This is a genomic window from Rhodococcus sp. 05-2255-3B1 (genome assembly GCF_002258545.1).
Classification (GTDB): Bacteria; Actinomycetota; Actinomycetes; order Mycobacteriales; family Mycobacteriaceae; genus Rhodococcoides.
In genome coordinates, this window is sequence record NZ_NOZC01000008.1 from 1 (window position 1) to 57,671 (window position 57,671).

Genomic DNA, 57,671 nt, shown 5'->3' on the forward strand with positions numbered 1-57,671 from the left:
GGGCTTGTCACACCAGTGGAGGCACCGGCATCATGAACCTGCCGGACACCGACACGTCAGGTCGTACACAGACCGACACGTGAGGTCGTCCACCGATACCAGGGCCTGATGCGCGAATGTAAGCACGACGAGCAGGGACGGCTCAGCGTGGGACGCGACTACCGAGTGACGACGTCGGATGCGGTGCGCGCCGGTATCTATGTGCACGGTGCCAGTACCGAACACAGCCATGGACTTTCTGCTGGTCTCCTGTCCAACACTGCAGTCAGATCCGGTGAAATCGCCCAATCCATTCTCAGGAGATGACCATGTACGTCCCCCGGATCTACAAGGCAAGTGATCGGACATGGCTGCGCCGCGTGGTTGCGCAGTACCCTTTTGCGGCTCTGATCTCAAACGGCCCCAAGGCCCCGTACGCCACCCATTTGCCAGTCATCTGTGCTCCCTGCGCCCCTTCAGAGAGCGAGGACTTAGAAGGATCGACACTGTTTGGGCACATGAACCGGGCCAATCCCCACTGGGACTCGCTCGTCGACGGTGCGGATGCCCAACTTATTTTCACCGGGCCTCATGGGTATGTCACCCCAAGTGTCTACCAACGCGATTCTGTAGCACCGACCTGGAACTACGTCTCGGTACATCTCCGAGGAAAGCTGCAACCTGTTGCCGATTTCGAGGAGACGCTCAAGGTCGTTCAATTGACAGTCAGTACGTACGAGCAGAAATTCGGCAGCGGGTGGGAGATGGACAGTTCGCTGGACCACTACCGAAGGATCGGTCCGGCTGTGGGTGCATTCAGTTTTGAGGTGGAATCGGCGGATGGCATGTTCAAGCTCAGCCAGGAGCAGAACCTCGAGACCAGGCGACGGGTGGCGGACCACTTCAGCGCGAACCACGCCGGGCGAGGCAAAGAACTAGCTTCGTTCATGCGGGAGTACAGCCATGGTGACTACAACAACTTCTGATGGGGACATGTCGGACGCACCGACGGAACCCACGGCCCGGGAGCCTTTTGCGCCAAAAGAGCATTCCGTGCCCGCCATTTGTAAACCTTCAATTTCGCACCGGCTCAGCCATTTCGGCCTGGTCTGTTCATCGGTTTACGGATGCAAGCGGAGTTTATAAATTGTGCTACTGCTCTCACGCACCTTGTCCGCCGCCATTCCGACTCGTCGAGCAGGTCAATCGTTCTACCTTCGGAATGAAGTTGGGATTCCGGGGGATTGCTTCCGGACCAAAATCCGGCAAAAGAGCCGACCGGCGAACGTGACCAAGTCGGTGTCATCGCCAGAGAAAGCCAGAAGGTTGGTAATGGATTACGACGTTGTTGTTGTTGGGGCGCGATGTGCCGGCGCTTCGGTGGCACTGCTGTTAGCCAGACAGGGGCGAAGTGTTCTGCTGGTCGATAGGGCCTCCTTTCCGGCGGACACCATGTCCACGTTGTATATCCAGCACCCTGGGGTCGTGAGACTCGCACAGTGGGGGATGCTCGATGATGTTGTGGCCTCCGGTTGTCCGCCTTTGGGCACTATTAGTCACGATGTGGATGGACTGAGTCTGATCGCTGCTACCCCGGCGAAGGACGGTGTTAATGCCGCTTACGCACCACGGCGGTACATACTCGACGATCTACTCATTCGAGCTGCCGTGTCAGCGGGCGCGGAGTTCTCGGATCGGACGTCGGTCCTAGAATTGATTTGGCACGACGAACGCGTCGCCGGAGTTCGCCTCCGGAGTGGAAATTCGACCACATCGGTGTCTGCTCGATTGGTTATTGGGGCCGACGGTATGCGATCAAAGGTCGCGGAACTTGTTCAGGCACCGATCCTCCGATCGGCACCCATAGCAAGCTGCGTGTACTACACCTTCTGGCAAGGCTTGCGAACAGGATTCGGATTCCATGAGCGAGTCGGCCGCTGGATAGCCCGTATTCCAACACATGACGACCTGACAATTGTGGCAGCTTACCTGCCGCAGAGCGAATTCTCGGTCGTTCGGCGGGACCCGCAGAGGGCGTACTTGTCCGCGATCGAATCGACAGCGCCGGATTTATACGAACAAATTATGGCACTCGACCGAGTGGATCGGTGGTGGGGTACGGGGGACCAACGCAACTATTTCCGTAAATCGCACGGTCCGGGCTGGGCATTGACGGGGGATGCGGCTCACCACCTTGACTCGATCAGCGCCCGCGGCATCACCAATGCGCTGATTCAAGCCGACCTGCTCACCGATTCTATTTCCGGGGTGGATGTCGGGAACTCGGTCGCAGTAGATGAGGCGATGGTGCACTTTGCACTGTCGACAGGAGCTGTTCTAGAGGAGCCGTACATGAGTACTCTCGCCCTGGCGAAGCTTCAACCGACGAAGTCCCGGTTGCGCATGCTGCATGCCATTGCCAATTCGCCCGAACTTACATCTCGGTACTTCGGTTTGGTTTCGGGGGCCATCGGGATGCGCGAATTTATGTCGGCCGAGCTCGTCGACTTGTTGTAGCTTGCTGATGAAATATTTCGGGTCTGAATCTAACGCTGAGGGTGGTCACCCGAGTGGTTCGCAAGGAAGTGTTTTGCTGGGCGCTGAAAGGGTTGAGCATTGATCCCGTTGTCTTTTGCGCAGCGTAGGCTGTGGTTTATCCACCAGTTGGAGGGATTGTCGTCAACTTACAATATTCCTCTGGTCTTACGCCTGACTGGTGAGCTCAGTGTTCATTCGCTGGGCAGGGCAATCGGCGATGTCGTGAGTCGACACGAAAGTTTGCGGACTGTTTTCCCCTCCCATGAGGGTGTGCCGGAGCAGCGTGTTCTTGGCTCGGCCGACGCAGACTTCGGCTGGGACGTAGTCGAAGCGTCAGGGTGGTCGACAGACGCGTTGAACGATGCAGTCGCACAGGCAGTGGGATACAAATTCGACCTCAGCTTTGAGATTCCGTTCCGAGCGCAGCTCTTCAGACTATCGGCCGATCAGCATGTATTGGTGCTCCTGATGCATCACATCGCGTCAGACGGCCAGTCCCTCACGCCCCTCGTACGCGACGTCGGGCTGGCGTACAGGGCCCATGTGGGCGTAGAGGTGCCTGCCTGGGTGCCGTTGCCATTGCGATATCGGGATTACACGCTCCGTCAGCGTGAGTCGCTCGGCGACGAGTCCGACCCCGACAGTGCGCTGAGCCGGCACCTCCTTTACTGGAAGAACACGCTAGCCGGATACGAGGGGCGGCTTGAGCTCCCAACCGACCGCCCTTATCCGGTCGTGGCCGACTATCGAGGCAATCGAATCCCCATCGAATGGCCCGTGTCGATGCAAGAGCAGGTGCGACAGTTGGCCCGGGAGCATCGTTCTACCGGCTTCATGGTGATTTCGACGGCGCTGGCGGTGCTGTTGTCCGAACTAAGCGGCACCTCCGATGTCGCTTTCGGTGTTCCAACTACGGGCCGACGTGACGCTGATCTTGCGGAGATGGTCGGTTTCTTCGCCAACACAGTAGTGCTCCGCGTTGATGTGTCTGCCAGTTCGACGTTCCGTCGCCTCTTGCAAAAAGTACGGGACGCGGTTTTGGACGCATTGGCCCACCAGGATGTCCCGTTCGACGCGCTGGTGGATCTCGTCAAACCTGCTCGGTCACAATCGCATCACCCACTGGTCCAGGTCATGCTCGGATGGCAGAACCAGATCTCCACGGAGTTGGACTTGCCGGGGGTGCTGGCAGAGGCGGTACCCACCATTTCTCGACAGGCCCGGATGGACTTGACCTTCAGTCTCCGGGAGCGGTACTCCGAGTTCGGCGAGCCGCAGGGAATCGACGGAGTGGTCGAGTACCGCTCTGATGTCTACGACGCTGCATCGGTCGAGACCATGATCGTCAGGCTTGGGCGAATCATCGCCGAGATGATCGCCGTGATCGACCAGCCAGTCATCTCGATCGACGTACTAGACAGAAACGAACACACTCATCTTGACCGCCTGGGCAATCGTTCTGCGCACTCTCAGACTGCCGCCAGTATATCCATAGCCGAACTGTTTGCAGCACAGGCGAATCGAGCGCCGGAAGCGCACGCCATGGTTTTCGAGGATCAGGTATGGACTTACAGGGAAGTTGACGAGGCCTCCACGCAACTGGCACATCTACTAGCCGTTCGTGGGGTACGCGGAGGAGAAGTTGTTGCTCTCATGCTCCCGCGTTCCAACAAGACAGTAATCGCGATCCTGGCAGTGTTGAAACTGGGCGCAACCTATGTACCCATTGACATCAAGCACCCCGATGAGCGGGTGGCGTTCATCTTGGGCGATGCCGCTCCAGCTGCCCTCGTGACCACTGCCGAACTGACTTGCCGGGTAGACTGTTTTGGTATCGAAGTTGTGGATGTCGACGACGACGCGATTGCCGTGCAGCCGGTTACGGCTCTGCCTGCGCCAGAGGCCGGCCAAGTCGCGTACATCATCTACACCTCCGGTACCACCGGTGTCCCCAAAGGGGTTGCCGTTACCCAGGCGAGCGTCACGCGATTGTTCAGCTCGACGGCTCCGGGGTTCGTGCCGTCCTCAAACCAGGTGTGGTCACTCTTCCACTCCTACGCGTTCGATGTGTCGGTATGGGAGATGTGGGGCGCGCTGCTACACGGTGGCCGACTGGTTGTCGTACCTGGAGAAATTGCCCAGTCCGCCAACGACTTTCATCAACTACTGCGAGACCAGAACGTATCCGTTCTGAGTCAGACACCGTCAGCATTTTATGCTCTGCAGGCAGTCGACATGCGCCGGCCGGGCGAGTCTCGGCTGAGCGGTCTAGAAGCGATTGTCTTCGCAGGCGAAGCTCTCGAACCGTCGAAGTTGCGACCTTGGCTAGATCAGCTGGATTCCTGGCCGCACCTGATCAACATGTACGGCACCACAGAGACCACCGTCCACGCATCGTTCCGGAGGATCGTTTCTTCTGACCTCGACAGCCATGTCAGTCCCGTGGGCGGTCCGCTTGCTGACCTTGCCTTCTTCGTATTGAATACCGGTCTCCGCCGCGTGCCGGTAGGAGTAGTCGGAGAGTTGTATGTGGCAGGTCATGGTGTCGGCCTGGGCTACTTGAAACGCATGGGGCTGACGGCGTCGCGGTTTGTTGCTTCTCCGCTCGGCCCGCCGGGCTCGCGGATGTACCGGACGGGTGACGTAGTGCGGTGGAACCGCGAGGGCGAGCTGGAGTATGTGGGCCGCTCGGACGACCAGGTGAAGATCCGTGGTTTTCGTGTTGAACCGGGTGAGGTCGAGGCTGCTCTTTCCCGTGTCGCGGGGGTGGAGCGCGCCGCGGTCGTGGTGAGGTCTTCGAGTTCGGGCAAGCAGCTGATCGGCTACGTCGTACCTGCGGAGACCGGTCCAAAAGTAAATGGTGCTGTGGTGCGTGGTGATGTGGCCGCGCACCTACCGGAGTACATGGTCCCCACAGTGGTGATGATCGTCGATGACCTACCGCTTACGGTCAACGGCAAGTTAGACAAGCAGGCATTGCCGAATCCAGAGTTCGCAGGCGGATCCTACCGAAATCCGTCGACCTTGGTTGAGGGAATTTTGGCTGAAATCTTTGCGCGTGTGCTGGACCTACCGCGGGTAGGGGTGGACGACTCGTTCTTCGACCTCGGCGGAAATTCGCTATCGGCGATGCGAGTGATCGCGGCCGTGCAGGAGTCGTTTGATTCATCGATCGGCGTGAAGGCGCTCTGGGAAGCCTCAACGGTATCGGGGTTCGCACGGTTGGTGGGTGGATCGCCGGGTGGCGGCGTGGCATGGGTCCCAGTAGCTCGTCCCAAGCGATTGCCGTTGTCGTTCGCTCAGCGTCGGCTGTGGTTCATCCACCAGATGGAAGGGCAGTCGGCGACGTACAACATACCGCTACTGATTCAGATTACCGGTTCTTTGGATGTCTGTGCGCTGCGCGCGGCGATCGCTGATGTTGTGGAGCGGCACGAGAGTCTGCGGACAGTGTTTCCAGCGGTGGCTGGTGTGCCGGAGCAGCGTGTCCTTGCAGCTGAGACTGACTTCGACTGGGACATCATTGACGCCACCACCTGGACGGAACTTCAAATATCCGACGCAGCGCGTGTTCGGGGTCAGCATGCTTTCGACCTAGCCGAAGACCTTCCTTTCCGCGCGGCGCTGTTTGTCGTGTCTGCCACTGACCATCGTCTGGTCGTGGTCATGCACCACATTGCAGTCGACGGGGGGTCACTTCCTCCGCTCCTGCGTGACCTATGGAGCGCCTACGGAGTCCGCGCTGCGGGCGAGTCGCCTTCCTGGTCGCCACTTCCCGTCCAGTACGCCGACTACACGCTTTGGCAACACGCTCTGCTGGGTGACGAAGCGGATTCGCAAAGCGTGCTCGCCGGGCAGTTGAAATTCTGGGAACACGCCCTGAAAGATCTACCCAGCAGGTTGGAGCTTCCCACGGACCGGTCGTACCCGGCGGAGACCGACACGAATGGGGGTCGAGTCGTCGTCGACCTGCCCGCGGATTTCCATGAATTGGCGCAGCGGATCGCGCGGGAACGCAATGCGACGACGTTCATGGTGATGTCGGCGGCGCTTTCGGTGCTGTTGGCGCGTTTGAGCGGGAGCGCGGATGTGGCGTTCGGGGTGCCGACGGCGGGGCGGGGGCGAACCGAGTTTGACGGCATGGTCGGGTTTTTCGTCAACACGCTGGTGTTGCGTACGCGGGTTTCAGCCGAGATGAACTTCGGTGATTTGTTGGAGGAGGTACGGGAGCGGAGCCTGGACGCGTTCGCGAACCAAGATGTGCCGTTCGATGCGCTTGTCGAGCGCCTCAATCCGGTCCGTACGCAGGCTCACCATCCGTTGATCCAAATCCTGTTCGCCTGGCAGAACGACCCGGTCCCCGACATCTCGGTGCCGGGTCTCGACGTGGAGACGGCGTCAGTCGACATCGGAGCCGCTCGAATGGACCTGGCATTCAGCCTGCGCGAGCGGTTCACTGCGGACGGTCAGCCCGATGGGATCAGCGGAATCGTCGAGTACCGCACCGACATCTTCAACGCCGAGACCGTAAAGCGCATGGCGGCTCGGTGGCAGCAGCTATTGATTGCGATGGCGGCGGGCCCGGATCGTCCTTTGGCTTCGTTCGACATCCTGGGTGAGGATGAGCTGACGCAGCTGGACGTACTGGGTAACAGGTCGGCTGTGACGGAGTCCGTTGCTGGCGTGTCGATTCCGGAGTTGTTCGCCGAGCAGGTGAGGGTGCGGCCGGACGTCATAGCGGTGGTGTTCGAGGGTCGGTCGTGGACGTATCAGGAGTTGGACGACACATCGACGCAGTTGGCTCATTTGTTGGCTGGGCGTGGGGTGGGAGTAGAGGACGTTGTTGCACTGTTGCTGCCACGTTCGGAACACACTGTGATAGCCATACTTTCGGTGCTGAAGCTGGGTTCTGCTTACTTGCCGATCGACATCAACACCCCTGACGAGCGCCTGGCATTCGTTCTACAAGACGCTGCGCCGGCCGCGATTTTGACCACGGTGAGCCTCGCTGGTCGCGTCAGTAAGTCCGGGGTCCCACTGATAGATGTCGAGGATCCCAAGGTCGCTGAACAGCCGACGACGACGTTGCCGGTGCCGAATGCTGACCTCCTCGCGTACATCATCTACACCTCAGGAACGACAGGCACACCCAAAGGCGTCTCGGTCACCCACCGCGGCGTCAATGACCTCATCGCTACCCACATCGCGCGCCTCGCCAATGTCGAGGACCCGACCACCGGCACTCTGGAACCCCACCACCACGTATGGACGCTGTTCCATTCATACGCATTCGACTTCGCGGTCTGGGAGATGTGCGGCGCGCTTCTGCACGGGGGACGGCTGGTCGTGGTTCCCGAAGAGGTTGCCTACTCTCCTTCCGATTTCCATAACCTGCTCGTAAACGAAGAAGTAACGGTGCTGACCCAGACACCGTCGGCGTTGGCACGGCTGTCTCCCGAGGGGCTACCGTCGATCGCGCTACTTCTACTCGGGGGAGAGACGTGCCCAGCCCAGCTAATCGAGCGATGGGTGACGCCTGAGCGAGCCGTGATCAATGCTTATGGCCCGACCGAGTGCACCGTCTACGTTTCGATGACCGAACCGCTAGTCCCTACAGGGGCAGTGCCGATCGGTGCCGCTGGCTCCGGCACTGCGTTGTTTGTGTTGGATTCCGGTTTGCGGCGGGTTCCGATCGGTGTGGTTGGTGAGTTGTATGTCGCGGGGCGGGGTGTGGCACGCGGTTATGTGCGACGGCCGGGCTTGACGGCATCGCGATTCGTCGCGTGTCCGCTCGGCCCTTTGGGTTCGCGGATGTATCGCACCGGCGATCTGGTTCGTTGGAATCACGACGGCGAGCTGGAGTATGTGGGTCGCTCTGACGATCAGGTGAAGATTCGTGGTTACCGCATCGAAATCGGTGAGATCGAATCGGTGCTCCGGACGGCCCCCGGAGTAGGACAGGCTGCGGTCGTCGTCCATGAGGACCACCCAGGGTACAAACGGCTGATCGGCTACGTCGTTCCCCACACAGACTGGGCGGGCGAGTTGGATGGCAACCAATTGCGCCGCTTGACCGACGCGTGGCTGCCCGAATATATGTCGCTTGCGGCGGTCGTGGTCCTCGATGCATTGCCCATGACGAGTAACGGCAAGCTTGACAAAAAGAGGCTTCCGGTACCTCAACTAGGACAATCGAACCAATACCGAGCACCGACTACTCCACTCGAGGAGAGCCTGGTTGACATCTACGCGCGCGTACTGAATGTGGAGAAAGTTGGAGTCGACGATTCGTTCTTCGATCTAGGCGGCGACAGCATCTCGTCCATTCAGGTGGTGTCCCGGGCCCGGCAAGTCGGTTTGTACTGCAAGCCCCGCGACATCCTGGTGGAGCGAACCGTGGCACGACTTGCCCACGCTCTCCAGCTCTCGGTCCCGGAGCAGTCTCTCCTTCGGCCGGCTGAGGCTGGGCCCGTCACGGCAACGCCGATCATGCGGTGGCTGGCATCTCTCACGGCACCGACAGACGAGTTCAACCAAACCATGTTGTTCCAGGGGCCGCAGCAGGCGAAGTACAGCGACGTGGTGTTGTTACTACAGGCATTGGTCGATCGGCACGCCATGCTCCGGTTGCAGGTGGACAACGCCCCGACTGAGGACGCGGACAACTGCATCGTCCTACCAACAGGCTCGATCAGCGCAGCCGACTGTGTAACCCCCGTCGTGGACTTCTCCGATACCACGTTTGCCAATGCCTTGAGCCGTCTTGACCCGCGTCGAGGAGCCATGGTGCATGGGCTGTGGGCTGAGCGCACCCGCCAGCTGTTGCTCATCGTCCACCACCTCGCGGTCGACGCGGTCTCCTGGGGAATCATCCAAAGGGATCTCGCAACGGGTTGGCGCTGCCTCACCGAGCGGCGAGAAATTACCCTGGATGCCAGCGGCACCTCGTTCCGTGAGTGGTCAACGATGTTGGCGCAGTACGCTGCCGAGCGGAAAGTCACTGACCAGCTTCCGCATTGGCAGCGCATTGAAGCCGTTGCCACCCTGCTGCCCAGCCCGCACCCGACTCCTGGTATCTGGCGCGATGTGGAGCATCTGTCGGTCAGCATCGACACGGAGCTAACCGAAGTGCTGGTAACCGACGTGACTGCGGCTCTGCACATCAACGTTCAGGATCTGCTGCTCATCGCACTCGGTTCTGCCCTCGCTGAACAGCACCAGCACTTCGACGTCCCTTTCCGCATCGACGTGGAGAGCCACGGACGTCGCGATGAAATCGGCAGTGGGATCGATTTGACCAACACCGTCGGATGGTTCACCGCAAAGCACCCGGTCGCTTTGAACGTCGTACCCATGGACCGTGACACTGTTCTGACCGGGGGCTCGGACATGGGTATCTGGATAAAGGACGCCAAGGAACAGCTGCGTGCCCACCCCGACGGAATCACCTACGGTCTTCTCAAGTATCTAGGCACCAACAATCTGTCTGGCGTAGATCCCGCCATCGGCTTCAACTACCTCGGCCGGCGCAGCGTGAGCCAGCTCGACGCACCCCTCGAAGATTGGCGGATCCTCGGACCGACTGAATCGCCTGATGCTCGACGCTTTGGTTCCCGCTCGATGCTGTTGCCGCACACAGTCGGCATCAATGCAGCCGTGCTAGCCGAAGGTTCGCAGTCAGAACTACACGTGTCCTGGAGTTGGACGAGCACACAGGTGGATCGCTCCTATATCACCGAGCTGTACGCGCGCTGGTATGACGTTCTAGCTGGAATTGCGGCGTACGTGCAGAACGGCGGCGGAGGACTGACTCCCTCCGACGTCCTGCCGGCGGTGGTCAATCAGCGGCAGATCGATCAACTCGCACAAATCGTGGAACCAGCAGACCTTCTCCCGCTGACTCCGCTTCAAACCGGGCTGCTTTTCCATCGCCGTTCCGGCAGTAATGAACCCGTAGAGCTGTACACCGTGCAACTGGGTATCGAGATTGCTGGCGTACTCGACGTGCCGCGCTTGCGCGAGGCCGCTCATACAGTCGTCGGACGCCACCCCAACCTAATGGCTCGGTTCGTCTCCGAGGGTTTCCCCGAGCCGGTGCAGATCATTCCGACACGCCCAGACATACCGTGGACGGTAGTTAACGGCTACGAGTGCGATCAGAGGCTGCTGGATGCAGAGCTCGCCGCCTGCGGCAACCTCGTAGATGAGGCACCGCTACGGATTCTCCTTCATCAGACTGGGACGAATAAGCACACGCTGGTGCTATCCGTCCATCACATCGTGGTGGACGGTTGGTCAATCCAGATTCTGCTCAAAGAGATGTTCGCCGTCTACGAACGGGAGACTCTGGCACCCGCGCCCACCTTCCGAAATTACGTCGAGTGGCTATCCGCCCAGGACTGGAGCGCGGCGCGGCGGCATTGGCAGAAGCTGCTGGCGGGACTTCAAACGCCGACCTTGTTAGATCCAGGAGATCGCTTCACTGATGCGCGATCGCTGTTGCGAGTCGACCTCCCTATCGACGTCACGCGTTCTGTTGAGCAGTTGGCTCGCTCGCAAAACACGACCATGAACATCGTGCTACAGGCCGCCTGGGGCCGTCTGCTGGGCGCATTGACTGGCAGCGGAGACGTCGTCTTCGGCACTACCGTATCGGGGCGGCCAGCAGAACTGTTCGGCAGCGAGTCGGCGGTGGGCATGTTCATCAACACCGTCCCGGTAAGAGCATCCCTGACCGCGACGACGACCACGGCTGAACTGATCGGCATGCTGCGGGACGACTACCACGATGGGCTAGACCACCAGTTCGTGGCCCTGGCCGATATCCAGCGCGCCGCGGGACATCAACAACTGTTCGACACCCTCTTCGTCTACGAGAACTACCCACTGAGGATGTCCGGCGGGCAGCTCGAGACAAACGGACTGAGCGTACGCATAGCCTCAAGTCGCGAGTTCACTCACTATCCAATCGCCTTACAGATCTGGCCCGGTCCACAGCTGAGGGTGCGGCTGGAATACCGCATGGCGGTCCTCGACGAGCGGTTGGCCAAGCAAATCCTGGTATGGCTCCAGACACTATTGATTGCGATGGCGGCGGGCCCGGATCGTCCTTTGGCTTCGTTCGACATCCTGGGTGAGGATGAGCTGACGCAGCTGGACGTACTGGGTAACAGGTCGGCTGTGACGGAGTCCGTTGCTGGCGTGTCGATTCCGGAGTTGTTCGCCGAGCAGGTGAGGGTGCGGCCGGACGTCATAGCGGTGGTGTTCGAGGGTCGGTCGTGGACGTATCAGGAGTTGGACGACACATCGACGCAGTTGGCTCATTTGTTGGCTGGGCGTGGGGTGGGAGTAGAGGACGTTGTTGCACTGTTGCTGCCACGTTCGGAACACACTGTGATAGCCATACTTTCGGTGCTGAAGCTGGGTTCTGCTTACTTGCCGATCGACATCAACACCCCTGACGAGCGCCTGGCATTCGTTCTACAAGACGCCAAACCAGCAGCAATAGTGACAACGGTAGCGCAATTGCACCGGGTCGATGAGAGCAAAGTGGCAGTCGTGACCCTCGGGGGCAGGGTCACCGTCGAACCTCCCACTGTCACCTTTCCATTCCCCCATCCAGAACTGACGGCCTATGTCATCTACACCTCAGGAACGACAGGCACACCCAAAGGCGTCTCGGTCACCCACCAGAACGTGACGCAACTGTTCACCAGACCCGCACGGACGTCCGAATTGTCGCCAGGACAGGTGTGGTCGATGTTCCATTCGTACTCGTTCGATGTGTCGGTGTGGGAGATGTGGGGCGCTCTGCTGCACGGTGGCCGCTTAGTCATAGCCTCTGAGGACACGGCCAACTCTGCCACCGACTTTCATGACCTACTTGTGAACGAAAGTGTTTCGGTTCTGACCCAGACCCCGTCCGCCCTCGGCCGGCTGTCACCGCAGCGGCTGAGCGCATTGAGGACCATTTTTGTGGGGGGTGAGGCGTGCTCGCCCGAACTTGTCGATCGGTGGGCTTCAGGCCGAGAAATGATCAACTCCTACGGTCCTACCGAAAGCACCGTTTACGCCTCTATGAGTGCGCCCATGAAGCCTGGTCATGGAGCTCCTATCGGTACGCCGGTGCCGGGTGATGCGTTGTTTGTGTTGGATTCCGGTTTGCGGCGGGTTCCGATCGGTGTGGTTGGTGAGTTGTATGTCGCGGGGCGGGGTGTGGCACGCGGTTATGTGCGACGGCCGGGCTTGACGGCATCGCGATTCGTCGCGTGTCCGCTCGGCCCTTTGGGTTCGCGGATGTATCGCACCGGCGATCTGGTTCGTTGGAATCACGACGGCGAGCTGGAGTATGTGGGTCGCTCTGACGATCAGGTGAAGATTCGTGGTTACCGCATCGAAATCGGTGAAGTGGAAGCAACACTCGCTGCCTTGACCGGAGTGGAGCGTGCGGCAGTGGTGGCCCGTGATACCGATACCGGCAAGCAGTTGATTGGCTACGTCGTACCTACCGAGGTGTCTGCGGGAATCGATGGTGGGGCGCTGCGCGAACGAGTTGCCGCGCGATTGCCTGCGTACATGGTTCCGGCCGTGGTGATGGTCATCGACGAGTTGCCGTTAACTGTCAACGGCAAGCTGGACAAATGGGCGTTGCCCGAGCCGCAATTCGCCAGCGGCGTTCACAGAGCGCCGTCATCTCCGGTTGAAGAAATTATCTCCGGCATTTTCACGAAGGTTCTCGACCTGCCGCGAGTCAGCGTGGACGACTCCTTCTTCGACCTGGGCGGCAACTCGCTCTCTGCGATGCGTGTCGTAGCCGCCGTGCAGGAAACCTTCGACTGTGAAATCAGCGTCCGTGCACTCATGGAAGCCCCCACCGTAGCGGGCCTGAGCAAACAACTCTTCAACTGGTCCAGTTCCGACGAGATACCTCAGGTCGTGAAGTTGTGCCGAGGGCCAGGGCGTCCACTTTTCTGCATACACCCTGGTGGGGGCGTCAGCTGGGCGTACCGCGCCTTGGGAAGCATCGTGCAGCGCCCAATATTCGCTATTCAGCAAACCGTCGACGGCGAACGTCCGCGTACGGTCCGCGAAATGGCCGGCGAGTATGCCGACCTCGTCCAGTCAGTCCAGCCCGATGGGCCCTACGACCTGCTGGGATGGTCCTTCGGTGGTGTCGTCGCCCACCAGATGGCTACCGTGCTGGAACGGAGAGGGGCGCACGTACGTCGGCTAATACTGTTGGACGCAGCTCTAGTAGAACCCGGTACGACACGCTCGCCAGACGCGGATTTCAATGAGACCGACGTCCTGCGGCATTTCGTGTCCAAGAACGTCGACCTGCCCGATCTGAAAGAATTGACCTCTTACGAGCAGGCCACGGAATGGCTGGAAACTCATTCGTCACTCGGCGCAGCTATTCCGCCAGCTTGGATGATCAGCCACGTCGTTCGCAATCTCCGATTCAATTCTGACCTCTGGCACGGCCACACACCGGACCTATTCGGGGGCGGCGCTGTGGTGTTCCAGGGAAGCGATCACGAACGCGATCCAGGTTATTCAAGAGACTGGACACGTTTTATCGCTCGTCCAGTCACGGAGATCGCAGTGGAGTGCGAACACAACGACATGTTGAGTCCCGATGCGTTGGACGCCTACGGCGACCGGCTGCGTGCAGAACTGGAAGGCGACGATTATGAGTAAACCAGGCGAGTTTCCTTATGAGGCAGGTATTCATCCCAAGGGCTATGTGTCTAGGCCATGGACGATCAGGCAATTGGCTGGGCTTGGCGACGGCGTAGACACCAATAGGCGGTTCCATTATCTCCTCGACCAAGGCGAGACAGGTCTTTCGTTGGCTTTCGACCTGCCCACCCAGCTCGGACTCGACCCGGACGATCCAACGGCTGCCGGTGAGGTCGGTCGCGCCGGGGTCTCGGTGTCCACCGTCGACGACTTGGCCGCAGTGTTCGACGGAATACCGCTGGATCAGGTGTCAGTCTCTTTCACCATCAATGCGACCGCACCGATGATCTTGGCCCTATGGATCGTGGTTGCCGAAGAATCAGGCGTCAACCCTGCGCTATTACGTGGCACTTTGCAGAACGAAATGCTGAAAGAGCACGCGGCTCGCAAGGCGTTCGTGTTCGACTTGGACGACAGCTTCCGCTTCTCGTTAGACGTTATCGAGTACTGCATACGCAACTTGCCCAAGGTCAATCCGGTATCGATCTCGGGTGGACACGCCCGTGAAGCCGGTGCGAGCCGAGCAATGGAAGTGGCGCTCGGCATCGCTGATGCGGAGACGTACTTGCAAGGGATGCTGGAGCGGGGGTTTACCGTCGACGAGGTCGCACCCCGGCTCAGCTTCATCTTTGGGACCCATATGGAGGTTCTTGCCGAGGCGGCCAAGTTCCGTGTCCTACGCAGGATGTATGCCCGCCGCATGGTGGACCTCTTCGGCGCTGCTGACGCGAAGTCGAGCCGCATGCGTGTTCAGGTCAATACTTTCGGCTCCGCTCTCGCCGCCTCCGAACCGCTCAACAACATCGCGCGTACGACCATTCAGGCCGTAGCGGCCGTCCTCGGCGGGGTGCAGTCTCTGCATGTGTGCGGCTTCGACGAGGCCGAACAAACGCCTGGGCAGCTATCGGCACGCATTGCGCTGAGGATTCAGCAGATCATCTTGAAGGAAACCGATCTAGCCAGATACGTCGACCCCCTCGGCGGGTCCGAGGCAATAGCTCGCATCGCCGATGAAATCGAAGCAGAGGCTACGGGGTGGCTAGATGACATCGCTGCCCATGGTGGCTTGTTGGACTGTCTGCGCAGTGGCTGGCTGGAATCGCGCATTGACGACATGGCCTACGCCACCCGCGGCCCCGTCGTCGGCGTCGTCGAAGCCGAGAGTTCCGAAGAAGAGGAGTGGCTCACTGAAAGGCAACTGCGTTCGGGTGTCGTACCGGGCCGCCGCCGTCCCTTCGAGCGCGGGGTTTGTAGCGCAGAACTACGTGCTGTGACCGATGACGTGGCCGCGGGCCGCAATGTCATGAATTCGATGATCGCAGCAGCACGGGCTCGGGCCAGCATCGGCCAAATGCAACGGGCGGTGGCAGAAGGGCTCGAATCGAAATGACCGCATCTAACCGGAGCAGCAGCAGTCCGGGTCAATCCCGTACCCAAACACACTCAAGGGTGCAGCCAACTGACCACTCGGATGGGGAGCAGAGAAATATGAGCAAACAACGGATGGCTACCACTATTACGAGTTTCTGGGAACGGGCTCTCGGCGAAGAAAATCTCACGCTCGATGACAATTTCTTCGATTTGGGCGGTGATTCGCTCACGGCCGCGAAAATCCTTGCCCTTATCCAGCGGGAGTATGGGCTGCAAGCGGAATTGCATCTAATTTTTAACAACCCCACCATCGAAGAATTCGTGGAGGCCGTTGATGAAGAACTAGCAGGGGTAGCGCCGCGGGGAGAAGATGCATGACCGCCCCAAAATTCAAGTCACTGTGGGGAGGTCCGGCGACACCCGATTGTCACTTAACTGGATTTGTTCGCCGTGTCACCCACGATCCGGGGCGTACGGCTGTAGTCGACGCCGATCGTTCGTACACCTACGGAGAACTGGCAGCTTGGGCGCAAACGGTGTCGTCCAACTTGACGCTGGCCGGCGTGAACGTAGGAGACCGGGTTGCGGTATCGCTTCCGCGAGGCGCGGGTGCAGTCGCTGCATTACTCGGGGTGCTGCTGCATGGAGCGACGTACGTCCCGTTGGACCCCGAGTACCCCGTGGAACGGATTCAGTTCATGGTGGATGACTGCGCACCTCGCGCCCTAATCGCCACCACGCGATCACGTGTGAACCACCACGCCCCGCTGGTCGACATCGGGCTGCCCCCCGGAGTAACCCAACCGATCGACCTGCGCGCCGTCGCGTGCGATGCCGCACTTCCGGTCTACATCATCTACACATCCGGATCGACCGGCTGGCCGAAGGGCGTAGCGCTGAACCATCTCTGCATCGACACAATGGTCGATTGGCAAACATCCCACTCACCCCACCCCGAACTACGCACCGCACAGTTCGCCCCGCTAAATTTCGACGTCTCGTTCCAGGAGATATTGGGCACGCTGTGCGGCGGCGGCACGCTTGCGATCATGCCGGAGAAGCTACGCCGTGAACCAGCCCAATTGCTTCGATGGCTCTCCGATCAACGAATCGAGCGGCTGTTCGTCCCATTCGTTGCGTTGCAGATGCTGGCAGTGACGGCCCAGCGGGACATGCTGGCGCAACTGTGCTTGGTCGAGGTAAATACCGCCGGTGAGCAAGTAGTGTGCTCGGAAGATATTCGCGCAATGTTCGCATGTATGCCCGGCTGCCGGCTGGTCAACCACTACGGACAAAGCGAATCCGCCATGGTGACCTCGCACATCCTGGGGCCCGATCCGTATGCCTGGCCCAATCTGCCACCAATCGGCGAACCCCTGCCGGGATGCGAACTACTCATCGCGCCGGAAGTTCCAGAAACTCCGAACATCGGAGAGCTTCTCGTATCCGGAAATCCATTGTCGGATGGATATCTGGGGCGTCCCGAGCTGACAGTGGAGCGCTACGTCAGCATCCTTCCCTCACCAGCCGGTAACACCCGAGCCTTCCGTACCGGTGACCTGGTGGAGCTGACAGACAGCGGCTTGCGCTTCCTATCCCGAATGGACAGCCAGATCAAAGTGCGGGGAATCCGCGTTGATCTCCTAGAAATCGATGCGCAGTTGCTAACAGCTCCCGACTTCGCTGCAGCGGCGACGGTCATGGTGGTGACTAAGTCCGGCCATGCCAGCCTGCGCGCCGCAGTAGTCCTTCGTGAGGGCTGCACCGGCCCAGTCGAGGCCAACGCTCTTAAGCGACTACGCAAGGTACTGCCCGAGGTTTCGGTCCCTGTTTCGGTGACGGAACTGCCCGAACTGCCCAGGACCCCCAGCGGGAAGGTTAATCGTGAGAGAGTCGCTGAGCTCATCGCAGATGACTGCCGGCGGCGTCGCCGACACAGTCAGGGCGGTGACGAATGACCACAATCCTGCACGATAGGCCCGCCGATGCGGGCCAATACGCACTCTGGGCCGAAGCCACGATTGATCCCTCGATTAGTGGCGGCGGATATTTCGTGGCGACCTTTCGCGGTGTACTTGACGAGCATCACCTCGAGGCCGCTGCGCGCGCCGTGCTTGAACGACACGAGCCGCTGCGGTCGGTGCTGCGGCTTGTGCGGGGACAGTTGCGCCAGTGCGTCCTGCCGGCACTTGAGGCATGTTCTTTCGAGCGCGCCACTATCCCATGCGAAGACGGCTCCGAGTCGGCGGCGGTCCGAGAATGGTGCAAGCAGCGCGAACAGGACAAGCGCTGGGACCTAGCCACCGAGGCACCAATTCGTTTCCAACTTCTAACCCATGCTCCCAACCGCTGCTCGATGGTCTTCGAGGCTCATCACGCCGGCTTTGACGGGCGCAGCAAGTTTATTGTCGCCCGCGATTTCTCGAACTATCTGGGGAAACTGAGAATCGGCCATCAAGTGAATCCGACGCCGCTGGCCGCGCCCAGTACGCCCGTTGCCACGGAGGCAGTCACCGCGGAGGCCATCGAATTTTGGCGTACTGCTATCGACAAACGGATGCCCTTGACACTTCCCGAGGGCGGCCGTCTGGGGCAGCGGTCCATTGCTGCCTCGCCGACAATCGAACTGGAGCCCTCAGCGGTTGCCGCCCTTCGCGCGATCGCTCAAAACCTGCAGGTGAGCACATTCACGATGCTTTTCGCAGCGCTCACTCGACAAATGACGGCTTACGACAACATTGATCCGGTGTTGTCTGTGGCTTCGGACGTCAGTGACGAACACACCGGACATTTCGCCGGCTTGCAAACCAACGTGGTCCCCGTATCCATCGAAACCTCCCGCCAGATGGCGACGGAAAAATCCGTTGCCTCGGCCCGCCGGGCGCTCACACACTTGGCTCGCTATCGCCGCGTCCCGTTCGTGGACCTGGTGTCCGGTGTGCCCGGCAGACCCCTCGCTCGGCTCAGTACTGAGCTCGGCCTGTCATTTCCCCGTCCGCCAGCCCAACTTGACCTGGAAATCCCCGGCCTACGTTCGGAGTGGGAGTTTTTCACGCCAAACACAAACGCTGCTTTGGCCAGAACGCTGCAGATCCGTGCGCACTGGCCGCAGTGCCGGGTGCGGCTCGACTATCGCCAGGATCTGATGGGTGCAGCGGAAGCAGAAATATTTCTTGCCGATTTTCGCACTGCTGTCACAGATCTCGCTTCAGACCGAGAAACATCCTTGGTCAGCTCTACGAGCAAAGTCCGGCCCCGAGCAGCCGGCGCGGGGACCCCGTACATCTGTGCTGGCGTCCGCGCGGGGACACTATGTAACGACGACGCTCCCCACCCTCCGCGCTTGATGCCATCGGACGGTGTGAGATTCACCGTGCGTGGCCGGTCGGAACAGTTACTGCCCTGTTGTATAGCGGGCACGATCTGGGTTCATCTCGCCGACGGCCGCGAGGTTTGCACCGACGACTGTGGGTACGTCGCGGCAGACGGCGAGATGCGACACCTAGGACCTCGGGAGGGTCGGTGGATCCGCACCCGAAGCCTCATTGATGCCTCCGCAGTCGCCCGCGTCGCCCGAACCCACACTTGGGTACGAGAGGCGGAAGTGCAGCTGGTGAGGGGCCGTACCGACACCGCGGTGCTCAGTGTGTCTGGACCAACTCGCAATGTCCCGAGCGCACGAGAAATCCGAGCACATCTGCGGACTTTTCTGCACGCCAGTGATCTGCCTGGACGTATCAAAATCACCTGTACCGACACCCTACCGACGAACAAGGATGACAATGAACGAACTCTCTGAAGCTGTAATCGCGGGTGCCTCTCCGGACGTACTTGAGAGCCTTCCCGTCCCACCTGAATACAACGCCGCCTACCTAGATGTAGAAGACATCCAGATTTTCGCCGGCGTCGAGGACAAAGACGTTCGAAAGTCGATTCACCTCGGCAGTGTGCCCATGCCGGAACTTGCTCCTGATGAGGTGTTGGTCGCTGTTATGGCAGCGGCGATGAACTACAACACAATCTGGTCCGCTACCTTCGAGCCGATCCCCACTTTCAACTTCCTGCGGCACTACGCAAAACAGGGCGGCTGGGCCTCTCGTCACGACCAGCCGTACCACGTACTGGGGTCGGACGCAGCCGGGGTGATCGTGCGCGTCGGGGCCGGTGTGCGCAAGTGGAAGGTCGGGGACCATGTCGCCGTAGGGACGGCTCATGTCGATGACCAGGAACCGCTCACCCATCACGACGGCATGCTCGGCCACGAGCAGCGAGCATGGGGGTTTGAGACAAACTTCGGAGGCCTCGCTGACTATGCGGTCGTCCGCGCGAGTCAATTACTACCCAAGGCAGCGCACCTCACCTGGGAAGAGGCTGCCAGCAACCCATTGTGCGCGGGAACGGCCTACCGGATGCTCGTCAGCGAGCGCGGTGCCAACATGCGTCAAGGCGATGTAGTCCTCATTTGGGGCGCGGCGGGTGGCCTCGGTGGCTACGCCGTGCAATTCGTCCGCAACGGCGGCGGCATACCAATCGGCATAGTCAGCTCGGACGCAAAAGCCGAGGTCGCCCGCAAGCTTGGCTGTGAGCTGGTCATCGATCGGCGCGAGATCGGTGAGATTTCCGCTGACCCGGACGCCACCGTCGCGGCAGGAAAACTGCTGGGCAAGATCATCAGGCGAGAGATCGGAGAGGATCCGAACATCGTCTTCGAGCACGTTGGCCGCGAGACCTTCGGCCTCTCGGTATTCGTGGCCCGCCGCGGCGGCACAATCGTCACCTGTGGATCGAGCACGGGTTACCAACACACGTTCGACAACCGCTACTTGTGGATGCGCCTGAAAAGAATAGTAGGCAGCCACGGGGCGAATTTGTACGAGCAGTGGCAGACGAACCGCCTCATCCAGCGCGGCCAAGTGCAACCTATGTTGTCTGAAGTGCACCCGTTTCAAGAGACACCAGAAGCCGCACGCAGGATTCAACTAAACGAGCACCTCGGCAAAGTTGGCATACTTTGCCTAGCACCCTCGAGTGGGCTCGGTGTCACCGACGTCGACCTGCGTTCCCGGATCGGCGAGGCGCGGATCACACCGCTGGTGACGGCATGACAGCTCCGAACCCGAGCTTCGACGCAGGAAAGGCCGAAGGCCGCGTGCATCGTGTCCGAGTGGTGGTTGCCAAACCTGGGCTGGATGGCCACGATCGCGGTGCCAAAGTGGTGGCGCGCGCACTTCGTGATGCCGGCATGGAAGTTATCTACACCGGATTGCGTCAGACACCCGAGCAAATCGTCCGCACCACTTTGGAAGAGGGTGCCGACGCTGTCGGTCTGTCACTGCTATCGGGCGCTCACATGGAACTGGTACCCCGCGTAATCGAGCTGTTGGCCGAGAATAACGCGATGGAGATACCCATCTTCTGTGGCGGCGTCATTCCACCTGGAGACGCACGCAAGCTCGCTGAAATGGGAGTGCTCCGGGTCTTTACCTCTCGGGATTCCCTTCAGGAGATCACCCGTTGGGCACAAACGAACCTACATCCGCTCAAGGAGACGGAGTGACGAGGCACCAGAACTGTCAGACCTTGGAGTCTGCACGGCAAGGCAATATCAGGGCGCTGGCGCAACTAATGACTCGCGCGGAGAACTACGCCATCACTGAGGTTGACGTCATCTCTCCGGCTGCACCGGACCACCCCCGAACCGCCTGTACGGTGATTGGCTTGACAGGTCCTCCTGGTGTCGGAAAGTCGACGTTGATTTCATGTCTTATCGCCGAGTACCGCAAGCGGGGTCAGCGCGTGGCAGTGCTCTGCTTTGATCCGTCATCGCCGATAACCGGCGGTGCGCTCCTCGGTGACCGCATCCGTATGCAGGAGCACTCAGATGATCCCGGAGTTTTCATTCGGTCAGTGTCCAGTCGTGGCCATCTCGGAGGACTTTCGGCCACGGCCAGGACAATGATCGCGATCCTGTCTGAGATCGAATTTGACAGGATCTTGATCGAGACGGTCGGAACCGGGCAGTCAGAGGTGGAAATCGCATCAATCGCGGACGACACCATCGTTGTTCTAGCGCCTGGAGCAGGTGACGGCATCCAAATGGCCAAGGCTGGTGTTCTGGAAATCGCCGACCTCTACGTCGTAAACAAGGCAGATCAGAACGGAGTCCACGCAGTACTTCGCGAACTCCAGGCCGTGATCGAGCTTGGTCAACGCGACGTCCCCATTGTGACGACTACCGCCAGCCGTCAAGAAGGGGCCGCCGAGGTAGTTAGAGCCCTTGAGGCCAAGCGAAAATCTCCTATGACGTAGAGCTGGAGCAGATCGTTCCTCCAGTCATTACCTCTGCCGCGCTTTGCAAAGCAGCGAAGCTTTGGGCCACCGTTAGGTGATCGAAGTCTGCGACATCGACGGGGACACCTGCATGGCACGAAATCACCTGCGCAGCGGCTTGAACTGGGCCCGAGTCAAGGGTTGGGCTGAATTTGACGACCTAGGCAACCAAGCAAAGTAGGGACTGTTGGCAGAGTTCAGATTGACTGATCTTGTAAATATCAGTCAGACAAGCGGATTCGGTCATGTCAGCATGTTGCATAGCGAGCAGTTATGCGGTGGACTGTAGGCATGCTGACTCGAATTGACCATATCGGGATTGTTTGTTTCGACCTCGACAAAACCGTCGAATTCTACAGTGCCACCTATGGATTCGAGGTTACTCACCTGGAATCGAACGAGGAGGAGGGTATCCGTGAAGCGATGTTGAAGATCAACGAGACCCCGGACGGTTACGCCTCGTACCTCCAGCTGCTGGGCTCGACCCGGGACGACTCAGTAGTAGGCAAGTGGCTGGCCAAGAACGGAGAAGGCGTCCACCACATCGCATTCGGCACGAACGACGTGAGTGGCGAAACAGAAGCCATACGGAGTAAGGGCGTCCGGGCACTCTACGACGAGCCGAGACAAGGTTCAATGGGGTCCCGAATCAACTTCCTGCACCCAAAGGATTGCCACGGGGTCTTGACTGAACTCGTCACCGCCGCAACACCAGACTCCGAATGACAACTGCCAGTTAATGTTGCGATGGTCCATATCGTCAGAGTGTTGATGCGGATTTGTGCCATGGAGTGGTAGACGAGGGGGCGGGATGGGAAAATTGGCGCGGCGTTCGGATAGAAGAGGGCAGAAGCCTCGGAATGCGAAGGGCACTCGGGTTCGCCGTGATGGATTCGACGGTGAGTTCGTTCCAGGGCAACAATTTTCGGTCGACATGCGTATCCGCCGGCAGGCCGCCGAGGTCCTGGAAGCAAAGGTCACCGCGGCGCGGTGGCCCCTTGTGCTCGAGGCCATCGAGGCCGCAGCCTGGCCGGTGGAGACCTACCTGGGAAAATTCCTTAAGGGCGGCTACGACGTCATCCGGTTTCGGTCCGACCCGACCGACGTGGGCGAGATGCTCCACAGGTTGTCCCGGATGACGAAGCTGCCGGTCGAAGTTGTCGCGCGGGAGCCCCACAAGCACTTGCCCTTCTGGCTCGATGACGAACCGGAATCGCACGATGTCGGCCTGCAGCCCTTCCGTTGGTTCCAGATGCTCTACTACAGCCACTTCCTTCTGCGCGCGTCGACGGCGGACCGGTATGCCTACTATGCGACGCCGGAGATGACTGCGTTGATCGAGGCCGGCCAGAGTGCCGATCGAGACCATGATGTTGCTGTGACCGTGGCAGATCTTCCCTCGAGCAGAGGAGTTCTCTATCTCGCTCCAGCGGATGGAGTGCCCGACCACGGGCGGGTCCTGGTGTGGAACGAGACAGGTCGCGACAGTGGAAGTGGAACCGATGTTCTCCTGATGGCCATGCTTACCGTTCCTGCTTTGCGGTGGTGGTTGGCGCGGGCCGACGGGGCAATTCCTACTGACGGAAACCGGTTGTACCGCGTCGTCAACGACTACCTACCGGTGTTTCCTTTCGCCGAGGTCCAGCTCAGCCCAGCCGAATCCGATGCTGCGCCCAGTGCACCGAACCGATCAGGAGGCGCGGGTTTCACGGACGTCGGTCCCGACGAACCTGCGCATTCCGTGACCGCCATGAATGACCTGGATTACGTTGCGCGAACGTTCTTCTCGATGGTGAACATGCTGCGAGGCAACAAGTTCGTGGAGTCCACCCGCCAGCAGTCGGCGCGCATGCGAGACAACGACGGCGTAGTCAAGCGGATGCGTGAGGTGACGTATTTGTCGTACCGGCAGCCGCGGCCTGCATCCAGTGCTTCATCGTCGGAAGGATCTGGCAAGCTCTCGCACCGCCACGTCGTTCGGGGGCATTGGCGTCGGCATTGGTATCCATCGCAGAAGCGTCATCTACCCATGTGGATCGATGAGCATTTGCAGGGGCCCGCGGATGCCCCGATTGTCGTCAAGAGCAAGGTGACTGTGGTGCGCCCGCCTGCGGAGAATGAGAGTGTTGAATGACCAACGACCGTAGTTTCGATCCGGACGCCGATCACGGCCAGGCGGGCTGGGTGACTCTGCCCAGTGGACAGCGTGCTTACCGCTACCACGGCTCGGACGACCTGATCTACGACGCAGCAACCGCCCCCGAGGCCGACGCGTCGAACTAGACGTAGATCGGAACCCCGCGGCGCAGGCTCGAGAAGACCGATGCACCGTCATGCCGGAAAGAACGACGCAGCTCGTCCAGTCATTCACATGAATGACTGTTGCCTGGGAACCACAAAGCAGCGCTGTGCGTCCAACACAGCATGGACGACGACGAGTGCGCAGCCATCCGTGACGAGGGGCGCGACCCCAGCGACCCGGCCGTCGTAAGCGCCCTCGACCAGGTGAAACGAACGCTTCACCTATACCGGCATCTCGCCTGGACCTTCACGGCAGACGACCTCGACACTCACACCCTCCACCGCTGAACGCGCCCACCTGCACGTTCGACAATCGAACATGCGTTCGATACGGTGTGGTGGTTCCTACCGGCGCGCGAAAGGTCGATCCACATGGCCACCGTCGACGCAATCGGGGACCTCACCGGCTTGGGCAAGGCCGAACAGCTCGCCGCGCTCCGACGCAGCATGGCCGCGATCCCCGGACGACGTGTCCACGCACCCATCGAGCCCGTCGACGCATCCCTGTTCGCCCCATCTCAGCCAACGGCCCCGCCCGCCGACGAACAGACCCTCAGCGGCCCTGTGCGTTCACAGACCCTGCGCACCATCCCCGTGCCCACGCCACTGTCGGAACTCCTCCCACGCGGTGCGCTGGCCCGCGGAACGGCCATCTCGATTACCGGTGCCGGATCGATCCTCGTCGGTCTCGTCGCTACAGCCAGCGCGGCCGGCCACCACGTCGCATTGATCGGGCAGTCGAAGTTCGGACTCCTCGCCGTCCACGAGCAGGGCGGCGACCTGTCGAAAATCCACCTGATCGACCCAGGCCAAGCAGACCCCCTCGACGCTGCGAGCATCTGTATCGAGGGCCTCGATCTGGTCGTGACGACCGTGCACGGACGCGATGTTCCGCCAACCCGGGCGCGTGCCCTGTTGGCCCGAAACCGTACGCACGCAGGAATTCTCGCGATCACGAACGGACGCATGCCCGGTCTCGACCTGGCAATCTCCTCGCGGCCTGTCGCGTACGGCGGAATCGAGCAGGGCAGGGGCCGTATCCGGTCGATCACCCTCGAGACCACCGTGCACGGGCGCGGTATCGCCGAGCGCACCGGCCGCTACACCCTCACCGCGCCCACGTTCGGCGAACAGGGCCTGCGGTGGACCCCGACCAGCGTCGACGCGGCCGTCCTGCACCGGCCACACGGTCTGGCGGTCGCGCAGTGAGCCCCGAGATGTACGAGAACTGGCCCGTCACTTTCGATCCGCCCACACGCCTCGTTGTCGATCCCCCTCAGAGAGTCTTGGTCAGCGTCGCGCTCACCGTGGCTGGCTCGTCTGGAGGATCCTTCCGTGACGGGGTGCCGCTCAAAGTCCGGTCCGAAGTTCTCTAGCCAGTGAAGTGTTGTTGCAATCAGTTGATTGATTTCTGGTCGCCGCTGTCCCCTGAGGATTACTACTTTACGAATCTTAAAGTAGCGGTTAGGCTCGTGGGAGATCAGCTAGGGAGGCAAAAATGTCCGAGCAATTCGACTCAGCGCGAGCGCTGTTCGAGTCCGAGCAGGCTTCACGCCGAATCGGCAGCCATCACCGCAGTGCCTCATCCCGTGGGCGTTCACTTACGCTCTCGTCGGTGGCAGTGGTGGTCGCGGCGGCTGGTTATGCAGTAATGGGGTTCGTCGAGCCTGGCTGGGTCTGGTTGCCCGCCGCTGTAGCGATTCTGGCGATATGCGCGATTCTGTTGATAGGCAAGTCGATTGGTGTCCCATTGCCACCGGGACGGGACTCCTCCGGGTCGACCACCGTCGGAACGGTGTTGATCGGCGTCGCCACGATCGCTCTTTGTATAGCGCCCCATGGCTTGATACTGGCGGTCGCATCCGGTGCGTTGGTACTGGCCGGCGCAGGTATCGTCGCCGTCGTCCCGGTGTTGGTGTCGGTGCGCGGAGTGCGAACGTCGTGACGGTCGATCATCCACGGCACCAACTCGATCGAGCACTGACCCAGCCGATTCGACTGTCGATTCTGGCGGCTGCGTCGAGGGAAGGTGTGGCTGCGGTGGAGTTCAAGATCCTCGCATCGGCACTTCAGATCAGTGATTCTCTACTTTCTCAACATGTGTCAGCTCTCGAAGCGGCCGGGTACGTTGCGGTAGAGAAGGGTCGAACCGCTCGGTACTCGCGCACATGGATACGGGCCACCGACCGCGGACGTACCGCGCTCGGTGAACACATGCAAGCCCTGCAGGACATCATCAAGTTCGTACCGGAAGGTGAGCAACCCACATGACTTCTCCCGTCGACACCATTACTGCAACTGTCTCTGTGAAGCCAGCGTGGGTGAATACGTGGTTTCACGCGTTGTTCACCAAACCTGGCCTCGAAGTCGATGGGCGCGGCCACGAATTGAACTGGGGCACCAACGACGTCGAGATCCCGTCTACCGCCAACCGAATCGGCGTCTACTTTCACTACCGAGGTCGGCCCGCGCAGCGCCTCGCATTGAGCGAAAAGCTACTCGACCATCGAATCGGTAGTCGCATCACTGCACGCCTGGGAGTGCGAAACTCTGCACAGTTCAACATCATCGAGCCGTAGAAATCCCAATAGCGAGGTTTCACGTCAGTCGTCCCATTCGGATCGTTTGTCTCGTTAATTAGTCCTTCGTAAAGGTTTACACCCGCCTGTCTCGTCGTTAGTATCAGCTTGTTCGGTTTGTTTTGTTCGCCGACGGACTGTCCATCGGCGAACCGGCCAGGCGACCCGCATGTGCCGTTGCTGCGTAGGCATGGTGGGGAAATCGGTGCGCGATAGCAGTTGCGTGGAGCTGCGTAGTCGGCACGGTCTGGGGTGGTCCACGCGGTCATCGGCGTGGCAAATCGAGCGCTCGAGTCGGCGAACCCGTCGATCGAAGCCGCCTCGGCGTCGCCCGCCGGTATAGGGGTCTCGTCGAAACACACCCTTCGAGGATGAATTGTGTTCCCACGTAAAGTTAAAGTCGCCGCCGCTATTGCCGCCCCGCTGGTGGTCCTGAGTCTCGGGGCAGTAGGGACTGCTCAGGCCTTGACCGTTCACGACGCGCCGGTGCAGGCCGCATCGGCGACCGGTCCGAAGCAGGATAAATACACCGACCAGGACGTGGTGGGGCTACTCGCGCTCGCCAGCGGCCGTGCGGCGCAGGACCATCCGGACGTCGCCGCCAAATTCAAGGTCGAAGGAGCACCTACCGCCACTGACGAACAGATCGGCCAACTCACCGATGCCCTGGTCTCTGTCGATCCGAACTTCCACTCCTCGGTGACCCACGCCGTTCAGGCGAACGATCCCTACCAGGCTCAGAAGGGTATCGACACCATCTCGGCTGATCTGAAGACGTTGGCCGCGCAAAGTGGCGCGAGTGAGTCCGGCGGAGATGTCCATACCGACGGATTTTTCTACCACGACTCCAACATCGCTGTAGAGATCAATGTGGCCGGCGTCCTCAACGCAGTCGGGTACGCCAACGTCGCAGCTGCGACCGAAGTAGGGGTCGTGCTCTACGTCGTCCCCGATGCGATCTCCTACGGCTTCGACCTGAATCGAAAGGGCGACTTCGAGCGAACCGAGACTGCTGCGTTGGTGACCTCAGCGCTCTGAGACCCGTCAACGCTTTCGCCCCTGGGTGCGTTGCCTCGATCCCGCTTCGATCCGTGCACCGCACCCAGGGGTGGTCGACCCATCCGATCAGCCACGTCCGAGCATGAGAGCCCGCCATGACAGACGTTCGACCCGAGCTGCACCAGATCGACGAGGCAACAGCGAGCACAATCGAGGCCGGTCGCGGCGAGTACTCGACTTCTATTGGGGCGCAACGTCGGCCACCGAAGGTGCTGATTGTTCTGCTCTTCGTGGTCGCCGCGGCAGTAGTAGTCGGCGGTTTCGCCTTCGCCATAGTCTTCACACTGCCCAGCAACGTCTTGTTCACACGCGACGGCGATCACCCCGTCCGGACGGCGTTCAACGCATTGGATCCACAGGACTGGGCATTCTTCACCCGCGATCCGGAAGGAACCCAGGTCGGTGCCTACACCGTCGACAGTGCCGATGCTGTCTACAGCCTGATGAAGACCCCACAGGGAGCGGTGACCAACCTCTACGGGCTATCGCGCACCCAACGGGCGCAAGGCCCCGAACTCGGGTTCCTCAACGCCGCCGTCCGAACCTGGTTGCCCTGCGACGACCCAACGGCCACATGCATTGTCACCGCTGCCGAGTCTGTTCCGGACGAGGTGACGAGCAACTCACCGATACCGACCGTCTGTGGAGACGTCGTCCTGACCGAAGAGCACACCACACCCTGGAGCTTCCGACGTCTCACGGACGAATATCGGAAAGTCACCGCAACCGCGCACCTGAATGTGCAGTGCTCATGATGACCACCGCTCGGCTCGAGACCGCAGGCACCATCAACGACACAGTGGAGTACGTCTACCGAAAAGTCTCCGAGCACGATCCTCGCAACAGGTGGTTCGGGACCGGCCGCACCGTCCTGGCGCTAGCTCAGCTGTCGATCCTGCTCTTCACCACCCCAGCTGCGTTGATGGTGCCGGTGATCGGACAGAACGATGCTCCGCATTGCGCCGGAGTGCAGAGCGCATCTCTGTACTGCCTCGGACACGACGCCATCCCACTGGAGTGGCGACACTGGGGCATGGCCGCAATCCTGCTGCTGGTGGCCACAGGGTGGCGTCCCCGAGTGACCGCACTCCCACATGCCTGGGTCGCCTACTCGATCGCCGGCAGCATCGCACTGCCCGACGGTGGCGAATCGGTCGTGCGCATCGTCTGCATCCTGATCGTCCCCCTTGCCCTCCTCGACGACAGAGGCTGGCATTGGCAACACCCCACCACCGAACCCAACCGGTGGATTCAACCCCTCTCGTACGCATGCCTGCTCGCGCTGCGACTGCAGCTGGCCTTCATCTACTTCGACAGTGCGATCAGCAAGTTCGGTGTCTCGGACTGGGTCAACGGGACCGCCGAGTACTATTTCCTGCGCGACAACGCATTCGGAGCAAGCTACCCACTCGAACCGATGCTGATCTGGACCTCGAACATACCGGCATTGGTGATCTCGATGACCTGGGGAGCACTGGTCATCGAACTGCTGATCGGAATCCTGTTTCTAGGCACGAGACGATGGCGCAAAGTGGGCCTGACACTCGACATCGTGCTACACGTCGGGATCATCGCGACCATGGGACTGTGGAGCTTCTCCACGATCATGATCGGATCCGCGATCATCGCCGCGATGCCCACCCGCCGGCGCACCACATTCTCGACGGACGGCACACGATCAACCCTCGACGTGAGCGAGCTCGATCGCGACCGAAGCCGCCGCCCCGATGTCACAGACCCCATCACCGCTACAGCGGGCCCTCCCGAAGCCATCGGGTCGGACGAGCGATGACGACCCAATCCACTCACCACGCCAGCCGCGACACGCGCCATCAGTGGCTGTTGATCGACACCCTCGGACCGCACGAACACACCGTGGTGGGAGTGGGCGACACCTCACGCCGGGCAACTCCACTACAGAAGTTTCTCCGCGGTTCCCACCGCACCGCGGCACTCGATGCGGTCCGCTCGGCATCCGATACGGGACGACGTCACGACGTCACGGCCGGCCGCAAGAGGGTGACCGCCGAGCCGATCCTCGATCACCGCGGTCGTACACGAGCTGTGTGGCTGCTCATTTCACCTGTCGAGGAGGCATCTGCAGCTCCGCCGTCCGCTCACGCCTTCGAATGGAATCTCACGCGAGGAACCGCAATCACGATGGCAGCGCCCCACCACGGCCGACAGCGTACTGTTGCCGACGCCATCGAGCCACATGATCTCGGCGTCGACGCCGCCCCAGCTCTGGGACACCTCGTGGCCGCACACGCCGACACAGCAGTGCAACTGACCACAGTGAAGGCCACTGCAGACCATGCGCAGCGCCGAGTGAACGTGACCGGTCGCATTCGCCTCGACCGCGCGACAGGAGACCGTGTGTTCCACGGCCTCTCGCACGACCTCGGACCCTCCCCGCTGCCACCCCAGAGCGCCGCTACTCACTTGTCGGACCTCATCGTTCACTCGCTCTTACGTCCCCAAGAACACCTTGCGATCGTCGATCCCGCCACGCTGATGTTGCTGGTTTGGCACACCGCACCGCCGCCCGGACTGGCGTGGAGAAGCATCGCCACTAAAGCGCGGCCCGTCATACACCCCGAAGACCTGCCGTGCGCACGACTTCTGGCGACAGCCGTACAACAACCTGCGGCCACTGCTCGAACGCCAGAGACAATTCGGTTGCTCCACGAAACCGGCCACTACGAGAAGTACGAAATCAGAGCTGCCCCATTGCCTCTGGGTGCGAAAGCGCGCGCAGCATTGGTCACCGTACGCAGAGTGGGTGAGGTCGGAGCCGGTAGCTCCGCAGATGTCGTGTTATACGACAACACCTTTCCGACCGCGGCATACTGTTCGCCGTGACCTTGAACGACGTCGATGAGGTTCTCTCAGGCCGTCGGCCACGGCGGTATCGAGCAGGGAGGGGCCGTATCTGGTCGATTACCATCGAAACCACCGTTCACGGACGCGGCATCACACAGCGCACCCACGTTTCGGCGAGCAGATTACTGCGCTGCAGGCCCGCCGGCGCGGACATGTCTGTCGCCCACCGGCCGCACAGGCGAGCGGTCGTGCATTTGACCAGCGAACTGTGAGAGAACTGGCCCGTGACCTTCGAGCCACTTAGCTCTATTCGACCCGCTTCAGCAACAGCGACGGACAGGCGAGAGATCGGAAGGTCTCGCGATGGACGTCAAGGCCCCTGGGCTTCTTCACGCATGGGCGAAAACTGGACGGGGACAGTGGATTTGCTGCCTAAGTTTCAAAATTCCGATCGGCAACGGCAAGGGGTACCTTCAGCTCGATCACCAATGGTGCCCCGCCGACGCCGCCCAGCCCGTCGAGTAGCTACCGGAGCGGGGTGTTCGGGCTGGCCGATCAGTCTTGTTCTGTAATCGGTGTTTTCCGATGGGCAAGTGCGTTACTCATCAACGCATCCATCCATTCCCGTGTCATGTCCAAGCCTGAGTGGTTTTCCAGCAGTTCAGCTGCGGTAGCCGCCACCTTCTGTGAGAAGAGAGCCAGAATGCTGATTGACTCGTGCGCCACCAGAGTCGTCACCACATTCAGTGCGTCACCACGCGCTCGCTGCAAGGCGTACGGCTCGTCCGCGTCGAGCTGCAAGTCCTTCAGGAGCTCTCTAGCGCCTTCCCAATTAGGCTTTTTGTGGGCGTGCGCGTACGCGCCCAACACTCGATTCCAAGCCGACAGTCGACCCCACCCGGCGGCCTCTATCCACCGCTGAGGCTTGTTGTGCACGGATTCTTCAAGGCGCTCCGCTTTCGCCGGTTTCGTCCGGTGGACCCTGGATCGAGCGATTTGCTCTAGCGTGCATCGAAGCGAAGCCATCGCCCGGTCGTCGTCTTCCAACCACAACCAGTATGCGGACCGCAACGTCGACGACACCAGAGCCAGGGGAGTCGATGCTGCTGGTATCAGAGGACCGTTGCGTGTCCACAGAGCAGCAAGAGCCGCCAACTCGGCAACCACGATGTAGTTCGTCCCGCGCGAGGCCACCGAGTCAATGTTGAAATCGTCGCCTAGTTCGTCTCGCTCGGCGGCGAGGGCTCGTAGCGCAAACGATGCACTCGCCTGGCGATGAGCGCCGAAGGCTAACGTCGCAAGCTCGTCGTCCCGATACAAGCGACCTGCGGGCCGATGATTCCAGGCCAGCGACTCGTACGTGGATCGTTGATCGTCTAGGTAGCGAACAAACACCGGCAAGAGGCCTTCATCGGGCGACAATGGCATGACGGTAGGCAATCTCGGCAGTACGAACGATGACGAATACGGGAGGGCATCGTCTGGTGGTTCTTCACCCGCGACGTCAGCCGAAGGCCGTACGGCAAGGTTGATACTTGCTATCAACGTCACGGCGTCCTCGGGATCGCCCTGCCGATACAGGCCAGCAGCCGTCATGTATTGAATCTGGGTAAGGCTCAAGCTCAACGCATCCGCTATGCAGTCCACCGCGCCGTATACGACACTTGGTACATCGAATCTGCTCAGGAGCGCGGCCGACTCCCACCACATGGCTTCCTCGAAGAGTCGCGCATGCATTATTTCGCTGAGAACGCCGTAGACGACGGCTGGGCATACTTCACGTCCGTTCGCCAGGACGACGTGCTTATGAGGCGCGGTTGGCTCCTCTGTGCTTGCGGAGCTGTCGTCGCCCTCGATATCTTGCGCAGTAGTCGGGTCTGCGTCGCCCTCGATGTTGGATGATTCCGGCGGTGCGCCAGGATTTGGCATGCGCTCGGCGTATGCGGTCCACGCACGCGCAATGAAGTCCTCCACTTTTTCAGACGGATGTTGCTCGACTCCGACGACAGGTGCCATGACCGCAGTCCATCGTTCGAGTTGTTGTCGGGCGATCGTGGCAGCGGCCACCACTTGTCCTGCGAGAAGCAGTCGGGTGGCCGCGACGCAGCTGTCCACTCCCCAGCCGAGGTCGTGAGGCCATTTGCCATAATAGGCTGACGGTGCGCGATCCAAAGTAAGGTTCAGCTTGCGATGCGCGATATCCAGTATTGCTATCGGTGCCAGAAAAAGGATTGCTTCGAATCGGAATCCATCCGGCAGCTTCTCCGTGTTCTTCATCCTGACGTTGTGGCGCGCAATCAGAGTCTCGGCCAATCGATCGGGTCCAGATCCGCACATGCGCTCGTAATCGCGCACGTTGGTGCCGACTCGCCGTCCACGGTCATCTTTGCGCTTCGCTTTGCGTTCTGCGCTGCTCAGATGGTCCATATCGCCAGGCGACGGAATGCTTGCTCTGTCCATTCGTGCAGCCTACGAGGTCGAGCAATGCTAGGTCGCCGAATGCAGTCAGCCAGCTGTAGAGTGGTCCCAGCATGCACGACGCCTCCGGGGTGATTGAGGCGAGGTCTTGAATCGTTTTGGCCGGTGATCCGGGAAGTGCTATCGCAGGTATCGAAGCGGTCAATTCCGTAAGGTCTGCCGGGCAGCGGCGCGGCAGAATTGATGCGACAATAGGACTACTTAAAGTATCTGCCTTCTACTCTTCGCAGAGTTCGTTATCATCGTTTGGAGGAATGGGTTGCTCAAGCGAAAAGGTGAATTACCTGCTATAATTGGTGGATGCCGGAAAAGCATCGGTAAATCTATTGAATGGAGGACCTATTTGAATCGTGATAGATAAATTATACACCTTAGCGGCGATCATTGTTGCCGTGACAGAAGTAATTAAGGCAACAACGGGATTGGTTGTAGCAGCGTCTACATTGATCCCTTCGATATTAATGTTGATTTGCATTATTTCGGCGCTTTAATCGATGGAAAGACCCGTCACTCGACCTAAGGTGGCGGGTTTTCTGTATCTGTAATGTCAGTTGTCATGGTCGTGTTTTCGTTTCGGTCGGTCAGTGGTTAAGAATGCTGGTCGTGGCGACTTCGGCCAAGACGTCAATCAGGTGCTGACAGACAGAATAGGCCTATAAAATTCTAAATCCCACGCACGTTACAGCGTTCCGAGCAGTTCCATCCAGGGACAAAGCCGAGAGGTCAACCGGCCGGTGAACTAGCGAGTTCCTGAACGGGTAGTCGAACTGGAGTAGTTTGCGATCCGTTGGGTCAGCTGTTCTGCGACCGCCTCGGTGGAGGCGGGGTTCTGTCCGGTGATGAGGGTGTCGGTGATTTCGATGTGCTGCTGCCACGGGTGTCCTGCGGTGTACGTGCCGCCCCGGCGCCGGATTTCCTGCTCGACGGTGAAGGGGAGCGTGCCGAGCAGTCCTACATCGGCTTCCTCTTGGTCCGAGAAACTCGTCATCGTCAGGGCTGCATACGGCCACGTTGCTCCGGATGCGGTGTCGGCAAGCAACGCCGCAGTTCCATGGCAGACCGTCGCGATCGGGGTCCCCTCCCGTCGGAGCGCGCGGAGAAACTCTCCAACGTGAGAGTTCTTGTGCAGGTCCACCACTGGCCCGTAGCCGCCGGGCACAAAGATCCCGTCGACGGTAGAGGGGTCAACCGTTTCGAGCGCGGCCGGCGCGCGCAAATTCTCGCTCAGACCGGATAGGTACGTTCTGTACCCGTCAGGGTCTGGGCTGTGAGGGGCGTGCATGCTGTCGGGTTCGACGTGCGCAGCGCCGCCGCCGGGTGTCGCGATGATCGTCCGTATGTTTGCGGCCGTGAAGATTCGATGGGCTGTGATGAACTCTTCGGCCCAGAAGCCGCATGGTCGAGTGGAGCCGTCATTGAGCGTCAGGATGTGGGCTTCGGACAGCAGGATCGTGATGGTCGACGTTGGTGTCACCGTTGTGCGTCTTTCTCTTCGCGGTAGAGACCGAGGGCGGTCATCGCGGGCGCGTCGTTGAACTCGAACAGCACGGCTGGAATGTCGGTGTCGTTGACGTAGCTGACAGTCGACCACGATGGAACGGCGATGCTGTCTCCTTCGCTGCACCGGAACGGCTTTCCGTCGACGTGGATGGTGGACAACCCTTGTGCCCCGATCAAGACGGCGGAAGCGGTGCGCCGCATCGGTTGTGTTCGGATCCCTGCAGGTAGGAGTGTGAATGCAGCATCGATGACCGGTGTGACAGGGTCGTGGGTTCCTTCTGCGTGCAGGGTGTGTCGGTATGCGTGGTGCGGGTCGGCCTCGTGGGTCCGCTGTTGCTCACCGAGGGCGCGAAGTACGTTGTCCCACTTGTAGAGCAGCGGCTCGCTCAGGTTTCGGTGGTGTCTGTCCTGCGCGAAAATGTGGGGCTCGAGGTGGGTGTTGTCGGTGTGGAGCTCGAACTGTGTCGCGGCGAGGGCGGCGACGAGGGGGTCGTTGGTGCAGTCCTGCCAGATGGCGGGGGAGTCGGTGGGGCTGTCGTTGCCGTGCTCATGCCATTCGCCGGCGGGGGTGATCACCACGTCGCGAGGCTCGAGATACATCTTGGTTCCACCGACGGCCGTCCATGCCCCGTCACCCTCGTGCATGTAGCGCAGGGCCGTCGGCGCGTGCCGATGCGGGGTCATACCTTCACCGCGGTTGATGATCTGCAGCCCCGAATAGAGATATCCGACGGCGGCCTCGCGGGCATGGCCCGGATTGGCGAGGGTCAGTACCCGTAGAGCTGCTCGGTCGCCCTTGACCATGTCGGCTGCCGCGATCGCGAGCGGTCGAAGCTCGGCATAACTCCAGTGCACGGCATGGGAGTCGGGGGCCGGGGCCCACGGCAAGTTCTCGTTGGCCGCGGACCACCGCCCGATGGCGGATATTGCTGCCGCCTTCTCGTGCAGCATGGCCTCGGTGGAAATGGTGGTGGTCACGACGCGGATACCTCCTGTTGGGTGACGGTCACTGAAGCGAGTGGACGGGGTGTGCCGACGACGGCGTCGGCTGCCTCGGTGAGCTCGGCAACCAGTTGGTCGATGTGGTCGGCAGTGGTGTGGATGTTGCCGATGGACACTCGGATGACGTAGTGGCCGTTGAGCTCGGAGTGGGAGAGCAGCGTCCGGTGGGTGCTGTTGACGGTCTCGAGGATCTTCCGCGTCGCCTGTCCGTCGGCAGAGGAGATCCGGAGGCAGAGCAAGGGGAGCGGCGAATCGTTCGCGAGATGCCACCGCGGGTCTGCGGCAAGGGCGTCTCGCAGCCTCGTCGCCAGGGTGAGACTGTGTTCGAGTCGAGTTCGGATGCCTCGTATTCCGAAGGCGCGCAGGGTCCACCACAGTTTCAGAGCTCGGAATTGTCGCCCAAGGTTGAGGGTGTAATTCATGTAGTCGATACCGCCGGTGGTGTCGGTACGCAGGTATTCGGGAACCAGTGTGAAGGCGGCTTCGAGTGCTCCGGGGTGACGGCAGAACAGTGCCCCGCACTCCATAGGGGTGAAGAGCACTTTGTGTGGGTTGGCGACGAGAGAATCGGCGGCCGCGAGTGACGGAAGGACCTGCGCGATGGCCGGGGCTATGCGCCAGAAGCCTCCGTACGCGGCGTCGACGTGCAGCCACACTCGGTGGTCGCGGCACACGGCCGCAATCGCCTCGACCGGGTCGAGAGCACCTGAAGTGGTCGTACCGACGGTGGCGACAACAGCGATCGGTGTGTAACCGTCCGCGACGTCCGATCCAATGCGAGTCGACAGAGCAGCAGGATCGAGTTGGCCGCTAGCGTCGGTGGGTAGGCGTACGACATTGTCGAGCCCGATGCCGAGAGCGATCGCAGCTTTGTCGACCGACGAGTGGGCCTGGTCGGAGGTGTAGATCCGGCCGGGTTTCTGGCCGGATGTTCCGTGATGTCGAACCTCGGGCTGTGCCCGGTGGCGGGCGGCGGCCAACGCGTAGAACGTGCCCAGTGATGCACCGTCGACGAGCAGTGCGTCTGCGGCGGGGTAGTCGAGCAGTTCGGCGAGCCATCTGGTGACGGTGTCTTCGACGGCGGCAGCCGAGGGCGCGCTCTTCCACAACATGACGTTGACGTTCAATGCCGCAGCGGTCATCTCGGCGAGGATGGCCGGTCCGGAGGAACTGTTGCTGAAGTAGGCGTGGAATCGTGGATGGTTCCAGTGCGTCAAATGCGGAACGACGTTGTTCCAGGTGTCGTCGAGTATGTCGGCGAAATCTGTTGCCTCGGATGGCAGCTCGCTGTCGATCGCGTCGGCGACATCGGCCGCATCGGCCGGCGTCGTGACGGGCACGTCGTCGAGCGCGGCGAAGTGTCGACATATTCGATCGAGGGTGTCGGTGCCGAAGGCTTTGAGCTGCTCGGGAGTCCAGTCGCCAGTCGGCTTTGTTGGGTCGGGGGTCATTCGACGTCGACCGGCAGCTCGTGGGCGAAGACGACCTCGCGGGGGCGTTCGCAGTACCGGCGGTAGAAATCTTCGAGTAGTGGCGTCTCCGATTCGATGAGGTGCGTGGCGTGCTCGGCGCTTTCCCAGGGGTAGGTCATCGTTACGCGTTGGGGGTCCGATGCGTGCTGGAAGAAGCGCGCGTGGCCCGCCCACCCCGGGTGGTGGTGTGCGTTGTCGTCGAGGAGTTCGTCCATTTCTTGCAGGACCGAGAGGGCGTTCTCGGCCGCTTCGGCGGTCAGGTGCCAGGTTTCGATGACGGTGATCATGAGAGGGCGAAGCCTTTCTGTTTCAGTTGCTCTGACCGGTGCTGTCGAAGTGCTCTTGCAGCAGTGAATCGCCGCCGGGGACGAATCGTTGGCAGATGAGTTGGTGGGCGCGCCGGTTCTCGGCCTGGCTCTTCCAGAGCCGTCGTGCGGAATCTGCTGCGACGCCGGGAAGTTCAGCCGTCTTGAGTGTTGTACGGACGATCTTGGCGCGGGTGAGCATCACGTCGTGATCCCGGTTGAACACGGCGGAGAACCCGGGTTCGAGCCAGGGCGGTTCCATGGATGGCCGGACGAAGTCACGGTAGATCTCCGGTGAGAAATCGGACGCGTACCGCATGCTCTCGGTCGCCCCGGCGTAGAGAGTCCCTAGTTCGGTGAGTTGGTGGGCGAGAGCGGGCCACTGCTTGTTTGCAAGGCACTCCAGCACTGCCGCGAGCCGGCTGTTCATGGATATGACGAACAGGTGGAACAGGTGGTGGCCCTTCTTCCAGCGTGTGATCGCTTGTCGTGCAGCGTCGTTGGGAGCCTGCGGGGTGCGATCGTCCGTGCTGTGGTCTGCCGGCGCTGCCAGCGGGGAAGGATCTCGTCCCTGTGCGGCCACAGCTGCTGCGGCGGAGGCGTCGCCGACGACTACGGCCAGGGCGTCGAGTAGGCGGAGTCGTGAGTCGTTGTCCAGAGTGGACTGCGGCAGATCTGTGGTGATGGCGGTGACGACGGTCAGTGCGCTGACCGCCCACGCGTGCGGGTCGGCGCTGCGGGAGATCCTGAAGTAGGTGTCGTATTCGGCGCTGCGGGCGACGGGGATGGTGCTATCGGTGGGTAGGACGACTCGATCGATGCTCGTCGGAGATGGGGTCATGAAGGCCTCTTCCGTGGCTTGAAGTGGAGTCAGGGTGGTGGGGGTGTCGGGTTGCGGTCCAGACGGCTCCGACGACGACGGCGGCTCCGGCCAGTTGAATCCAGGTGGGTCGCTCGCTGAGGACAACGAATCCGAACGCGATAGCCAGCACAGGCTGCAGCAGGAGTAAGGCCGCGACGGTATTAGCCGCCAGCGATCGGGATCCCGAACTGATGAACAGCCAGGCGGCAACCTGTCCGAGCAAAGCGAGCGCGATCATCCATCCCCACGCGGCCGCGGAGATGTCGAGATCGAGGTCTCCGAGGCCTGCCGAGACAATGCCGGCAGTGACCGTTGCCGATGCGGTGGCCACACAGATCGGGGTGACCAGATGGCTGGGGCTTCGCTGGGTGGAGCGGCGGTTCAGGAACAGGTAGGCCGCGTACGCGGCACCGGCGGAGATTCCCAGGATGGACCCGCGGAGCGCGTTGTCGGCTCCTGTTCCGCCGATGAGTCCGCCGGCGAGTGCAACGCCGAGCAGCATGCAAGGCACCGCCATGAGGAATCGTCGGGGGATTGCGGTTCGATCGACGACGAGCGCGATCAGCGGCAGCACGACGACCTGGACATTGATAAGGACGGTGGCGATCGAGGCACCGACGTCGAGGATGCTCGCGGTCCACATCACGTAGTCCGCTCCGAGGAAGACTCCGGCACCAATGGCCATGGGATACAACCTCGTCGGCATTGCGCCGCGTCGGTGAAGTTCCCACAGCGCCATCGGAACGAGAGCCGCCAGCGCGATAAGACATCGTAGAAATGCCGCCGTCCCCGAGGTGACATCGGCGAGTTTGACGAAGGTGGCGGACAGCGACAGCGACGCGGCACCGGCGATGACCAGCGCCGCATTCCCGCCCACCCCCCGATCGGCGGCGTCAGCTCTCGGTATCGCGGTTCTGGTCACCTGGTCAAGGCAACCAGTTACAAACCGATAAGTCTACTAGCCAGTTCTACCGCTAAAACAGTAGTATCACTTATATGTTGTCGTGGGATCGGATGAAAGTTTTCGCCGCAGTAGCCGAACAAGGTTCTGTCACTCGAGCTGCAGAATCTTTACACCTCACCGGACCTGGAGTGTCGCAACACATCCGCAAGTTGGAGAAGGAAGCCGGCACCACCCTGGTCGAGAGAGAGGGAAGGTCGATACGGCTGACCCCCGCCGGTCGCGCACTGGCGACACGTGCGGCCGCCATGTCCGCTCTCGCCGAAGCCGCAGAAGACGACCTTGCCTCGATCGATACCGACGTTGCCGGAGCGCTGAGAGTAGGCGCGGTCGCAAGTGCATTACGTCGGCTGGTGGTCCCAGCTCTGGCAGACCTCGCTCGCACGTATCCACTGCTGCGCCCCGAGGTCGTCGACGGAGAAGGAATCGATTTGCTCGACCGCCTCCAGCACCGCACCCTCGATCTCGTCGTCTTCGAGTCCTGGGACCATCGGCCGGCGACGGTCCCCGCAGGTATCGACGTCCACACCCTCCACACCGAGGATGTACACCTCGCGGTACCGATCGAGGATAGCCGTGAGATGGCAACCCTCTCCGGCGAAACGGAATCGATCTGGACGGTATGCCCATCAGGGTCGGATGCGCACTCCGCGCTCGTGCACGCATTGCGCGAAGCTGGAGTCGAACCGACGATCCGCTACGAGGTGTCCGACTATTCGACCCAACTGGCCCTCGTCGAAGCAGGTCTGGCCGTCGCGCTGGTTCCGGACACCGCGCGAGTCCGAACGGCCGGGGTGCGGTATCTGCCGACCGAGCCGGCCGTGACGCGTTCGTTGCGTGCGGCGAGCTCGACCCGAATCCCGGCTGTCGGCGCGCTCCTGAATGCGATGAACGTGATTCTCGCAGGCTGATTCCGCGGCCGACCTGCACCCGTAACGCTCGGTTCTCAGGACTGCTCAAAAGGTAACGGGCAGGCATATGACATCTGCGAAACAGGTTGTATGGCAGTGATTGTCAGGGCGCAGGTATGCGCTAGATCCGGGTTCACGGCCACCGGAAGCGCGGGAGATCGCGAATGCTGAACGTCGGCAGGGCGACGGTGGTGGCCGAACACTGTCCGACACGCCCGTGGGATCAAGCTTCGTAGAATTCCCCTATTCGGGGAATTCTACGTTCCGTTCAAGACCTCCGCCATCGGTGCCACAATCGTTACGGTGCGGCGATGAACAGCATCACGCCCCATGAAATGACCCCACTCAGCCCGATTGCATCGGCAGGTTTGCTCGGACGAGCGGCGACGACGTGCTGAACTTCTGCTCCCTGGTAGTGGCAGTCACTGCCGTTATAGCGATCCGTTCCTTCACGGAGTTCCGATCCAGGCGGGTCACGATAGCCGTCTTCCTCGCGGTGTTTCTGCTCTTCAGGTTCGGTGTTCCTCGTCTTACGCCGTTCATCGGATGGCTGCTCGGTTTGTCCACCGAGTAACGGTGCGGGCCAAACGTGCAGAGCTGGCCCGCTGGCCGGGAGAGAAAGGAGAGTGATGTCGAGCGGTATCGTGCATCGAACGATCGATTAAAGGGTGGGTGCGAGTTGTGAGCTGCAGCGAACAGGGTTCGTTCGAGGACATCGTGCCGGGGCTTTTCAAGACCTCGAACGGCATCGCCGACGACGCCGTGAACGGGTGTCCGGGGTACAAATCGCCCCAGGTCCAGCAAGTGACTGGGGTAACGTACCGCCAGCTCGACTACTGGGCCCGTACAGGGCTTGTGTCACCGTCGATCCGCGCTGCATCCGGTTCGGGATCGCAAAGGATGTATGCCTTCTCCGATATCGTGGTGGTCAAAGTGATTCGTCGCCTGCTCGAGGCCGGAGTGTCTTTGCAAAATGTACGCATTGCGATCGAGTGCCTGCGTGCGCGTGACGCCCAGGGTCTGGCATCTGTGACCCTGCTCTGCGACGGTATTTCGGTGTACGAGTGCACATCTGACGACGAGATTGTGGACTTGTTACGCGGTGGGCAGGGCGTGTTCGGCATCGCGCTCGGGCATACAGTCGCGGACGTGGCTGCCGATATCCGTGCGCTCCCTGCAGTCGCTGCGGGAAGCGGCAAGGTCGCCGGGATCGACGAACTGCGATCGCGACGCGACCGCAGGACCGCTTGAAATCGACTACGGAATGAGTAGACACCCTCGGACCAACCATATGGTCCATGCAATGAATTTCGCTGCTTCCGACACGTGGGACCTGATGGAGACGGGAATTGCAGGCGGCATCGGACCTGGAGAAGAGACGCTCACCGATCTCAATTTGATTCGGTTGCAGACTCACATTCCGTCGTTGCGAGTGACGAAGTTCGACAAGGCTGTCGAAGCGGGAAACGGCGCAGATTGGGAGTGGTGGATCGGTTCTTCGGCCGAGGAGCGGTGGATCAAGCTCCGAATTCAAGCGAAACGCGCAAGTCACGATGCCGACATGTACGAGCAGCTCGGACACACAGTGAAGGGAGTCAAGCAATACGACAACCTGATCTTCAAGAGCCTGACCGAAGATGCAATTCCGCTGTACGTCTTTTTCAACGGGTGGCCCGAGGACAGGTTTCTCGTGGGAGGCCACTATCACGATGCGATCGCACAAAACCTCAGAGCGGTGCACGGTGGGCACGTTCCGTACCCGTTGTGGGGCTCGTTGGACTGGGGGTGTGCAATAGCCGCGGCGCAGAAAGTCAAAGCGATCCACGGCGATCCATCGGTATCGGACTTCCCGGCGGCTCTCATCCCCAGGAGACGCCGCAAAAACAAGCGCTACATCCCCCGCTATCTCGTGCACTCGACCCCCTGGGCATACCTCCTGCACTCCGGATCTGGAGGCGCGACACCCACAATTCGACAGGTGGCCGAAAATCTTCACCATATGGAGGGAAACAGATCGCCGCTCACCGACGACGCCTTCGAGGAAATGACCCATCCTCTGCCGTCAAGAGCAGCCGAGCAGGCCGCCTACAACGGCGGGTTCTCGATCCGGAAATCTCTCACCACAGTCGATGAAGCGCGCCATGCTGAACGTCTCGTCACCGCGAGGGAATTCGCTCGCGAGATCGGCAGAGACGATCTCGTGGGTCGGATGCTGAACCTGACAGATGAGACCGAGCGGACAGGACCGGGATATCGACTGTTGTTGGAGCTCAACCCTGAAAGCTCATTTTTCATGAGCCAGGGATAGCGGCGGTCGCCGGATGTGAGATCTCCTGGTTCGACACGAAAAAGTAGTCGGAGGCCACCGTGTGGTGTGCCTCCGACTCACCCTGTGCAATCTCAGTACCAGGAATGCTACACGCGCACAGTCGATATGGCGATCTACACGAACTCGCGTATTCGAGGGAGCACTGCGGCGATCTCCTCGAACAGGCTCGGCCAACCTCGACGCAGACGAGTGACCCTGCCCGATTCGAGAAAATTTCCGTCGAGAATGTGTGAAACCCGCAGATTCGCTGCAGGTGCGCCCAGCGCGGCCAGTTTGGCGTAGACAGGGTTGCTCGGAAGCTCGTGCTGATGGGAATAGGCCAGCACATCGTCCGCGGACCAGTCCCACACCGGACCATAGGCCACAGTTCCATCGTTGCGGCGAACCGTCCCCCCGTGGTGTCGACGCTGCTCCGCTTTGTTGCTGCAGCAGCTCGCGCCTTGGCAGCGCTCGTTGATCTCACGTGCGAGAGCGGAGTAGTACATCGACCACCTGCCGGTTCCTTTCCTGGATTCGTCTGCCCGCACGCCCCAGACCTCCCCGTCACCGAATTTGGTGTGCGCAGCCCGGGCAGGCTGCGCAATCAAGGTCTCGAAGCCTCGCGCGGGTACATGAGCCGACGGGCTACCGCCGTGGTCCCATTCCCCGGTCCGGGCCATCACAGTCAACAGCGTTGGTTCAGCGCGAATGATGTGCAGGTCCAGTCCCAGCTTCGTCGCAATCTGCTCGACGTAGGCGTAGGTCTCGGGGTATTCGAGACCGGAATCGAAAAAAGCTACCGGGACATCTGGGTCCGCCTGACGGGCGAGATCAACAGCAACGACGGAATCCTTTCCACCGCTGAATGCGACGTACCCATCGAATTCGTCGAGGTGTTCGGCCACGCGATCGACGATCGTCGAAATGTCATGTCGCGAGGATCGAAGGGACCGCAGGCGAGTGAGATCGAGGCCGTCGAAATCGTTGCTACGCACCGCCACAACGATAGTCGGGACACGGACACTTCAGACTGGACGAAGCAGAAGCTGCTACCCCGAACAGGCGGAATTACCGGTTACACAATGGGCGTCCGTGTGGTCGCTCGGCAGCAGTTTTCGGGTTGTTCGAGGTGTCCGGTGCCGGTGTTATGTTCGCCCGGATATCGTCCGTTGAATGAGCAAGAGGAAGAGGTGGCGACCGATGAGTCCCACAGAGTCCGACCCAGGCAGCGCGTTGCCCCGGTGGGTAGTTGATCCGTCGGCGGCGAACAATGCGACCGATCAGTCGAACGATTCCGAGCCAGAAGGGGGGTCGGAAGATCGCCACGATGGGCAGGACAGTGACCTCCTCCAGGACTCAGGTGCAGGTCAGCCAGAACCCGCCCGTGAACAGCCTGTAGCCAGCGAATTCGTGCCAATCGACGCACCCAGAATCGCAGCCGACAACGCTGATGAAAACGTGTCAAAAAACGTACCCCAAGCCCGGTCCAAAGTCGCATCCGAAATCGTGCCGAGAGACCGGCCCAGCGCCGCACCCAGCAGCTCCCCCTCGGCGAGCCAGCCCAATTCTGGTGCTCATCGACCCACCTCGGAGCCGGCCCCACGGCCGCCGCGCGTCAACGATGGTCAGGTACCAATACCGGACCGGCCCTCGGCCTGGCCAGGGCAGGGCGGCTCCGCACCCGCTGTTGAGCAATGGCACACCAACAAGTCGGCCGGCAGTTCAGCACCGACATCTCACCCGGAGCCAACAAGCGCCCCCGACTCTCCGGCAGTGACAGCTCATCGCCCCTTCACCTCGCAGCCCGTTCAGTTGGTAGAACCAGTGCCCACAGCAATTCCGACAGCAAGGCCGACAGCAGCTGTTGCCCCTCCGCGGTCGATCGACGAACTGGAGCTGATCCGCCGTGCGCAACTGCCACCTAGCAAAGGTTGGCGACGATGGCTCTACCGACTCTCCTTCGGTTCAGCCAATCCCGGCCAGTCGCCGGCTGAACTCGAGTACGAGCAGCTCCTGCGCCGCGTACGGCAACCGGTTCGAGGGAACTACAAGATCGCAGTCCTCTCCATGAAGGGCGGGGTCGGAAAAACAACCACGACAACAGGGCTTGGATCGACCTTCGCAGCACTGCGGGGCGACCGCGTCATTGCCTATGACGCCAACCCAGATTTCGGGACGCTCGCGTACCGCATTCACCGAGACAGTGACCGCACAGTGCGAGACTTGCTCGCGGACAAAGAAGTACACAGCTACTCCGACGTACGGAGCTACACCTCGCAAGCGCGAAGCAGGCTCGAAGTTCTTGCAAGCGAGCGTGATCCGTCCGTTTCCGAAGCATTCAACGAGCACGACTACACCGCCGCACTGCGCATCCTCGAACAGTTCTACAACATCATCTTGACCGATTGCGGCACCGGTCTCATGAACTCGGCCATGGCAGGCGTCCTCAAAGAAGCCGACGCACTGGTCCTGGTCTCCTCCGCAGCCAAGGACGGAGCACGCAGCGCTGGGGCGACCCTCGAATGGCTGTCGCGACACGGCTTCGACGACCTGGTCAAACGCACCGTCGTCGTCATCAACGAATCACGGAAGGGCTCGACCGCCCTCGATGTCGAGCAACTCAAGTCCTACTTCGCAGAACGCACTCGCGCCGTCCAGGTCGTCCCGTACGACGACCACCTTGCCGAAGGCGACACCATCGATCTCGAGTTACTGGGCAAGCCTGCACAACGCGCGTTCGTTGAGCTGGCTGCTCTGCTCGCCGACGACTTTCCTGCCAACGTCGGCCGGCACGCACCAGCGCCCGGCCCGAGTCCTTGGTGAGTTGGACTGTGCCGGTGAAAGTTGGCCTGTCCGTAGTGTCCGGGCGCGCCGTTAGAGTACAGATATGGCCGAACTATCAAGGGGCAGAGCAGCGCTCGACGTTGTGACGACCGCCTACGAGGCCGCGACAGGATTTGCGGTTTCGTGGCCACCAACCGGAGTTTCAGGTGACTCCGCGTGCGCGCGGTGCGGTGGCGCGACAGAAGGTTCCGGACGGCGAGTGCGTGAGACTGTGTCGAGAACGTTCACCGGGTTCGACGGGTGGGTAGACGTTGCGGCTCCTACGATGTGTCGCGTCTGCGTTTGGGTGTACACGACAACGGCACTTCGCTCGGACCTCCTGCTGGTCACCAGCGATCCACGGCGTGCCACGAAATTGTCGAAGACCCGCTTACGTCGCGTTCTGGGACAAGCGATCTCTCCGACGTCCGCCGTCGTCGTTCCGTTACGTCCTGGGCGCAAGCACATTCTTCCTCATGCCCGGTGGGGTCGGGTCGCCGTCGACGACATCGCGCTTCCATGGACAGAGCACGACGCGGAACGCCTGAGCGCAGTCGTGCGATTGCGACGGCGAGGGTTCTCCCTGGCCGCCCTTGCGCGCGCAGCGCCGGCATTCAGCACGCTCAAGAACATTCCGCATCGAACGTGGACGTCTGTGTTCGCGGATTGGGACAGCCTCGATCCGTGGCGAGAGCGGCCTGTGTACCTCGACCTCGCAGCGACGGCTTCAACGTCAACCAGAGGCACGGCATGACCCCGATCAGAGCTACGACACCGACCCAAACCTGGCTGGACGCAGCCAGCTTCCTGCCGCCCGTCACCGGTGCAGCAGCAATAGCCGAACGACTGTTGCTGCTGCTGCACTACGGAATCAACTGGGACACCGGGTGGGTGGGACGCCGGAGAGAGCTGTACTGGGACCACCACCTGCCAGACCGAGTCCGGGTCGCGACATACACCGGCGGAGCCGACCTCGATCGATGGTGGAGCACCGTGGCAACCGATCTCGAGTCAGCGCCGTCGACGAAAGAACAACGCCTCGAACTATCGGTCCTTCTACGCGAGGAATCGATACCGGTCCTGACCCTCTTACGGGAAAACACCACCGCCCTCGTACTCCGAACACGGATCGTGGCCGAAGCTGTTCAAGCGCGCCGGGCCACCACAGCGACTGCTACATCGCCCAGGAGGCAGAAGTGACCTCGACCCTGCGCTGGCAGCTCGACATCACAGCGGTCTCGGCGATCTCGCACCGCGGTGAACACAGCGCCACCACAACGACCTTGTTCCGGCGCGAAAAAATACTGCAGCCCAACGGTTCCGCAGCCTTGGTTCCGATTGTGTCCGGCAACTCCTTCCGAGGGGCGCTCCGGCGGATCGGAGAGGAGCTATTACGGGACGCCCTTGCATACGAAGGGCTTCTCAGCTTGTCTGCAGCTCACACACTTCGGAACGGGGGCAGCCTGACCAAGGTCACCGGAGAGCCACTGTCCGGCGAACGGCTCCACCGGCTCCGTACATTGAACCCACAGGTCAGCGTCTTTGGCGGCAGCGGCGGCGGTCGAATGATCGACGGCTGTCTCCGCGTGGGCAAAGTGATTCCGCACGTCCTCGAAACCGACCACCTCATGAGCCGTCCCGCACCTGACCGTGCTGTCTTGAGCCAATTCGACACCATGGCGCTCGAACGATACAGCCGGTTCGACGATTCCACCGATCATGACTTCCCCACAGTCGCCCGAACCGACGCAGCCACCGTCGACGGTAGCTCTCTGATGCGTTACGAGATCGAAACACTGCCTGCCGGTACACGATTCGAGTCCTTCTTGCGTCTCGATCGCGCAACCGATCTGGACGTGGCCTTCTTCTCCGACGTCGTCGGCAGGTTCGTCGAGTCCGGAACCATCGGCGGGCGTACAGCTATCGGACACGGTCTCGTCCGCACCAGCTTCGAGCGGACCCTTCTCGCCGGCGACGACCCGAAGGAGCTCGACTGGCGAACCCATCTTCGAGAGCGCCGTGAGGAGGCGCTGGAAGTCATGGAGGCGCTGACGTGATGAGGCCGTTTGAGGTGAAAGCACACCTGGCGGTCGGACTTGCGCATGCAGCTCCATGGGCGACGAGCCTCGATGGCTTGCTCGCATCCGAGATGTGGGAAGACGAGAAAGCCGCTGCTCGGGGCCGCGGACAGTACCTCGAAGCCGCCGGCCCCGACGAAGTGCCCGCCGATCTGGATCTGCCACTCGCTCGGTGCACTCTGGGGGGAGGCGACGACTGGCATTGGTGCGCTACATACGCCTATCCCGAAGACCCGGTCGACGCCCCGGAAATCCATCACTGGAGCGGACGCCCCGACCACCGTGCGCTCGAGCAACTCTCGAGGTACCGACCATCGGTCATCTCCGACCGGCAGGGCCGATATCGCGCACGCCAGATGCCGCTCCTACTGACCTCCACGCGGACTGTGCTCTGGCGAGGTGTCGGCGACATCGACCGGGTGAGCGCAACCCTGGCATCGATCGATGCAATCGGGAAGAAGCGCAGCCAGGGTGAGGGGCAGGTGCTGAGATGGGAAGTGCATCCCGTCGACATCGATGCCTGGTCGGCCGGCCACCTCCATCCGAACGGCCACCTCGGTCGCCTGAGCCCACGGATCTGTCTGCAGGGCAAACCAACAGTCGAAACAGGCGGTTTGGGCCGAGGCGCGATACGGCCACCGCACATGCACTGGTCGAGAATGCGCGAGGTATGCATGCCATGGACACCCCAGTGACCCGTGAATCGGCACCGGAAACGTTGCGGGACAGCAACTTGTCGGAGTCGAACGCCATACTGACAACTATGCGAATCCGAACCCTCGATGGTCCACCGCTACCTGCCGAAATCTTGGCCCATGCGGCGCGCGCGGTCGTTCTTGCGGACCTTCTCGCCGGCCAAGACATCTCCTGCGGCGAGAAGCTTTCAGCGAGGAGCGACGCAAGTCGAGACGCTTCAACAATCAACCGCGGTTGACCGCGCCGACTATAACGGGGTCGGCATCACCGGGCAGGTTTGACCGGCGACTCGCGCGTTGATTCACGCTGTGCGGGAGCGTATTCGGTACACCTGCCGGGTGGTGATTCCGAGCTGGCTTGCGATGGACTCGACTGGGACGTTCTGGGCCGAAAGCGTGGCTATCGTGAGCGCCTGTTGTTGATGCCGGGTAGGCCGGCTCTCTGTGGCTGTGGTGTGCTGAAGCTCTTGGCGCTCTCGTGGTGTCTTTCCGCCCCAAATGCCGTGCTGTTCGTTGTACGTCAGTGCATGGGCGAGGCAAGCAGCTCTGGCGGGGCATTCTGCGCAGACCCACTTTGCTCTGCTGGTTGCTCCACCCGGGGGCGGGAAGAACTCCTCGGGGTCTGTCTGTGCGCACAATGCGTCCGAGCGCCATGACGAAATGTCCGCCGCCGCGGGCGGGGGCAGTGGCGCGGCGATGGCTGTTTCGAGCGGTGTCACGTGTTGGGTCCTTTCTTTCGGGCGACCCGGCCTTTTTCGAGTGGGTTCGACGATATCGAGGGACCCGGACACTTCACCCAGCACACGTGGCGGTCCGGTGCTTTTTGAGCCCGGACCGCCACTGTCCCCGGCACTGAGTGCGCCGGGGACAGTGGCGGTTGGTGTGACTGGGTGAAAAGCGTTCTGGCGCGGTATGATTGAGGCGTTCTGTTGTTGGCGAGACTGACCATCTTGCCCATCTTTCGAGGAGTTTCAAATGCCGGATTTGGCGACTGCGGTAACTGTTGTGGATGCGTGCGGAAGGGCTGGTGTCCCGTCGTTGTTGATTTCGGGGCCGGGTATGGGGAAGTCGAGCCTGGTTCGAGCACTTGCTGCATCCGAAGGGGTGTTGTGCGAAACGGTCTTGGGGTCCTTGCGGGAGCCTGCCGACTTCGCAGGCCTGCCGGTAGTCCGTGAGAGTGGAGTGAGATTGGAGGCCCCGGATTGGGCGCGACGGCTACATGCAGAGGGCGGGGGCTACCTCTTTCTGGACGAGCTGACCACGAGTCCACCGGCCGTTCAGGCTGCGATGCTGGCAGTCGCACTGGATTTGAAGGTGGGTGATCTGCAACTGCCGAAGGAGACTCGGGTCATCGCAGGTGCAAATCCGCCCGATTGCGCAGCAGGGGGGTACGAGTTGGAGGCCCCCTTGGCAAACCGCTTCTGCCACATCGAGTTCACGCCGTCTGTCGATGAATGGCTCGACGGCATGGCCACGGGTTGGGCAAGCACAGCCTATTCGCGTGCGGTGACCAGCGACGAGCAGCGGGAGGCGTTGGTGCGCAGTTCCATCATCGGGTACATCCAGCGTGCACCCGAGGCGCTCGATGCGTTCCCGAAGGTCGGAGTGCAGACAGGTGGCGCATGGCCGTCTCGGCGCACCTGGTCGATGCTCGCGAAGGTGTTGCCACATCTTCGCGACGATGACAACGCCGCGACCAACGCGGTGGTGTTCGGCCTGATCGGGGAAGGCACCGGTGTCGAGTTCCTCGAATGGCGTCGCAACGCCGACCTCCCCGACCCCGTAGCCGTTGTCGAAAACCCCGAGACAGCGTTCGATTGGCGCTCGCGTCCTGATCTGGTGTGGGCCGTGCTGTCCGGTGTGACGGCGTGGGCGGCCTCGCGCGGCACTGTCGAAGCGTGGCGCAACGCCTGGGGTCCGCTGATTGCCGCCGCCGAGGCAGGAGCGCCCGACGTAGCCGGGGCTGCGGCACGAACCCTGGCGAAAGCGCGACCGGCGAAGGCCTCCGTTCCGGCCAGCGCGCGCCGATTTGCACCGATGCTGGTGGCAGCGGGCTTGGTCGAGGCAGCGGCATGAGCGGTGTGCGCGCGCTCGAACCGGCTGAAATGCGAGCGTTCCGACTCGCACGGCTGGTGTCGGCCGAACACATGCCCTACTTCATGCGCGCCCTGTTCGCAGCCCAACCCGTGGCGGCACCGGGCCTGGGTACCTTCGCGGTGGATGCTCGGTGGCGGCTGTACTTGGACCCGGATCTGTTGATCGGGCCTTGCGCATGGCCGGTGCCGATGGTCGGTGCAGTGCTACTGCACGAGGTCGGGCATCTGTTGCGGGCACATGCTGACCGCGCCGCCGCTCTGGGGAAGCCCATCGATCACCTGGTGTGGAACTTCGCGGCCGACGCCGAAATCAACGACGACCTGTTGGCTGCGGGAGTCGGCCTGCCCGAAGGGGTGATCACCCCTCAATCGTTCGGCTGCCTTCCCGGAGACACAGCCGAGCAGTACTACGACTACCTACGTGACCCGGTTGTGCAACCGATTGCCGTCGAACTCGCTGGCGCTGAAGGCGATCCGGGATGCGGATCAGGATCGGGGTGCCCTGCGGTCCCCGGCGAACTCATCGGCTCGGGAGAAGTGATCACGGAGGGACTGGACAATGCGGAAGCGGACCTGGTGCGCCGATCTGTCGCGCAGGCAGTTCGCGAAGCAGCTGGTACCGGTCGAGGTAGTGCCCCGGCGGGACTGGTCCGGTGGGCAGCTGATGTTCTCGCCCCGCCGACTGTGGCGTGGGATCGTCTGCTACGGGCCGTAATTCGGCGTGCGTTGGCAGAGCAGGCGGGTAGGACGAACTATTCGTACTCCCGTCCCTCCCGTCGTCGCATTCCTGGAATCGTCGCCCCGGCTATGCGGGGGCCGTCGATCACGGTTTCGCTCGTCATCGACACGTCCGGGTCGATGACGAGCGCAGACCTCGATGCCGCGATGGGCGAAGTGGCGGGAGTTCTCAAAGCTGGTGGCATCGCACGCGACCGGGTTCGGATTCTGGCGTGTGACGCCAAATCCACTACGGCACAACACGTACGATCGGTCGCTGATGTGACGTTGGTTGGTGGTGGCGGAACCGATATGAGGGTGGGAATCGCCGCAGCCAACGCTGCGCGCCCTGCACCCCACGTCGTCGTGGTGCTGACCGATGGCGATACACCCTGGCCCGACCGGCCCACGAGGTCGCACCTGGTGTGCGCAATCATCGGCGGCGTCCAGGGTAGGGGCGTCACACCGGCATGGGCATCGACGGTGCACGTGCCAGTCGGATCGGGGGCCACGCGATGAACGAAAGCGGACCCGTGGAACTGCTCAAGTACGCAGACAGGGTGCTCACCGGCACTGGAATCGCCGCCGCCGATATCCGCATCGTCGTCGCCAGCGCAGCGGCCGACGCCGCCACAATGGCGTTGCGCGCAGGGTGGGAGTGCGCGAGCAACGCCCTGATCCTCGTCGACGGTGACGAGCGATGAGCGTGGAGTGGTTCGACCTCGCGCAACGCCTCTACGCCGCCGAGAAGATGCAACCGGTCCCTCGGCTGGCACATGCAACCTTCAAGCCGTCCACGACCGCAGTGGCCGTGCGTGCGGTCACGCGAGGAACAACGCTGGCCGTGTCCGTCGCTCGAGATGGATGCACCGAAGAGTCCGCGCACGACACCGAGGCTCTGGCCCTGCTCGCTCGCAACGGGGCAACGACGGTGGGTACGGCTGAACCGGCCATGCTGCTCACTGATGACGCCGCGACGATACCGAGCCTGCTGGCCCTGGCGCGTGCGCACGCCCACCACCCTGATCCGGACATAGCGGGGGCTGCCGCCATGATCGGATGGTGGGCCGATCGGGCCGACCATCCCGGAACGTCGGCGGTGATCGATCTGGTTGCTGCGTCGTCCTCGCGTCTGGTCCTCGGCACTGCGCCCGACGCCGAGCGAGCGGCCCGAACATGGCGTTCCTGGCTCGGCATTACCGACGAGAGCGTCGCAGGCCTGCATGAGTGGGCAGCGTGCATCGCAACGGGACCGCTGTTGCCGCTTCTCGATCCGATACACGACGATGACCGATACTCCTGGGATCGGACATTGTCGGCCACGACTGCGGGCCACGACTGGTCACGGCCGGACAACTCAGCTAGTGCAGCCATGGGACTACGGACCCGATGCGATGCCGCCGACCTCAAAGCCGCTGCGTTGCTGAGTGATCCACTGTGGCGAGTACGAGCGCTGCACACGGGACACGTGGCCCAGGGCATCGCATCGGTGGCGGCACCGCCGACAGGTTCACGCCGCCGCAACGTTTCGGTGTCGGTGACCTGCGACCGGCTGGACTCGAGGATGCGGGTTGATTCGGCAGTTACGGGATGGGTCGGATCAGCACTCGATCAATTCTTCGAGCGCTTCTCTGCCGACGTCACGTCCGCACAGGTGGTCAACGGCAAACTGACGCTCGGTCTCGGCTCGGTCGGAGCGCACGCACCGAACGACGGAGACCAGGTGACCTTGATGCCCCAACCGCCTTCACCGGCGACGATGCGAGCAGGACGGGCGAGGTACTGGAATCTGTACCGCGCTCGCCGTTCCTGGCTTTCGACCGGACAAGCCCCGAGCGCCGTGCGCCGCGAAGTCCCGCTCGATGTCCTGATAGCGGGTGCAGAGGATGTCCAGGATCACTAGGGGATCAAAAATGTTCACTGACAACACATTAGAAGAAGAACGGCACAACAATGCGTATCGTCGCACCCCGAACGGACACCCCGAAAACCGCCGCAACACCTTTCACGGGAACCGAACCGTCATCGCCCGCCCACTGGCCCGGATCACAGATCATGGCCGACCCGATCACTGCACGCGTGCTGTTCTCTGTGTGGTCCGGAGACCCCGCCGTCGTCGTCCCGTCACCACCGGGCGCAGGAAAAACTCGACTGGTCGCGTTGCTCGCCGCCGCCTTGGCCCATCGCGCAGACCTACGGGTGGGTATCGCGGCGCAAACCCGAGAACAAGCCGTGGAAATCGCACGTCGGCTCGGCGCGCTGACAGATCGAGCAGCGTTGATCTGGAAAGCGAAAGCGCCCCTCCCCGACAGTGGAAACACTCCCGTAGTGGCAGGACGAAAAGTGCGGTGGTCGAATGAGACTGGCGCAATTCTCATCGGTACCACGGCGCGGTGGCTCTTCTCGGACCCGGACCGAATCGGTGCCGATGTGTTGATCGTGGACGAAGCATGGCAATGCACCTACGCCGATCTGGGGGCGCTCGGCGCGATGGCTCGACAGGTCGTCTGCGTCGGAGACCCCGGACAGATCGATCCGGTGGTCACAGGAGACGTATCGCGGTGGGAGGGCAGCGAGACCGCACCGAACCTGCCTGCCCCCCTCGCTCTGCAAGCAGCTCACGGCGATTCGGTCGGCGTGGTCCGTCTGCAACACACCTGGCGTCTCGGCGCGAGGACAACGGCCCTCATTCAACCGCTGTTCTACCCCGGCCTGCCTTTTACTTCCCGTCGCCCACCGGAGCATCTGACCGATTCCAGCGGCCCCGACCTGCCTGAACTCGCGCATCGGCCAGTGCGGGTCATCGGAGGCCCAACCGACCCCGTCCTGGCCACACAGTGCGCCCTGCGCGCGCGAGAACTGCTGGACGCCGATGTGACCACACCGGACGGGCAGCGGGCCATGACAGCGGCGGACCTGGCTGTCGTCGTCCCTCATGTCACGCAGGCTGCCGCTGTCCGGGCCTTGCTCTCGGATCACCCCGACGTACTTGTCGGCACCGCAAACTCTCTGCAAGGCCTCGAACGCGCCGCCGTTGTCGTGTTGCACCCGCTTGCCGGGTACCGGACAGCCGAGCCGTTCAATCTCGACTCCGGCAGAGCGTGCGTGATGCTCACCCGCCACCGAGCCCACATGACCGTGGTCATCGATGACGCCACCGCCCACGTCCTCCAACACGCCGAACCATCCCCGGCTCACGCCATCCATACCGGCCTGATGGCCGCACTGCACTGCACGCCCATCGTGTAGCGATTCCCACAAAAAGAAAGGCACACAACATGTCCGACGCATCTATCGAGTACAAGGCCGAGCGACTACCTGGCATCGAGACGTCGAAAGAACTCCGCGCATCGGTCGAGGGACGCGAGCGTCCGCGCATCGGCTACACCCTCGATACCCGAAGCCGGGACAACGGTGTTCGAGCGGCCAACGCTGCCGAAGGGCTGATCGCATACGCCAGGCCGATCGGCCTCGAAACCGAGGAGCTGACAACGGTGTTCGGAGACTTTCTGGGCGACCTGCGGCACCTTGCCGACGCCGTCGGCGTCGATTGGGACGCCGTGGACGAACGCGGTCAAGACCACTACCGCTGCGAGCTGTACGGGACCGAGTAGGGGACGCCTTGGGGAGAGGAGTGAGCGGCGGTTCGGTGCGCCGGGTCGCTGCTCGCCCCAGGCCCGTCCCCGGCACTGGGTGCGCCGGGGACGTTTTCGCTGCTGAGCCCTAGCGAACTCCGGGTCCGGTGGGTAGTGTCCTGGCGTATCGGCTTGGTGGGTGGTTCCACGAAGCCGCGGCGTCGACCATTTCGTTGTTGTCGCCGTTTTCACCAGATGAGCGGACTGACCATCCGACTTCCGAGAAGAGCAGAGGTGTGTCGAATATGAGAGTCCTCGTCCGGATCGACGGTAGGAATCATGGACCTGCGAGCAGTTCGGGTTCGCCGCGAGACTGCGCGCTGGCCGTAGCGCGTGGTGTGGCGGCAGTGTTGGCGGTTTTTGCTGCATTTGCCGGATTGGCCTGGGCTGCACTGCTACGCCGGACCGACCATGCCGCCATCGACGGAGATCCGCGCCGTGTAGCGATGGTGTTCGCCGCTTCTTGCTCGGCGTGTGCTGTAGCAACTGGGATCGAGTGGCTGCTTCGACGCCGCAGTGGCGCAATGGATACCGATCCCGTCCAGGGTGTGCGACCACCGAGAGAGGCTTCGTCGCAGCGCCACCGGACTGTGAACTCGAACAGTCGGGCGGCAGGGGAGTTCGACAGACCGGAGCGTCTGGCCGGTGCGACATCGTGACGAGAAAATTCGCCCCCGCACTTCGGATCGAGGTGATCGTCGTCCGCGATCCAGATGGTCCTACCCACATCCAAGTCTTCGTCGACGGTGTTCCGGCTGCAGCAACACAATTTCACATCGACGCAGGAAGGGGATGGACGTGGGGCGACTGGGCCGACACACGAGACTGCGATCTCGCGGTCATCTCATCCGGAGCGCGGGGAGCGCTCGAAGACGCCTACGACGATCCCCCCGGTGGTGACGCCGTCCGCGGCAGGATCGGTGACTGGCTGGACGGCGCTGAAAGATCGGAAAATTAAGCAGCAGAGTGATATCGCGCCGCGTTGTTGGTCGCATAGCGGCACAGAGACCAGTCAGAAATTGATCGACAGACCGACCATCTGTCCCACAGAAACGGGAGTACCCATGCAATCCTCGATCTCGACAACGCGGCCGCCCTCGGTCGACCTCTCACCGCACGCACGAGCTGCCGGCAGTACCGGCTGCAGCTCGAACAGTAAGGCGCACAGCGCCATCGCCAGCGAAGTCCATCGCCGGATGCAACACGGCCTGTCTGAGAGGTACTTTGCTGCTACTCCGAACGCCGCCGACCGCTTCCGACCAACCGTTCCTGACCATGAGCTGACGGACCACGTTTTCGAGGTGGTTTTCGGATTGCGGTGGCGGCAGGTGTTCGACTTGGCGCGCACCCTCGACGTCGAGTCCGATCTGCTGGAAACCGCACCGGAGACGGTCAGCGCCGCGTGGTGGTGCGCACCCGGCTGGCGGAAAGCGACACACGCTGCCCACACGGCGGCCTGCGGCGACAATCGGCGTCACGAACTCACAGCGACCATGAACCTGCTCGGCGTCCTCGGATGCGGGGCTGCCAGAGTCGCTGCCCGCGATGTCGGCCGAGGCTTGGTCGTACGAGATCTGATCGGTTCCGATTTCACTCAAGAGCACTACGACTACCTGACCGGGCCGTGGCGTCGCAACGTCGGCCCGGTCCATCCCGGCGACCGGCCACTAGACCAGTACCCGACGGCCCCGAACTCGCAACGCTTGTGACACCCGGGCGCATATTGCCCGCCCGGTGCGGCCACAGGAGAACGCTCCTGGGGTGCGATTCAGTGGCCGGCTGTCACAGACCTCACCGCGACGCTATCTACCCCGTGCAGGACTGCGTTTGCTATCGCGCTCACTACGAAAGGACTCCCTGATGGACCCACAATCCGGCCGAGACGGCCTCATCCACGACGTAGAGCGCCACCTCGCGGCCGAAGATGGCCGCCGCGAGGCTCGCACTGTTGCGCTTGCATGTGTCGGCTACGTCGTCGGCATGCTCGCGATCTTCAACGGGGCTCTGCCGATCGTGAAGGATCTGGTCACCGTCAGTTTGGTCATCTCCTTGGCCGGCACGTTGCTCGCTGCCTTCTCGGCTCTGACTCTGGCACTACTGCATCGTTGGTCAGACCGTTCGGACCGTAGGCGGCGCGGAAGCTGCGGGCATGCCGACTTGCCGGCGGAGGCGGTTCGATGAGCGCGCGCGGACGACTCCGCATCGCGGTGCCCATCGTGATGGCCGTACTCGCGGTCGGGACGTACACGTTCGGAACGCACGCCGATCCGCTCTCACGACCAGCGGTGGTCGACACCCCAGACCCAGCCGCGGCGAGCACGCCTGTACCCATCGCGCAGCTCCTCGCTCAGCTCGAAACGGTGGACTCGCTCGCAGACGTCGATGGATACGACCGATCCTGCAAGAAGGGCTCAGGGTGCGTGTTCGGCCCGGCGTGGACCGATGACTCGTCCGCCCCTGGATCGCACAACGGCTGTGACACTCGAAACGACGTCCTGGCAACCCAACTGATCGACGTCGAGTTCAAGCCCGGAACCCGCGACTGCAAAGTCGCAGCAGGGATACTCCACGACCCCTACACAGGATCGACGATCGACGACCTCGGGAAGATTCAGATCGATCACGTGTACCCGTTGGCGAGGGCGTGGGACGCAGGGGCGTGGGCCTGGTCGATCGACCAGCGAACCGCCTTCGCCAACGCCGTCGACATCAACTTGCTCGCGGTGGACGGACGTACGAATCAGCAGAAGTCGGACAAGGGAATCGACACCTGGCTGCCACCCAACGCGCCATACCAATGCCGTTACGTCACTTCGTATCTCACCGTGGCCGCGAAATACGACCTCGACATCACCAGCGCCGATGCGCAAACAGCGTCGAGCGTCTGCAGCCAATGACCCAACGTTCGGAGGACGCCATGACCGAAACCGACCCCACCACCGACACAAACGCTGTCCCGCTCCACCCCAACCCATGGATCATCACGACCGCACCTGATCGAAACAGCTACACGATCGAATTGCCCAGCAGGGGGATCTCGTTCGCGATTGACGCCGATCTACGATTCCAGCTCCTCGATGCCCTCCACGACCCGGAAGAGCGATGA

The 57,671-nt window shown here is 61.6% G+C and carries 48 protein-coding genes and 1 pseudogene (1 of these 49 running past the window's edge); 40 read left to right on the forward strand and 9 right to left on the reverse strand.

The annotated features are described in order from the left end of the window. Positions 1-302: 302 nt before the first annotated feature. The 21 genes from CH249_RS07880 to CH249_RS07975 all read left to right on the forward strand — a co-directional run bounded on the left by CH249_RS07880 (position 303) and on the right by CH249_RS07975 (position 30,761). Positions 303-965 (forward strand): FMN-binding negative transcriptional regulator, encoded by a 663-nt coding sequence (locus tag CH249_RS07880; RefSeq protein ID WP_202902192.1) that lies wholly within the window; start codon positions 303-305, stop codon positions 963-965. A 346-nt stretch (positions 966-1,311) separates the two neighbouring features. Continuing rightward, the gene (locus tag CH249_RS07885) at positions 1,312-2,496 is read left to right on the forward strand and encodes an NAD(P)/FAD-dependent oxidoreductase (RefSeq protein WP_015586168.1); all 1,185 of its coding nucleotides are present in this window, start codon (positions 1,312-1,314) and stop codon (positions 2,494-2,496) included. Between the two features lie 108 nt (positions 2,497-2,604). Then, positions 2,605-14,217, forward strand: coding sequence for a non-ribosomal peptide synthetase (locus tag CH249_RS07890; RefSeq protein WP_254923896.1), 11,613 nt, complete (start codon positions 2,605-2,607; stop codon positions 14,215-14,217). After that, the gene (locus CH249_RS07895; RefSeq protein WP_032364855.1) at positions 14,186-15,649 is read left to right on the forward strand and encodes a methylmalonyl-CoA mutase family protein; all 1,464 of its coding nucleotides are present in this window, start codon (positions 14,186-14,188) and stop codon (positions 15,647-15,649) included. The genes CH249_RS07890 and CH249_RS07895 overlap by 32 nt, the downstream gene beginning before the upstream one ends. Positions 15,650-15,747: 98 nt before the next feature. Then, the gene (locus tag CH249_RS07900; RefSeq protein WP_032382025.1) at positions 15,748-16,008 is read left to right on the forward strand and encodes a phosphopantetheine-binding protein; all 261 of its coding nucleotides are present in this window, start codon (positions 15,748-15,750) and stop codon (positions 16,006-16,008) included. Continuing rightward, positions 16,005-17,588 (forward strand): AMP-binding protein, encoded by a 1,584-nt coding sequence (locus CH249_RS07905; protein WP_015586172.1) that lies wholly within the window; start codon positions 16,005-16,007, stop codon positions 17,586-17,588. Before CH249_RS07900 ends, CH249_RS07905 begins: the two co-directional genes overlap by 4 nt. Then, positions 17,585-19,429: a condensation domain-containing protein gene (locus tag CH249_RS07910; RefSeq protein ID WP_094682967.1), complete on the forward strand. Its 1,845-nt coding sequence runs from the start codon at positions 17,585-17,587 to the stop codon at positions 19,427-19,429. Before CH249_RS07905 ends, CH249_RS07910 begins: the two co-directional genes overlap by 4 nt. Then, on the forward strand, positions 19,413-20,735 hold the full coding sequence (ccrA, locus tag CH249_RS07915; RefSeq protein WP_015586174.1) for a crotonyl-CoA carboxylase/reductase: 1,323 nt from the start codon (positions 19,413-19,415) through the stop codon (positions 20,733-20,735). The genes CH249_RS07910 and ccrA overlap by 17 nt, the downstream gene beginning before the upstream one ends. Beyond that, complete coding sequence (locus CH249_RS07920) at positions 20,732-21,187, forward strand: cobalamin B12-binding domain-containing protein (RefSeq protein ID WP_015586175.1); 456 nt, start codon at positions 20,732-20,734, stop codon at positions 21,185-21,187. Before ccrA ends, CH249_RS07920 begins: the two co-directional genes overlap by 4 nt. After that, entirely contained in the window at positions 21,184-21,939 is a 756-nt protein-coding gene (meaB, locus tag CH249_RS07925) for a methylmalonyl Co-A mutase-associated GTPase MeaB (protein WP_015586176.1), read from the forward strand. Before CH249_RS07920 ends, meaB begins: the two co-directional genes overlap by 4 nt. Positions 21,940-22,251: 312 nt before the next feature. After that, positions 22,252-22,686 carry a methylmalonyl-CoA epimerase gene (gene mce / locus CH249_RS07930; RefSeq protein ID WP_015586177.1) on the forward strand — a complete coding sequence of 145 codons (435 nt, stop codon included), beginning with the start codon at positions 22,252-22,254 and terminating at the stop codon, positions 22,684-22,686. A 208-nt stretch (positions 22,687-22,894) separates the two neighbouring features. After that, the gene (locus CH249_RS07935) at positions 22,895-24,094 is read left to right on the forward strand and encodes a hypothetical protein (RefSeq protein WP_032364816.1); all 1,200 of its coding nucleotides are present in this window, start codon (positions 22,895-22,897) and stop codon (positions 24,092-24,094) included. Continuing rightward, complete coding sequence (locus CH249_RS27825; protein ID WP_155290193.1) at positions 24,091-24,243, forward strand: hypothetical protein; 153 nt, start codon at positions 24,091-24,093, stop codon at positions 24,241-24,243. The genes CH249_RS07935 and CH249_RS27825 overlap by 4 nt, the downstream gene beginning before the upstream one ends. A gap of 390 nt (positions 24,244-24,633) precedes the next feature. Beyond that, entirely contained in the window at positions 24,634-25,470 is an 837-nt protein-coding gene (locus CH249_RS07945) for a hypothetical protein (RefSeq protein ID WP_052049293.1), read from the forward strand. Positions 25,471-25,876: 406 nt separating this feature from the next. Beyond that, a complete protein-coding gene (locus CH249_RS28180; protein WP_212555970.1) occupies positions 25,877-26,206 on the forward strand; it encodes a hypothetical protein in 330 nt (109 codons plus the stop codon). Continuing rightward, positions 26,203-26,532 carry a transcriptional regulator gene (locus tag CH249_RS28185; protein ID WP_032364819.1) on the forward strand — a complete coding sequence of 110 codons (330 nt, stop codon included), beginning with the start codon at positions 26,203-26,205 and terminating at the stop codon, positions 26,530-26,532. Before CH249_RS28180 ends, CH249_RS28185 begins: the two co-directional genes overlap by 4 nt. 50 nt (positions 26,533-26,582) lie before the next feature. Further along, positions 26,583-26,840: a hypothetical protein gene (locus tag CH249_RS07955; protein ID WP_143544376.1), complete on the forward strand. Its 258-nt coding sequence runs from the start codon at positions 26,583-26,585 to the stop codon at positions 26,838-26,840. Between the two features lie 465 nt (positions 26,841-27,305). Continuing rightward, positions 27,306-27,878: a hypothetical protein gene (locus CH249_RS07960; protein WP_032364821.1), complete on the forward strand. Its 573-nt coding sequence runs from the start codon at positions 27,306-27,308 to the stop codon at positions 27,876-27,878. 116 nt (positions 27,879-27,994) lie between these two features. Then, on the forward strand, positions 27,995-28,654 hold the full coding sequence (locus CH249_RS07965; protein WP_052049294.1) for an SdpA family antimicrobial peptide system protein: 660 nt from the start codon (positions 27,995-27,997) through the stop codon (positions 28,652-28,654). Then, the gene (locus tag CH249_RS07970; protein ID WP_141214631.1) at positions 28,651-29,691 is read left to right on the forward strand and encodes a sporulation-delaying protein SdpB family protein; all 1,041 of its coding nucleotides are present in this window, start codon (positions 28,651-28,653) and stop codon (positions 29,689-29,691) included. The genes CH249_RS07965 and CH249_RS07970 overlap by 4 nt, the downstream gene beginning before the upstream one ends. Further along, positions 29,688-30,761, forward strand: a complete 1,074-nt coding sequence (locus CH249_RS07975; protein WP_032364822.1) for a GAF domain-containing protein — start codon at positions 29,688-29,690, stop codon at positions 30,759-30,761. Before CH249_RS07970 ends, CH249_RS07975 begins: the two co-directional genes overlap by 4 nt. Before the next feature lie 516 nt (positions 30,762-31,277). Here the strand turns inward: CH249_RS07975 and CH249_RS07980 are convergent. The 7 genes from CH249_RS07980 to CH249_RS08010 all read right to left on the reverse strand — a co-directional run bounded on the left by CH249_RS07980 (position 31,278) and on the right by CH249_RS08010 (position 39,263). Continuing rightward, complete coding sequence (locus CH249_RS07980; protein WP_032364823.1) at positions 31,278-33,182, reverse strand: hypothetical protein; 1,905 nt, start codon at positions 33,180-33,182, stop codon at positions 31,278-31,280. A 757-nt stretch (positions 33,183-33,939) separates the two neighbouring features. Further along, positions 33,940-34,674: a type 1 glutamine amidotransferase domain-containing protein gene (locus CH249_RS07985; RefSeq protein ID WP_052049296.1), complete on the reverse strand. Its 735-nt coding sequence runs from the start codon at positions 34,672-34,674 to the stop codon at positions 33,940-33,942. Continuing rightward, positions 34,671-35,678: a cupin domain-containing protein gene (locus CH249_RS07990; protein ID WP_052049297.1), complete on the reverse strand. Its 1,008-nt coding sequence runs from the start codon at positions 35,676-35,678 to the stop codon at positions 34,671-34,673. Before CH249_RS07990 ends, CH249_RS07985 begins: the two co-directional genes overlap by 4 nt. After that, positions 35,675-37,153 (reverse strand): pyridoxal-dependent decarboxylase, encoded by a 1,479-nt coding sequence (locus tag CH249_RS07995; protein WP_052049298.1) that lies wholly within the window; start codon positions 37,151-37,153, stop codon positions 35,675-35,677. The genes CH249_RS07990 and CH249_RS07995 overlap by 4 nt, the downstream gene beginning before the upstream one ends. Next, the gene (locus CH249_RS08000) at positions 37,150-37,461 is read right to left on the reverse strand and encodes a hypothetical protein (protein ID WP_032364824.1); all 312 of its coding nucleotides are present in this window, start codon (positions 37,459-37,461) and stop codon (positions 37,150-37,152) included. The genes CH249_RS07995 and CH249_RS08000 overlap by 4 nt, the downstream gene beginning before the upstream one ends. 22 nt (positions 37,462-37,483) lie before the next feature. Beyond that, complete coding sequence (locus CH249_RS08005) at positions 37,484-38,320, reverse strand: hypothetical protein (protein WP_052049299.1); 837 nt, start codon at positions 38,318-38,320, stop codon at positions 37,484-37,486. Continuing rightward, positions 38,271-39,263: a DMT family transporter gene (locus CH249_RS08010; RefSeq protein ID WP_230591638.1), complete on the reverse strand. Its 993-nt coding sequence runs from the start codon at positions 39,261-39,263 to the stop codon at positions 38,271-38,273. Before CH249_RS08010 ends, CH249_RS08005 begins: the two co-directional genes overlap by 50 nt. Positions 39,264-39,355: 92 nt before the next feature. Here CH249_RS08010 and CH249_RS08015 point away from each other — a divergent pair, with 92 nt between their 5' ends. The 3 genes from CH249_RS08015 to CH249_RS08030 all read left to right on the forward strand — a co-directional run bounded on the left by CH249_RS08015 (position 39,356) and on the right by CH249_RS08030 (position 42,521). Further along, positions 39,356-40,213, forward strand: a complete 858-nt coding sequence (locus tag CH249_RS08015; RefSeq protein ID WP_176460259.1) for a LysR family transcriptional regulator — start codon at positions 39,356-39,358, stop codon at positions 40,211-40,213. 681 nt (positions 40,214-40,894) lie between these two features. Next, the gene (locus CH249_RS08025; protein ID WP_303396048.1) at positions 40,895-41,464 is read left to right on the forward strand and encodes a MerR family transcriptional regulator; all 570 of its coding nucleotides are present in this window, start codon (positions 40,895-40,897) and stop codon (positions 41,462-41,464) included. Beyond that, on the forward strand, positions 41,379-42,521 hold the full coding sequence (locus CH249_RS08030; RefSeq protein WP_143537510.1) for a DUF6615 family protein: 1,143 nt from the start codon (positions 41,379-41,381) through the stop codon (positions 42,519-42,521). The genes CH249_RS08025 and CH249_RS08030 overlap by 86 nt, the downstream gene beginning before the upstream one ends. A 134-nt stretch (positions 42,522-42,655) precedes the next feature. On the opposite strand, the gene CH249_RS08035 is transcribed toward CH249_RS08030, so the two are convergent. After that, complete coding sequence (locus CH249_RS08035; RefSeq protein WP_052049301.1) at positions 42,656-43,522, reverse strand: phosphoadenosine phosphosulfate reductase family protein; 867 nt, start codon at positions 43,520-43,522, stop codon at positions 42,656-42,658. Positions 43,523-43,721: 199 nt separating this feature from the next. On the opposite strand from CH249_RS08035, the gene CH249_RS28715 reads away from it, so the two are divergent. From CH249_RS28715 to CH249_RS08060, 4 genes are all read left to right on the forward strand, one after another. Beyond that, positions 43,722-45,344: a MinD/ParA family protein gene (locus tag CH249_RS28715; RefSeq protein ID WP_080733001.1), complete on the forward strand. Its 1,623-nt coding sequence runs from the start codon at positions 43,722-43,724 to the stop codon at positions 45,342-45,344. A gap of 750 nt (positions 45,345-46,094) precedes the next feature. Further along, positions 46,095-46,544 carry a hypothetical protein gene (locus CH249_RS08050; protein ID WP_032364830.1) on the forward strand — a complete coding sequence of 150 codons (450 nt, stop codon included), beginning with the start codon at positions 46,095-46,097 and terminating at the stop codon, positions 46,542-46,544. After that, positions 46,541-47,401: a hypothetical protein gene (locus tag CH249_RS08055; RefSeq protein WP_032364831.1), complete on the forward strand. Its 861-nt coding sequence runs from the start codon at positions 46,541-46,543 to the stop codon at positions 47,399-47,401. The genes CH249_RS08050 and CH249_RS08055 overlap by 4 nt, the downstream gene beginning before the upstream one ends. Continuing rightward, positions 47,401-48,117, forward strand: a complete 717-nt coding sequence (locus CH249_RS08060) for a hypothetical protein (protein WP_032364832.1) — start codon at positions 47,401-47,403, stop codon at positions 48,115-48,117. The genes CH249_RS08055 and CH249_RS08060 overlap by 1 nt, the downstream gene beginning before the upstream one ends. Positions 48,118-48,419: 302 nt before the next feature. Here the strand turns inward: CH249_RS08060 and CH249_RS28720 are convergent, their stop codons facing one another. Continuing rightward, entirely contained in the window at positions 48,420-48,920 is a 501-nt protein-coding gene (locus CH249_RS28720) for a WhiB family transcriptional regulator (protein WP_373454416.1), read from the reverse strand. Between the two features lie 172 nt (positions 48,921-49,092). Here CH249_RS28720 and CH249_RS08070 point away from each other — a divergent pair, with 172 nt between their 5' ends. Further along, the gene (locus CH249_RS08070; RefSeq protein WP_032364833.1) at positions 49,093-50,193 is read left to right on the forward strand and encodes an ATP-binding protein; all 1,101 of its coding nucleotides are present in this window, start codon (positions 49,093-49,095) and stop codon (positions 50,191-50,193) included. Beyond that, positions 50,190-51,449, forward strand: a complete 1,260-nt coding sequence (locus tag CH249_RS08075; protein WP_032364834.1) for a VWA-like domain-containing protein — start codon at positions 50,190-50,192, stop codon at positions 51,447-51,449. Before CH249_RS08070 ends, CH249_RS08075 begins: the two co-directional genes overlap by 4 nt. After that, complete coding sequence (locus CH249_RS08080; protein WP_032364835.1) at positions 51,446-51,634, forward strand: hypothetical protein; 189 nt, start codon at positions 51,446-51,448, stop codon at positions 51,632-51,634. Before CH249_RS08075 ends, CH249_RS08080 begins: the two co-directional genes overlap by 4 nt. Continuing rightward, positions 51,631-52,833, forward strand: a complete 1,203-nt coding sequence (locus CH249_RS08085; protein ID WP_032364836.1) for a hypothetical protein — start codon at positions 51,631-51,633, stop codon at positions 52,831-52,833. Before CH249_RS08080 ends, CH249_RS08085 begins: the two co-directional genes overlap by 4 nt. A 50-nt stretch (positions 52,834-52,883) precedes the next feature. After that, the gene (locus CH249_RS08090) at positions 52,884-54,179 is read left to right on the forward strand and encodes an AAA family ATPase (protein WP_032364837.1); all 1,296 of its coding nucleotides are present in this window, start codon (positions 52,884-52,886) and stop codon (positions 54,177-54,179) included. Between the two features lie 29 nt (positions 54,180-54,208). Then, the gene (locus CH249_RS08095; protein WP_032364838.1) at positions 54,209-54,544 is read left to right on the forward strand and encodes a hypothetical protein; all 336 of its coding nucleotides are present in this window, start codon (positions 54,209-54,211) and stop codon (positions 54,542-54,544) included. A 676-nt stretch (positions 54,545-55,220) separates the two neighbouring features. Continuing rightward, positions 55,221-55,523 carry a hypothetical protein gene (locus tag CH249_RS08100; RefSeq protein ID WP_032364839.1) on the forward strand — a complete coding sequence of 101 codons (303 nt, stop codon included), beginning with the start codon at positions 55,221-55,223 and terminating at the stop codon, positions 55,521-55,523. 343 nt (positions 55,524-55,866) lie between these two features. Further along, entirely contained in the window at positions 55,867-56,274 is a 408-nt protein-coding gene (locus tag CH249_RS08105; protein WP_032364840.1) for a hypothetical protein, read from the forward strand. A 151-nt stretch (positions 56,275-56,425) separates the two neighbouring features. Beyond that, complete coding sequence (locus CH249_RS08110) at positions 56,426-56,746, forward strand: hypothetical protein (RefSeq protein WP_015586223.1); 321 nt, start codon at positions 56,426-56,428, stop codon at positions 56,744-56,746. Further along, a complete protein-coding gene (locus tag CH249_RS08115; protein ID WP_032364841.1) occupies positions 56,743-57,462 on the forward strand; it encodes an HNH endonuclease family protein in 720 nt (239 codons plus the stop codon). The genes CH249_RS08110 and CH249_RS08115 overlap by 4 nt, the downstream gene beginning before the upstream one ends. 20 nt (positions 57,463-57,482) lie before the next feature. Next, positions 57,483-57,671, forward strand: coding sequence for a hypothetical protein (locus CH249_RS08120; protein WP_139278549.1), 189 nt, complete (start codon positions 57,483-57,485; stop codon positions 57,669-57,671). Continuing rightward, position 57,671: pseudogene (locus CH249_RS08125) on the forward strand (DUF5131 family protein); it runs 954 nt beyond the window's last position. Before CH249_RS08120 ends, CH249_RS08125 begins: the two are co-directional and overlap by 1 nt.

Bases quoted from the DNA above. Each gene is read 5' to 3' on its own strand.
- CH249_RS07880 (WP_202902192.1), top strand. From the start codon at position 303: ATGACCATGTACGTCCCCCGGATCTACAAGGCAAGTGATCGGACATGG.
- CH249_RS07885 (WP_015586168.1), top strand. From the start codon at position 1,312: ATGGATTACGACGTTGTTGTTGTTGGGGCGCGATGTGCCGGCGCTTCG.
- CH249_RS07900 (WP_032382025.1), top strand. From the start codon at position 15,748: ATGAGCAAACAACGGATGGCTACCACTATTACGAGTTTCTGGGAACGG.
- CH249_RS07905 (WP_015586172.1), top strand. From the start codon at position 16,005: ATGACCGCCCCAAAATTCAAGTCACTGTGGGGAGGTCCGGCGACACCC.
- CH249_RS07910 (WP_094682967.1), top strand. From the start codon at position 17,585: ATGACCACAATCCTGCACGATAGGCCCGCCGATGCGGGCCAATACGCA.
- ccrA (WP_015586174.1), top strand. From the start codon at position 19,413: ATGAACGAACTCTCTGAAGCTGTAATCGCGGGTGCCTCTCCGGACGTA.
- CH249_RS07920 (WP_015586175.1), top strand. From the start codon at position 20,732: ATGACAGCTCCGAACCCGAGCTTCGACGCAGGAAAGGCCGAAGGCCGC.
- mce (WP_015586177.1), top strand. From the start codon at position 22,252: ATGCTGACTCGAATTGACCATATCGGGATTGTTTGTTTCGACCTCGAC.
- CH249_RS07935 (WP_032364816.1), top strand. From the start codon at position 22,895: ATGCGTATCCGCCGGCAGGCCGCCGAGGTCCTGGAAGCAAAGGTCACC.
- CH249_RS27825 (WP_155290193.1), top strand. From the start codon at position 24,091: ATGACCAACGACCGTAGTTTCGATCCGGACGCCGATCACGGCCAGGCG.
- CH249_RS07945 (WP_052049293.1), top strand. From the start codon at position 24,634: ATGGCCACCGTCGACGCAATCGGGGACCTCACCGGCTTGGGCAAGGCC.
- CH249_RS07965 (WP_052049294.1), top strand. From the start codon at position 27,995: ATGACAGACGTTCGACCCGAGCTGCACCAGATCGACGAGGCAACAGCG.
- CH249_RS07970 (WP_141214631.1), top strand. From the start codon at position 28,651: ATGATGACCACCGCTCGGCTCGAGACCGCAGGCACCATCAACGACACA.
- CH249_RS07975 (WP_032364822.1), top strand. From the start codon at position 29,688: ATGACGACCCAATCCACTCACCACGCCAGCCGCGACACGCGCCATCAG.
- CH249_RS07980 (WP_032364823.1), bottom strand. From the start codon at position 33,182: ATGGACAGAGCAAGCATTCCGTCGCCTGGCGATATGGACCATCTGAGC.
- CH249_RS07995 (WP_052049298.1), bottom strand. From the start codon at position 37,153: ATGACCCCCGACCCAACAAAGCCGACTGGCGACTGGACTCCCGAGCAG.
- CH249_RS08000 (WP_032364824.1), bottom strand. From the start codon at position 37,461: ATGATCACCGTCATCGAAACCTGGCACCTGACCGCCGAAGCGGCCGAG.
- CH249_RS08005 (WP_052049299.1), bottom strand. From the start codon at position 38,320: ATGACCCCATCTCCGACGAGCATCGATCGAGTCGTCCTACCCACCGAT.
- CH249_RS08015 (WP_176460259.1), top strand. From the start codon at position 39,356: ATGAAAGTTTTCGCCGCAGTAGCCGAACAAGGTTCTGTCACTCGAGCT.
- CH249_RS28715 (WP_080733001.1), top strand. From the start codon at position 43,722: ATGAGTCCCACAGAGTCCGACCCAGGCAGCGCGTTGCCCCGGTGGGTA.
- CH249_RS08050 (WP_032364830.1), top strand. From the start codon at position 46,095: ATGACCCCGATCAGAGCTACGACACCGACCCAAACCTGGCTGGACGCA.
- CH249_RS08060 (WP_032364832.1), top strand. From the start codon at position 47,401: ATGAGGCCGTTTGAGGTGAAAGCACACCTGGCGGTCGGACTTGCGCAT.
- CH249_RS08070 (WP_032364833.1), top strand. From the start codon at position 49,093: ATGCCGGATTTGGCGACTGCGGTAACTGTTGTGGATGCGTGCGGAAGG.
- CH249_RS08075 (WP_032364834.1), top strand. From the start codon at position 50,190: ATGAGCGGTGTGCGCGCGCTCGAACCGGCTGAAATGCGAGCGTTCCGA.
- CH249_RS08080 (WP_032364835.1), top strand. From the start codon at position 51,446: ATGAACGAAAGCGGACCCGTGGAACTGCTCAAGTACGCAGACAGGGTG.
- CH249_RS08085 (WP_032364836.1), top strand. From the start codon at position 51,631: ATGAGCGTGGAGTGGTTCGACCTCGCGCAACGCCTCTACGCCGCCGAG.
- CH249_RS08090 (WP_032364837.1), top strand. From the start codon at position 52,884: ATGCGTATCGTCGCACCCCGAACGGACACCCCGAAAACCGCCGCAACA.
- CH249_RS08095 (WP_032364838.1), top strand. From the start codon at position 54,209: ATGTCCGACGCATCTATCGAGTACAAGGCCGAGCGACTACCTGGCATC.
- CH249_RS08110 (WP_015586223.1), top strand. From the start codon at position 56,426: ATGGACCCACAATCCGGCCGAGACGGCCTCATCCACGACGTAGAGCGC.
- CH249_RS08115 (WP_032364841.1), top strand. From the start codon at position 56,743: ATGAGCGCGCGCGGACGACTCCGCATCGCGGTGCCCATCGTGATGGCC.
- CH249_RS08120 (WP_139278549.1), top strand. From the start codon at position 57,483: ATGACCGAAACCGACCCCACCACCGACACAAACGCTGTCCCGCTCCAC.